57 protein-coding genes and 1 pseudogene (1 of these 58 only partly in view) are annotated in these 56,310 nt (G+C 57.9%); 39 read left to right on the top strand and 19 right to left on the bottom strand.

Annotated features, from left to right (window positions below; all coding sequences use genetic code 11):
- Nucleotides 1-575 carry the 5' end (the start) of a threonine/serine exporter family protein gene (locus QP891_RS04905; RefSeq protein WP_198010391.1) on the bottom strand. It extends 697 nt beyond the left edge of the window, so 575 of the gene's 1,272 nt are visible here — the first part of the coding sequence; the start codon lies at nt 573-575; the stop codon falls past the left edge of the window.
- Nucleotides 576-1,112: 537 nt separating this feature from the next.
- On the opposite strand from QP891_RS04905, the gene QP891_RS04900 reads away from it, so the two are divergent.
- From QP891_RS04900 to QP891_RS04875, 6 genes are all read left to right on the top strand, one after another.
- Complete coding sequence (locus tag QP891_RS04900; RefSeq protein WP_284770100.1) at nt 1,113-1,997, top strand: carbohydrate ABC transporter permease; 885 nt, start codon at nt 1,113-1,115, stop codon at nt 1,995-1,997.
- Nucleotides 1,998-2,026: 29 nt separating this feature from the next.
- Nucleotides 2,027-2,872: a carbohydrate ABC transporter permease gene (locus QP891_RS04895; RefSeq protein WP_284770045.1), complete on the top strand. Its 846-nt coding sequence runs from the start codon at nt 2,027-2,029 to the stop codon at nt 2,870-2,872.
- Between the two features lie 75 nt (nt 2,873-2,947).
- Nucleotides 2,948-4,261 carry an ABC transporter substrate-binding protein gene (locus QP891_RS04890; RefSeq protein WP_284770046.1) on the top strand — a complete coding sequence of 438 codons (1,314 nt, stop codon included), beginning with the start codon at nt 2,948-2,950 and terminating at the stop codon, nt 4,259-4,261.
- A gap of 37 nt (nt 4,262-4,298) precedes the next feature.
- Nucleotides 4,299-5,393: an ABC transporter ATP-binding protein gene (locus QP891_RS04885; RefSeq protein WP_284770047.1), complete on the top strand. Its 1,095-nt coding sequence runs from the start codon at nt 4,299-4,301 to the stop codon at nt 5,391-5,393.
- A 170-nt stretch (nt 5,394-5,563) separates the two neighbouring features.
- Entirely contained in the window at nt 5,564-6,181 is a 618-nt protein-coding gene (locus tag QP891_RS04880) for a zinc metalloprotease (protein ID WP_284770048.1), read from the top strand.
- Nucleotides 6,182-6,349: 168 nt separating this feature from the next.
- Nucleotides 6,350-7,744, top strand: coding sequence for a GntP family permease (locus QP891_RS04875; protein ID WP_284816975.1), 1,395 nt, complete (start codon nt 6,350-6,352; stop codon nt 7,742-7,744).
- Here QP891_RS04875 and QP891_RS04870 read toward each other — a convergent pair.
- Nucleotides 7,741-8,250 (bottom strand): gluconokinase, encoded by a 510-nt coding sequence (locus QP891_RS04870; RefSeq protein ID WP_284770050.1) that lies wholly within the window; start codon nt 8,248-8,250, stop codon nt 7,741-7,743. The two genes, QP891_RS04875 and QP891_RS04870, sit on opposite strands and share 4 nt — an antisense overlap.
- A gap of 151 nt (nt 8,251-8,401) precedes the next feature.
- On the opposite strand from QP891_RS04870, the gene QP891_RS04865 reads away from it, so the two are divergent.
- Nucleotides 8,402-9,307: a hypothetical protein gene (locus tag QP891_RS04865; RefSeq protein WP_284770051.1), complete on the top strand. Its 906-nt coding sequence runs from the start codon at nt 8,402-8,404 to the stop codon at nt 9,305-9,307.
- Here the strand turns inward: QP891_RS04865 and uriH are convergent.
- Nucleotides 9,304-10,260 (bottom strand): uridine-preferring nucleoside hydrolase UriH, encoded by a 957-nt coding sequence (gene uriH, locus QP891_RS04860; RefSeq protein ID WP_284770052.1) that lies wholly within the window; start codon nt 10,258-10,260, stop codon nt 9,304-9,306. The genes QP891_RS04865 and uriH overlap by 4 nt on opposite strands.
- A 150-nt stretch (nt 10,261-10,410) precedes the next feature.
- Here uriH and QP891_RS04855 point away from each other — a divergent pair, with 150 nt between their 5' ends.
- Genes QP891_RS04855 through hepT form a run of 3 tightly spaced genes read left to right on the top strand, consistent with a single transcriptional unit; the run spans nt 10,411 to nt 12,520 of the window.
- Nucleotides 10,411-11,613 carry an amidase gene (locus QP891_RS04855; protein WP_284770053.1) on the top strand — a complete coding sequence of 401 codons (1,203 nt, stop codon included), beginning with the start codon at nt 10,411-10,413 and terminating at the stop codon, nt 11,611-11,613.
- A gap of 56 nt (nt 11,614-11,669) precedes the next feature.
- Nucleotides 11,670-12,089 carry a hypothetical protein gene (locus QP891_RS04850; RefSeq protein ID WP_284770054.1) on the top strand — a complete coding sequence of 140 codons (420 nt, stop codon included), beginning with the start codon at nt 11,670-11,672 and terminating at the stop codon, nt 12,087-12,089.
- Nucleotides 12,086-12,520, top strand: a complete 435-nt coding sequence (gene hepT / locus QP891_RS04845; protein WP_284770055.1) for a type VII toxin-antitoxin system HepT family RNase toxin — start codon at nt 12,086-12,088, stop codon at nt 12,518-12,520. Before QP891_RS04850 ends, hepT begins: the two co-directional genes overlap by 4 nt.
- On the opposite strand, the gene QP891_RS04840 is transcribed toward hepT, so the two are convergent.
- Nucleotides 12,506-13,015: a 2'-5' RNA ligase family protein gene (locus QP891_RS04840; RefSeq protein ID WP_284770056.1), complete on the bottom strand. Its 510-nt coding sequence runs from the start codon at nt 13,013-13,015 to the stop codon at nt 12,506-12,508. The two genes, hepT and QP891_RS04840, sit on opposite strands and share 15 nt — an antisense overlap.
- Before the next feature lie 382 nt (nt 13,016-13,397).
- Between QP891_RS04840 and QP891_RS04835 the strand changes: the two genes are divergently transcribed.
- The 4 genes from QP891_RS04835 to QP891_RS04820 all read left to right on the top strand — a co-directional run bounded on the left by QP891_RS04835 (nt 13,398) and on the right by QP891_RS04820 (nt 19,653).
- Complete coding sequence (locus QP891_RS04835) at nt 13,398-15,344, top strand: fructose-specific PTS transporter subunit EIIC (RefSeq protein ID WP_284770057.1); 1,947 nt, start codon at nt 13,398-13,400, stop codon at nt 15,342-15,344.
- Nucleotides 15,345-15,489: 145 nt separating this feature from the next.
- Nucleotides 15,490-16,251 carry a LamB/YcsF family protein gene (locus tag QP891_RS04830; protein WP_284770058.1) on the top strand — a complete coding sequence of 254 codons (762 nt, stop codon included), beginning with the start codon at nt 15,490-15,492 and terminating at the stop codon, nt 16,249-16,251.
- A complete protein-coding gene (locus tag QP891_RS04825) occupies nt 16,251-17,870 on the top strand; it encodes a 5-oxoprolinase subunit B/C family protein (protein WP_284770059.1) in 1,620 nt (539 codons plus the stop codon). Before QP891_RS04830 ends, QP891_RS04825 begins: the two co-directional genes overlap by 1 nt.
- Nucleotides 17,860-19,653, top strand: a complete 1,794-nt coding sequence (locus tag QP891_RS04820) for an ATP-binding protein (protein WP_284770060.1) — start codon at nt 17,860-17,862, stop codon at nt 19,651-19,653. The genes QP891_RS04825 and QP891_RS04820 overlap by 11 nt, the downstream gene beginning before the upstream one ends.
- 10 nt (nt 19,654-19,663) lie before the next feature.
- Here QP891_RS04820 and QP891_RS04815 read toward each other — a convergent pair whose 3' ends face one another.
- Complete coding sequence (locus QP891_RS04815) at nt 19,664-19,906, bottom strand: DUF8462 domain-containing protein (protein WP_284770061.1); 243 nt, start codon at nt 19,904-19,906, stop codon at nt 19,664-19,666.
- Nucleotides 19,907-20,147: 241 nt separating this feature from the next.
- Entirely contained in the window at nt 20,148-20,759 is a 612-nt protein-coding gene (locus QP891_RS04810) for an ATP-binding protein (RefSeq protein ID WP_284770062.1), read from the bottom strand.
- 116 nt (nt 20,760-20,875) lie between these two features.
- Here QP891_RS04810 and QP891_RS04805 point away from each other — a divergent pair, with 116 nt between their 5' ends.
- Nucleotides 20,876-21,493: a GntR family transcriptional regulator gene (locus QP891_RS04805; RefSeq protein WP_284770063.1), complete on the top strand. Its 618-nt coding sequence runs from the start codon at nt 20,876-20,878 to the stop codon at nt 21,491-21,493.
- Between the two features lie 20 nt (nt 21,494-21,513).
- Here QP891_RS04805 and QP891_RS04800 read toward each other — a convergent pair whose 3' ends face one another.
- The 3 genes from QP891_RS04800 to QP891_RS04790 all read right to left on the bottom strand — a co-directional run bounded on the left by QP891_RS04800 (nt 21,514) and on the right by QP891_RS04790 (nt 24,042).
- Complete coding sequence (locus tag QP891_RS04800) at nt 21,514-22,293, bottom strand: putative hydro-lyase (protein WP_284770064.1); 780 nt, start codon at nt 22,291-22,293, stop codon at nt 21,514-21,516.
- The gene (locus QP891_RS04795) at nt 22,284-23,447 is read right to left on the bottom strand and encodes an NRAMP family divalent metal transporter (protein WP_284770101.1); all 1,164 of its coding nucleotides are present in this window, start codon (nt 23,445-23,447) and stop codon (nt 22,284-22,286) included. Before QP891_RS04795 ends, QP891_RS04800 begins: the two co-directional genes overlap by 10 nt.
- Before the next feature lie 196 nt (nt 23,448-23,643).
- Nucleotides 23,644-24,042 (bottom strand): endonuclease domain-containing protein, encoded by a 399-nt coding sequence (locus QP891_RS04790; protein ID WP_284770065.1) that lies wholly within the window; start codon nt 24,040-24,042, stop codon nt 23,644-23,646.
- A gap of 1,034 nt (nt 24,043-25,076) precedes the next feature.
- Between QP891_RS04790 and QP891_RS04785 the strand changes: the two genes are divergently transcribed.
- On the top strand, nt 25,077-26,120 hold the full coding sequence (locus QP891_RS04785) for an RNase H family protein (protein WP_284770066.1): 1,044 nt from the start codon (nt 25,077-25,079) through the stop codon (nt 26,118-26,120).
- Between the two features lie 6 nt (nt 26,121-26,126).
- Here QP891_RS04785 and QP891_RS04780 read toward each other — a convergent pair whose 3' ends face one another.
- A complete protein-coding gene (locus tag QP891_RS04780) occupies nt 26,127-26,582 on the bottom strand; it encodes a YdcF family protein (RefSeq protein WP_284770067.1) in 456 nt (151 codons plus the stop codon).
- Between the two features lie 120 nt (nt 26,583-26,702).
- Between QP891_RS04780 and QP891_RS04775 the strand changes: the two genes are divergently transcribed.
- From QP891_RS04775 to QP891_RS04765, 3 genes are read left to right on the top strand one after another with little or no spacing between them, the layout of a single operon-like run.
- Entirely contained in the window at nt 26,703-27,731 is a 1,029-nt protein-coding gene (locus QP891_RS04775; protein ID WP_284770068.1) for a LacI family DNA-binding transcriptional regulator, read from the top strand.
- Nucleotides 27,700-28,608 (top strand): ribokinase, encoded by a 909-nt coding sequence (locus QP891_RS04770; RefSeq protein WP_284770069.1) that lies wholly within the window; start codon nt 27,700-27,702, stop codon nt 28,606-28,608. The genes QP891_RS04775 and QP891_RS04770 overlap by 32 nt, the downstream gene beginning before the upstream one ends.
- Before the next feature lie 48 nt (nt 28,609-28,656).
- On the top strand, nt 28,657-28,941 hold the full coding sequence (locus QP891_RS04765; RefSeq protein ID WP_284770070.1) for a hypothetical protein: 285 nt from the start codon (nt 28,657-28,659) through the stop codon (nt 28,939-28,941).
- Between the two features lie 49 nt (nt 28,942-28,990).
- Here the strand turns inward: QP891_RS04765 and purE are convergent, their stop codons facing one another.
- Entirely contained in the window at nt 28,991-29,491 is a 501-nt protein-coding gene (purE, locus tag QP891_RS04760; protein ID WP_284770071.1) for a 5-(carboxyamino)imidazole ribonucleotide mutase, read from the bottom strand.
- A 24-nt stretch (nt 29,492-29,515) separates the two neighbouring features.
- Nucleotides 29,516-30,724, bottom strand: a complete 1,209-nt coding sequence (locus QP891_RS04755) for a 5-(carboxyamino)imidazole ribonucleotide synthase (protein WP_284770072.1) — start codon at nt 30,722-30,724, stop codon at nt 29,516-29,518.
- Between QP891_RS04755 and budA the strand changes: the two genes are divergently transcribed.
- Nucleotides 30,710-31,441 carry an acetolactate decarboxylase gene (budA, locus tag QP891_RS04750; protein WP_284770073.1) on the top strand — a complete coding sequence of 244 codons (732 nt, stop codon included), beginning with the start codon at nt 30,710-30,712 and terminating at the stop codon, nt 31,439-31,441. The two genes, QP891_RS04755 and budA, sit on opposite strands and share 15 nt — an antisense overlap.
- Here the strand turns inward: budA and QP891_RS04745 are convergent.
- Both QP891_RS04745 and QP891_RS04740 read right to left on the bottom strand, forming a co-directional pair.
- On the bottom strand, nt 31,419-31,859 hold the full coding sequence (locus tag QP891_RS04745; RefSeq protein ID WP_284770074.1) for a YdbT family protein: 441 nt from the start codon (nt 31,857-31,859) through the stop codon (nt 31,419-31,421). The two genes, budA and QP891_RS04745, sit on opposite strands and share 23 nt — an antisense overlap.
- Before the next feature lie 146 nt (nt 31,860-32,005).
- A complete protein-coding gene (locus QP891_RS04740) occupies nt 32,006-32,875 on the bottom strand; it encodes a biotin--[acetyl-CoA-carboxylase] ligase (protein WP_284770075.1) in 870 nt (289 codons plus the stop codon).
- Nucleotides 32,876-32,918: 43 nt separating this feature from the next.
- Here QP891_RS04740 and QP891_RS04735 point away from each other — a divergent pair, with 43 nt between their 5' ends.
- The 6 genes from QP891_RS04735 (at nt 32,919) to QP891_RS04710 (ending at nt 38,980) form a co-directional block, all read left to right on the top strand.
- Nucleotides 32,919-33,911, top strand: coding sequence for an ABC transporter ATP-binding protein (locus QP891_RS04735; RefSeq protein ID WP_284770076.1), 993 nt, complete (start codon nt 32,919-32,921; stop codon nt 33,909-33,911).
- Between the two features lie 101 nt (nt 33,912-34,012).
- The gene (locus QP891_RS04730; RefSeq protein ID WP_284770077.1) at nt 34,013-35,269 is read left to right on the top strand and encodes an ABC transporter substrate-binding protein; all 1,257 of its coding nucleotides are present in this window, start codon (nt 34,013-34,015) and stop codon (nt 35,267-35,269) included.
- Between the two features lie 195 nt (nt 35,270-35,464).
- Entirely contained in the window at nt 35,465-36,472 is a 1,008-nt protein-coding gene (locus QP891_RS04725) for a carbohydrate ABC transporter permease (protein WP_284770078.1), read from the top strand.
- The gene (locus tag QP891_RS04720) at nt 36,472-37,293 is read left to right on the top strand and encodes a carbohydrate ABC transporter permease (RefSeq protein ID WP_284770079.1); all 822 of its coding nucleotides are present in this window, start codon (nt 36,472-36,474) and stop codon (nt 37,291-37,293) included. Before QP891_RS04725 ends, QP891_RS04720 begins: the two co-directional genes overlap by 1 nt.
- A complete protein-coding gene (locus QP891_RS04715) occupies nt 37,293-37,478 on the top strand; it encodes a hypothetical protein (protein WP_023028381.1) in 186 nt (61 codons plus the stop codon). Before QP891_RS04720 ends, QP891_RS04715 begins: the two co-directional genes overlap by 1 nt.
- Nucleotides 37,475-38,980 carry an alpha-amylase family protein gene (locus tag QP891_RS04710; RefSeq protein ID WP_284770080.1) on the top strand — a complete coding sequence of 502 codons (1,506 nt, stop codon included), beginning with the start codon at nt 37,475-37,477 and terminating at the stop codon, nt 38,978-38,980. Before QP891_RS04715 ends, QP891_RS04710 begins: the two co-directional genes overlap by 4 nt.
- A gap of 295 nt (nt 38,981-39,275) precedes the next feature.
- Here QP891_RS04710 and QP891_RS04705 read toward each other — a convergent pair whose 3' ends face one another.
- Genes QP891_RS04705 through QP891_RS04695 form a run of 3 tightly spaced genes read right to left on the bottom strand, consistent with a single transcriptional unit; the run spans nt 39,276 to nt 41,721 of the window.
- Entirely contained in the window at nt 39,276-39,854 is a 579-nt protein-coding gene (locus tag QP891_RS04705; protein WP_284770081.1) for a hypothetical protein, read from the bottom strand.
- Nucleotides 39,855-39,857: 3 nt separating this feature from the next.
- On the bottom strand, nt 39,858-40,430 hold the full coding sequence (locus tag QP891_RS04700) for a hypothetical protein (RefSeq protein ID WP_284770082.1): 573 nt from the start codon (nt 40,428-40,430) through the stop codon (nt 39,858-39,860).
- Nucleotides 40,431-40,452: 22 nt separating this feature from the next.
- Complete coding sequence (locus QP891_RS04695; protein ID WP_284770083.1) at nt 40,453-41,721, bottom strand: hypothetical protein; 1,269 nt, start codon at nt 41,719-41,721, stop codon at nt 40,453-40,455.
- A 337-nt stretch (nt 41,722-42,058) separates the two neighbouring features.
- Here QP891_RS04695 and QP891_RS04690 point away from each other — a divergent pair, with 337 nt between their 5' ends.
- From QP891_RS04690 to QP891_RS04675, 4 genes are read left to right on the top strand one after another with little or no spacing between them, the layout of a single operon-like run.
- On the top strand, nt 42,059-43,519 hold the full coding sequence (locus QP891_RS04690; protein ID WP_284770084.1) for an acyl-CoA carboxylase subunit beta: 1,461 nt from the start codon (nt 42,059-42,061) through the stop codon (nt 43,517-43,519).
- Nucleotides 43,520-43,525: 6 nt separating this feature from the next.
- On the top strand, nt 43,526-43,735 hold the full coding sequence (locus QP891_RS04685) for an acyl-CoA carboxylase subunit epsilon (RefSeq protein ID WP_284628984.1): 210 nt from the start codon (nt 43,526-43,528) through the stop codon (nt 43,733-43,735).
- Nucleotides 43,735-44,322 carry a Maf family protein gene (locus tag QP891_RS04680; RefSeq protein WP_284770085.1) on the top strand — a complete coding sequence of 196 codons (588 nt, stop codon included), beginning with the start codon at nt 43,735-43,737 and terminating at the stop codon, nt 44,320-44,322. The genes QP891_RS04685 and QP891_RS04680 overlap by 1 nt, the downstream gene beginning before the upstream one ends.
- Nucleotides 44,323-44,352: 30 nt before the next feature.
- The gene (locus QP891_RS04675) at nt 44,353-44,769 is read left to right on the top strand and encodes a DUF3151 domain-containing protein (RefSeq protein ID WP_284770086.1); all 417 of its coding nucleotides are present in this window, start codon (nt 44,353-44,355) and stop codon (nt 44,767-44,769) included.
- Between the two features lie 89 nt (nt 44,770-44,858).
- Here QP891_RS04675 and QP891_RS04670 read toward each other — a convergent pair whose 3' ends face one another.
- Entirely contained in the window at nt 44,859-45,578 is a 720-nt protein-coding gene (locus QP891_RS04670; RefSeq protein WP_284770087.1) for a DUF4282 domain-containing protein, read from the bottom strand.
- Nucleotides 45,579-45,912: 334 nt separating this feature from the next.
- Between QP891_RS04670 and QP891_RS04665 the strand changes: the two genes are divergently transcribed.
- From QP891_RS04665 to QP891_RS04640, 6 genes are all read left to right on the top strand, one after another.
- Nucleotides 45,913-46,776 (top strand): sulfurtransferase, encoded by an 864-nt coding sequence (locus QP891_RS04665; RefSeq protein WP_284770088.1) that lies wholly within the window; start codon nt 45,913-45,915, stop codon nt 46,774-46,776.
- A 150-nt stretch (nt 46,777-46,926) separates the two neighbouring features.
- On the top strand, nt 46,927-48,687 hold the full coding sequence (locus tag QP891_RS04660) for an acetyl-CoA carboxylase biotin carboxylase subunit (protein WP_284770089.1): 1,761 nt from the start codon (nt 46,927-46,929) through the stop codon (nt 48,685-48,687).
- 22 nt (nt 48,688-48,709) lie between these two features.
- Entirely contained in the window at nt 48,710-49,168 is a 459-nt protein-coding gene (locus tag QP891_RS04655) for a hypothetical protein (RefSeq protein ID WP_284770090.1), read from the top strand.
- Nucleotides 49,169-49,326: 158 nt separating this feature from the next.
- Nucleotides 49,327-50,832: an ATP-binding cassette domain-containing protein gene (locus QP891_RS04650; protein WP_284770091.1), complete on the top strand. Its 1,506-nt coding sequence runs from the start codon at nt 49,327-49,329 to the stop codon at nt 50,830-50,832.
- A gap of 87 nt (nt 50,833-50,919) precedes the next feature.
- Nucleotides 50,920-51,288, top strand: a complete 369-nt coding sequence (locus QP891_RS04645; protein WP_284770092.1) for a GntR family transcriptional regulator — start codon at nt 50,920-50,922, stop codon at nt 51,286-51,288.
- Nucleotides 51,285-52,409, top strand: coding sequence for a DUF1648 domain-containing protein (locus tag QP891_RS04640; RefSeq protein WP_284770093.1), 1,125 nt, complete (start codon nt 51,285-51,287; stop codon nt 52,407-52,409). The genes QP891_RS04645 and QP891_RS04640 overlap by 4 nt, the downstream gene beginning before the upstream one ends.
- Here QP891_RS04640 and QP891_RS04635 read toward each other — a convergent pair.
- Nucleotides 52,406-53,692, bottom strand: a complete 1,287-nt coding sequence (locus QP891_RS04635; protein WP_284770094.1) for a thymidine phosphorylase — start codon at nt 53,690-53,692, stop codon at nt 52,406-52,408. The genes QP891_RS04640 and QP891_RS04635 overlap by 4 nt on opposite strands.
- 242 nt (nt 53,693-53,934) lie before the next feature.
- Between QP891_RS04635 and QP891_RS04630 the strand changes: the two genes are divergently transcribed.
- The 3 genes and pseudogenes from QP891_RS04630 to QP891_RS04620 all read left to right on the top strand — a co-directional run.
- A complete protein-coding gene (locus QP891_RS04630; protein ID WP_284770095.1) occupies nt 53,935-54,336 on the top strand; it encodes a cytidine deaminase in 402 nt (133 codons plus the stop codon).
- A gap of 33 nt (nt 54,337-54,369) precedes the next feature.
- Complete coding sequence (locus QP891_RS04625; RefSeq protein WP_284770096.1) at nt 54,370-55,590, top strand: NupC/NupG family nucleoside CNT transporter; 1,221 nt, start codon at nt 54,370-54,372, stop codon at nt 55,588-55,590.
- A 112-nt stretch (nt 55,591-55,702) separates the two neighbouring features.
- Nucleotides 55,703-56,310: pseudogene (locus QP891_RS04620) on the top strand (transposase); the annotation flags it as partial.

Below are 56,310 nucleotides of genomic sequence, written 5' to 3'. Positions count from 1 at the left end.
TCTACCACCCCGGCAAATCCTAGGAGCTCGATGAGGATAAAGAACGTGATGCTAGCTGCCGCGCCACCGGCGATGATCCCGCCAATTTGGTGCACGTGCTGGTGGAGCACCTCATATCGCACGAACTGCCCCACGAATGCGGCCAGCGCCACGAGCCCTACCGCCTGTACCGGAAAGAAGTTCAGGAATGCAAACGCTGCGCACGCGACCGCGGCCGCTGTGGATAGGACCCACACGCTCCAGCGCTTTTTCACGTCACTTTCAATGGAATCGAGCATCCCTGAAAGCTCTTCCGCGGTAATTCCGGAATACAGGTGGTTATGGGTGAGATCCTCCAATGCCTCAATGCGGGAGGCATCGACGGCCGGCGAATGCGTGCGCGCAATCACGGTGCGAAAGGAATCGCCCCGGTGAAAGGTACAGGTAATCTGGGTCAGCCCCACGTTGGCATCCAAGTGATCAAACCCCAGCGCTCGGGCGCTGCGCTTCATGCCGCGCAGCACGCGGTACCCCGATGTGCCAGCCCCCATCAGCATCATTCCGACGCGCAAGACGACGTCAGCTTCCACGCCCATCTGCCGGTGAAAATTCGGATCATACTGCGACGACAAATCTTCCACCTCTACCTCGCGGGAAAGCTGCGATCCAGGCCATTTCTCGGCGGCCATTGCCCCAGCTTCCACCCACATTTTGGCTAATTCTTCTACCCTCCAGACTAGCGCACCGCGTACCTACCCCGTGGCCTTCTTAGCCTCCACTAACTTTCAGGAAAATTTCAGCTTTTTTCAATGCCTATAACAGGGTCTAGCGCCATACTTTCCTTAGCGTTTGAGAGAACGCAAGAGAGATAGAGAGAACCAGCTCCAGCGCCCTGCGGCCCTTTACTGAGGCCCGGGCGCTGGAGTTGTTTTTCCATCGAGTACGCAACAGTCCCCTAGTCTTTACGGGCTCGACGTTTGCAATTCATCAAGAGTTTCCACTATGTGAAACACCCCGTAATCTACGCGGTTTACGTTGACTGGGTGACTCTCAGGGATGACCACGCCGACACTAAGAACGGCATCGCGACTGCCACGGCCACCGGCCCGAGCAACGATAATTCATCGGAGCTCGTGCGAAAGGCTACAAAGAGCCGGCATAAGGAATGGTTGCTGGCTGCCGTACTTTTGGCGCCCAATCTCATCTTGCTGGCCATTTTTACCTACCGGCCGCTGCTGGATAATATTCGGCTTTCCTTTTTTAACTGGAATATTTCTAGTACAAGCTCCACTTTTGTTGGTTTTGATAATTACGTGGAGTGGTTCACGCGTGACGATACAAAGACGATCGTCTTAAATACCGTCATTTTCACCTTTTTCGCGGTCATCGGCTCCATGGTGATTGGGCTCGCGCTTGCGCTTCTTCTCAATCAAAAAATCAGAGGCCGCAACTTTGCACGCTCGGTGGTCTTTGCGCCTTATGCCATCTCCGGTGCGGCGATTGGTATCGCCTTCCAATTCGTATTCGACCCCAACTTCGGATTGATTCAAGAAATCCTTGGGTGGTTTGGCATTAGTTCTCCAAACTTTTACGCCGTGCCTAGCTGGGCGTTGTTCATGGTGACATTCACATTCGTGTGGAAGAACTTGGGATACACGTTTGTCATCTACTTGGCTGCTCTACAAGGCTTAGATAAAGAATTAGACGAAGCTGCCGCCATTGATGGAACTGGGCGTTGGCGCAAATTCTGGTGCGTGACAATGCCACAACTGCGCAATACCGCCTTCTTCCTTTCCATTACGGTACTGCTCAACTCTGTGCAGGTCTTCGACATCATCAACGTCATGACCCGAGGCGGCCCTCAAGGAAACGGCACCCAGACGCTGGTTTTTCAGATTTATAACGAAACCTTTGTCAACTTCCGTGCTGGTTACGGCGCCACTGCTGCGACAATCCTATTCCTCATCCTGCTCGTCGTTACGTTGATTCAGGTCCGCATCATGGATAAGCGCGGTTAACCCACCCTATGGCTGATTCAAATCTTCACATGATCACAGACTCTTCCCTTGTATCAAGGCGTGCCAAGCTCATCGGTGGCTACGTAGGAATTATCCTCGTCCTCCTGCTCGTGGGACTGCCGTTGTTCTGGATCTTAATGACCTCTTTCAAGGCCAGAGGTGATATTTACACCGACCCAGTTAACTGGCTACCGCCGACGTGGGAAACCAAAAACTACGCAGACGCCACAACGCGCGTTCCCTTCTGGACTTACCTGCGCAACTCCGTCTTCATTACCGCGGTCCTATCCGCTATAAAGATTGTGCTTGGTGTCATCTCCGCCTACGCCTTATCTATCCTTCGCTTTCCAGGACGCAATCTAGTCTTCATCGTGGTGATTTCTTCCCTGATGGTCCCTGCAGAAATCACGGTGATTTCCAACTACGCCTTGGTCAATTCCTTGGGATGGCGTAATACCTTTGTCGGCATCATCGTCCCACTGGCTGGTGTTGCATTCGGCACCTTCCTCATGCGCAATCACTTCCTTTCCTTGCCTTATGAGCTTGTGGAAGCTGCTCGCATGGACGGTGCCGGCCCCATTCGCTTGCTCACCAAGGTGCTGCTTCCCGTCTCTTGGCCAACACTGACAGCATTTTCCGTGATCACACTAGTAAACGAATGGAATACCTACTTGTGGCCATTCCTGATGGCGGATACGGAACGGGTTGCTCCCTTGCAGGTGGGTCTAACCATGCTGCAAAACAATGATGGCGTTACTAACTGGGGACCAGTAATGGCAGCAACCGTTCTCACCATTCTTCCAATGGTCGTCATCTTCCTTGGCCTGCAGAAATACATGATTCAAGGTCTCACCACTGGCGCCGTCAAAGGTTAGAAGGCTTCTATCCCTATCACGCTCGCCGTTATCACCCTATCCTTCTCAATCTGACTTCTATATAAGGAGATACCCATGCTTCGCCGTAAGTTTCTCGCGCTAGCTTCCACTGCTTCTACCGCTACATTTCTTGCCGCTTGTGCTGGCACCTCATCTACTAGTTCCCAAGGCAGTAGCGATGGTGGCGAGGTCACGGAATTGACGTGGTGGTCCAACCACCCAGCTTCCTCAAAGGACATCGAAAAAGAAATCATCTCTCGCTTCGAGAAGGAAAACCCTGGTATCAAGGTCAACCTTGTTGACGCAGGAAAGAACTACGAGGAAGCAGCACAAAAGTTTAATGCTGCACTCACAGGATCTGATCTTCCAGACATCGTGGTTCTGTCTGATGTGTGGTGGTATAACTTCGCCATCAATGGGCAGATTGCCAATGTTGATGATCTAGCCAAAGAAGCCGATATTGACCTTTCAAGCTATGTCCAACCGCTCTATGAGGACTACAACTACGACGGCGGCCACTTCGCGCTTCCCTTTGCCCGGTCGACTCCCCTGTTCTACTACAACAAGGACGCGTGGAAGAAGGCTGGCTTGCCGGACCGCGGACCAGAGTCTTGGGACGAAATGGATGCGTGGTCTAAAAAGCTCGCCAGCGCTGATTCTAAAATGAAGCCCTTTGGCTGGGGCGATGCCGTCGGCTACTTGGGATGGATTTTCCAAGGCCCCTTGTGGTCTAAGGGCGGCGCCTACTCCGATGAATGGGATTTGAAGTTCACTGATGACAAAACCATCGAGGCTGTGGAATGGCTCAAGGATGTTACCGATAGCAAGAATGGCTATTCCTACATGGGCAATGACATGGCCATGGAATTCGGTACCGGACGCGCTGCAGCCACTGTCCTATCCACAGGCGATCTTGCAGGTATCACTGATACCGCTGACTTCGAGTTAGGAACCGCATTCCTTCCCAATCCAAAGGGAGACGGCGCTTGCCCCACCGGAGGTGCCGGCCTCGCCATTCCTTCCGGTATTAGCAAAAACCGCCAGTTGGCAGCCATTAAGCTGATTGATTTCATCACGAACGAGGAAAACACCTCATACTGGTCCCAAAATGTGGGTTATATGCCAGTCCGCTCTTCTGCTGCCGACAACGAAGATCAGAAGAAATTCATGGAAGAGAACCCTAATTTCGAGACTGCTATCAAGCAGCTTCCAGAAACACGCCCACAGGACAACGCTCGTGTATTCCTCCCTGGTGCAGATCAGGAGATTGGTGGTGCCTTCGAGAAGATCGTCACCAACCGCGACGATGTCACCAAGGTGCTCACGGATCTGGAAAAGACTCTGCAGTCCATTTATGACAACCAGGTAAAGCCCGTCATTAACGGCTAATCTTGCCAATTTTCCTTAGTATCTGAAAGGTAACACCATGGCTACTGTCACATTTGATGGAGCAAGCCGCATCTACTCCAAAGACGCGGAGCGCCCCGCAGTTGACCGTCTTAATCTAGATATTTCCGATGGCGAGTTTTTGGTCCTCGTCGGGCCTTCTGGCTGCGGAAAATCCACCAGCCTACGAATGCTCGCGGGCCTTGAGCCGACCGACCGAGGTTCCATTCGGATCGGAGGAAAAGACGTCACTGGAGTCAGCCCATCAGATCGAGACGTAGCCATGGTCTTTCAGAACTACGCCCTGTACCCGAATATGTCGGTCGCGCAGAATATGTCCTTCGCTTTGGAGAACCGGAAAGTACCCAAGGACCAGATTAAGACGCGGGTGCAAGAAGCCGCGAAAATCTTGCAGATGGAGGATCTGCTTGACCGAAAGCCCGCAAATCTTTCAGGTGGCCAGCGCCAGCGCGTAGCGATGGGCCGCGCCATCGTGCGCGAACCAGCTGTATTCTGCATGGACGAGCCATTATCCAACCTAGATGCAAAACTGCGCGTATCCACCCGCGCGCAGATTTCAACTTTGCAACGTCGTCTTGGCACGACCACGGTATACGTAACCCACGACCAGACCGAAGCAATGACCATGGGTGACCGCGTCGCGGTGCTTAATGCAGGTGTCCTACAACAAGTAGATACCACTCGTGAAATCTACGACCGCCCCCAGAACGTCTTCGTTGCCGGCTTCATCGGCTCCCCTGCCATGAATATCTACAACCTCGCGCACACCTCTAGTCAGCTTTCACTTGGATCTACTCGCATCAACTTGGCCAATTACGACTTCGATGGTGCGCAATCCGTTACCGTTGGCGTTCGCCCTGAAGATTGGGTGCACACAGAGGAAGGCGCGGAATTTACCGTTAAGCACGTTGAAGAGCTAGGCAATCAAACCTACCTCTATGGCGACTTGGCAGACTCGGGCGAAAATCTCCAGTCGACGACCCGCATGGGCGGACAAACTGGGATGTTGGTAAGTGCTCGCCGTGATTACACGATTGGTGACACTTTCCGCATTTCCCCAGATCCTGACCGTATCCACCTATTTAGCTCTACTACTGGTGAGCGTCTAAATTAGAGTCGACAAAGCGAAGCTAACAATGTAAATTTTTATTTTGCCCGGTGTAGCAAAAATTGATTGTTACTCGCTTGCCTGAGGCATCCACGCAATTCTGTTTCCCGCGGATATTGCTAAGGCCAACTGCACTCCACGAACGATAAAGCCAATCGAAAGGTAACTAACTGCCGATGCGCTCTCTGAAGAAGATATCTGTCACCGCCCTTGCCACCACCGCCATTCTCGGCACTATCGCCGCGCCGGCCGCGAACGCAAAGAGCGACCCAGTACGTTCCATCATCGATCCTGGAACCTGCAAGGCCATCACCAAGCTGGCTAACGAGGGCAAGCCGGTTCCAGATCCTTCTATCCTCCACGATGAGGACTCTGTGAAACCTTATTTCAGCGATGGCGTACTAAAGTACAAAGTGGCGGATAACTTCCCATACCGCAAGCAGCTGGACGCCGCCGTTGCCGAGTGGAACGAGGCTCTCGAGGGAAAAGCCTCCCTTAAGGAAGTAAAGCCTTCCGAAGCTGATGATGACACCATTTCCATCATCTACAATCCGGATCCCCGCGGCTACGTCCAAGGCTCGGCTTACCCAGATCACAAGTTGGTGTCCATCAAGATGCCCAACGCCACCTACCCTGAGGCGCTCCAAGGCACCATTGCTCACGAGCTAGGCCACATGATGGGCGCGGGACATTCCTGCGCCGGCGCACTTATGGCAGGTTCCAACCAGAACCCGATCTCCTATCACGTAACCCCGCTCGATGCGGCCGCCATCATCCAAGGTCAGTTCGACTAAGCACGCCTCGGCTTCTCCCCTGGTCCTTCACTGGAACCAGGGGATTTTTATATGCCCAGTTTCGGGGCGGTGGATAAGCCACGTTGGGGAAATGTGGGCATCGGCTAGCAGAGCTACTGCTAACGTTGCCCGTATTCAAAGGTTTGCACAAGAAAAGGAGCCTTCTCTATGGAGACGTGGGAACCCACATTGTCCACTGGTCCGCCGCTAGGGATTGCGGTCGCTGCAATCGCTGTGATTTTGGTGCTGGTTATATATTTCAAGCTCCACGCTTTTCTCACTCTGCTGGTGGTCTCCGCGCTGACAGCACTTACGGCTGGCATACCGCTCGAAGGCATTGTCCCTACGATGACGGAGAGTTTCAGCTCCACCCTGGGCTCGGTGGCGCTTCTGGTGGGACTCGGCGCCATGATCGGCCGGCTCGTGGAAGCTTCCGGCGGTGCTCAGTCGCTTGCCGATGCCATGGTTCGCCGCTTTGGCGAAAATAAAGCACCCCTTGCACTCGGCATTGCCTCGCTGATTATGGGCTTTCCTATCTTCTTCGACGCTGGTCTTATCGTGATGCTGCCAGTTATCTTTGCCGTCGCCCGCCGCTTGAATGGCCCAGTCCTTGCTTTTGGCCTGCCAGCCGCCGGCGCATTTTCTGTCATGCACGTCTACCTGCCACCGCACCCCGGTCCTGTCGCCGCCAGTGAATTCTACGGCGCCGATCTCGGCCTGGTGCTGCTCGTCGGCCTGCTGTTGGCCCTGCCTACCTGGTATATCTCCGGCTACCGCTTTGGACTTTTTGCCGGAAAGAAGTTCCCATTCAAGGTCACTGACGCCATCGCCGGGCCTGTCCTTGAAAAGGAAGAACAACCCTTAAAACCTGCCTCCGCCACCACAGTGATTTCCATCCTGCTCATCCCGATGGTGCTTATCTTCTTCAATACCGGGCTCAATGCCCTAGCTTCCTATGGCACTATTGATGCCGATGCAACGTGGGTCAGGTCCTTCATCATGCTCGGCCAAACCCCAATCGCACTGCTGATTACGGTGCTTATCGCATTGGTAGTGCTGGGCCTGCGCCGCAGCGTGGAAAAGTCGGCGCTGGAAAAACTCGTTGACTCCTCGCTTGGCCCTATCTGTTCTGTCGTGCTCATCACCGGCGCGGGCGGCATGTTCGGTGGCGTGCTTCGTACCTCCGGCATCGGCGATGCGCTTGCCGATTCCCTCTCCGGCCTCGGCATCCCCGTCATCCTGGCCTGCTATCTCATCGCCGTAGCCCTCCGCCTGGCACAAGGTTCAGCCACCGTCGCGCTCACCACTGCTGCTGCCCTGATGGTCCCCGCCGTGGAAGCTGGCGGTTTCACCGAGCTCCAACTCGCACTCATCGTTGTGGCCACCGCAGCCGGTTCTGTCTTTGGCTCTCACGTCAACGATTCCGGATTCTGGCTCGTCGGCCGCCTGATGGGCATGGACACGATGACAACGCTGAAGACATGGACCGTTAATCAGATGCTCATCTCCGTCATCGGCTTCGCACTCGTCCTAGTCCTCTACGGCGCGGCTGCAGTCTTTTAAGCGCCGGTCTTTATCCAAGCAGCAGCCTCTTCTGCAATATCTTCCGCTGGCCGCGTCACATCGAAGACGCGGCCAGTTTCGTCCTCTTCCAGCGGCTCCAAGGTGTCGAACTGCGACTGCAACAACGACGCTGGCATGAAGTGTCCCGGCCGGTGTTGCATCCGCTCATACAACACATCAAAGTCACCATGTACGTGCACAAACGCCACGCCTGGGCAGTACTTTCTAATCAGATCTCGATACTTTCGCTTCAACGCGCTGCACCCCACCATCGCACCTTCTGGCCTATCCGCCAGCCACTGACCAATCTGTTTTAGCCACGGCTCCCGGTCCTCATCATTCAGCGGCGTTCCCGCAGCCATCTTGTCGATATTTGTCTGCGGGTGCATATCATCGCCGTCGCGGTACTCTAGCCCCACCAACGGCGACAGGGCCTGCCCCACCGTTGTCTTGCCGGAGCCAGATACTCCCATGACGACGACATGACGGAATTTGTTCTGGTCCATGGTGACTCCTCGGGTTGGATTCTTCCTCTCGAGTTTATCCACTCCTCTACTACCGCTCAGAATAGCGAGAAGGCAAGCTAAGAACAGAACATTCCGACGGTATTAGCTAAAATTTCCTAGAACACTTATTCCTATATGATATCTTAATCATATGGGTCGGCACACAATTAATGAACACTGGTTTGAATTCTCAAAACAAAGACTCGACAGTTTCGGGGCAAAGGTTGAGGATCCGACCAAGGAGCATCGTTATCCAAGTCAGCCTGATTGGTATGAAATAGCAAATAATCTAAGGCCATTCCTCTTTCACGACCTCAACATTTCCAATGTATCCCCTACAACAGCCAGGATTTTAAAAAGCTGGCTCACAGATCCTCCCAAAGCAAGTACTTGCTTTGGGGGAGATCCTGAAAATAATTCTCCATGGCAAGTCACCAACGGGCGACACCGCTTAACTGGGGTGATGTCGGCACGGCCCGATCTAAATATTCCCGTTTACTGGGATATTTTTGGGTACGAAAATGGACCATACTCCGAAAAGGTTCTTGCCTCAAAGATAGCGCAAGCCGAATTAATCGAGCAAGAAAGACACTCTTACCTCCCAAGGACAGTCCAAAACGACAGATTTTTGATCGCTCTTGAAAATCTAGCCACTAAAAAGTTCAAAAAGCCTGAACCAAAGTGGCCTATTTCGACAGTAAAAGTTCAGGGAAGAGAACCCGACCACTCCTTCCTCAGCGATGACGAATGCAATTCAGCATTTGTATGGAAACACAATGAAAACGCCTTAATCGTGGTCGATTCAGTAAAAACTCTTTACGACGATCGTTTTTCGAGTGACTGGGCCGAATTAAGGGGAAAAATTCCTGAACTTGAGCACATTATAGCAGACAGCAGAAACCTCACTGTGGTTTCAGAAGTCATGACCGGATTTAAATCCGATGTCCATTACACATACTTCCCAGAATCCAAAGACTTTTTTTCAATTCACTGTTGGGGACCTCCAATTCAGGTGTGTATCTGTCGAGCTGGCGTCCGGTTGACACGATTTCCCTAATATCTATCTTTAAAGGCGAGATTTTTGAGGGCGTCAGTGACCAAATGCCAGAATCCCGGATGATCCAGCTTGGTAGCGACCTGGGTATGGCAGCTGTCATCAGCGGGTTCCCGCAGGTCAGTCACGGTCATGCCAGTGGTAAGCGCGCCGGCGAGCTCGACGTGCACGGGCGCCTTGCGGGTTTGCACGATGCTCGGATCGATGAGGTAAGCGATGGTGCACGGATCGTGAACCGGAGGATCCGTAAAGCCCTGGTTTTGCTGATACGCCTCGCGGAAGAAACCGAAGAGACCGACAACAAAGTCTGAGACGGGCGTATTCAACGCCTTAATTTCGGCTTCGACCTCGGCGGTGGCCAGTGCCTGGTGGGTCAGATCTAGCCCCACCATCGTGACTGGCCACGGCTCTTCGAAGACGATATGTGCTGCCTCAGGATCGATCTTGATATTGAATTCGGCGACTGGGGACCAATTGCCTTCGTGGTAGCCGCCGCCCATAAGCACAACCTCTTTGACACGCTCGACGATGCGCGGTTCTTTGCGCGCGGCCATAGCGATATTGGTCAACGGACCCGTTGGAACCAAGGTAATGGTGCCGGGTTCATGGGCCATGATGGTGTCGATGATGAAGTCGATGGCGTGGGCATCGGCAAGCGCGGTGCTTGGGTCCGGAAGCTCGACGCCATTAACATCCATGCCGGTGGAGCCGTGGATGGCCTCGGCGACTTCCACGGGGCGCACGAGCGGGCGAACGCAGCCGGCGTAGACCGGAATCTCTGGGTGGCCGGCGATCTCCTTGACCACCAGCGCATTGCGGGCGACTTTGTCCAAGGTCTGATTGCCGCCGACGGTGGTAATGCCCAGCAAATCAATGTCCGGGTTCCCCATGGCCAGGAGCAAAGCCACCGCATCATCGTGGCCGGGATCGCAGTCCAGAATAATTTTTTGCGTCATGTCTCGAGCCTACTTTTGGTCGGTGAAGACTGCCACGGTCTCATCGTGCGGCGCAGCTTCAATTCCTCTGTGCTCACCAGCTGTACCCTGGAAAGCAGCAACTCACCCCGTAAACGGTATAAACCGTCGTGGAAAGGAATTCGCCCCGCCATGCCTTCAATTTCTGACCGCCTGACCCAGGCACAGCAAGATTTTAACGCGGTGATTTCCACCATTCCTTTTGATGAGGATGCCGTAGATACTGCGCTTACGCTGCGCGGATTGCCTGTTGCTTTTAAAGACATCGTGGATATCGCCGGGGTGCCAACGACCTGTGGCACCAACGTGGATATGGGACCGGCTCCGACCAAGAATGCCACGGTGGCACAGCGGCTAATGGATGCCGGCGCGATTCCCGTGGCCAAGGCCAACCTCCAGGAATTTTCCTATGGCATCTTGGGCGATGCCTCCGCGTATGGCCGCGTCATCAATCCGCGCGATCCGCAGGTCTGCGGCGGCGGTTCTAGTTCTGGGTCGGCGGCGCTGGTTGCGTCTGGGGCGCTCGATCTCACGGTGGGTTCCGATAGCGCCGGTTCCGTGCGCGTCCCGGCCGCCAGCCAGGGCGTGCTGGGATTTAAGCCCACCACCGGTACGATCCCGCTCGATGGCGTCTTCCCCTTCGCGCCGAGCTTCGATTGCATCGGTTTCTTCGCCAGCTCCGTCGAGCTCATCGAGCAGGCCCTGCTAGCCACGGTGGATGAGGCACCGACTCCGGCCGAGAATGTATCCACCATCGATGTCTCTGCGTTGCAAACCAAAGGTGAGCGCTTCGCTGGTCTGCTGTCTGCGCTGCAGGATTCCACGTTCGCAGCCGTGGAGCGCCTCGATTACTCCCAGCTCGAATCCACCCTCGCTACCACCGCGAAGCTCTACGCTCCGATGCGCCTCAAGGAGGCTTATGACGTCCACCAGCCCTACCTTGACCAGCGGGATAAGTACCAGGATGTCATCTTGGAGCGCGTCCTCGGCGGGCAGGATATTTCTCGGGCAAACTACGACGCTGCAGCACAGCAGGTAGAAGAACTGCGTACGAAAGCACTGGCGCTTTTCGATGCCTCCCCCATCATCCTCACCCCCACCCTCGACGCCGGCCCCATCAAATGGGACGACATCACTGCAGAAAATACCGCCGACTCCGCCGCCAGCCTGCGCCGCTGGACCGAGCCTTTCAATGTGTTGGGTTGGCCGGCGATCACTATCCCACTGCGCACGAGGGACACCACGGGAGTGGGTGATGCGGTGCAGGTCATCAGCAAGCCGCGCCAGGATCTCACCGTCTTGCGCGTCGCCCGCGAAATTCAGGCACTGCTTTAAGCACACCGCAATTCTGCGCGTCTCTGCCTGCTGACGTCGTTGGTAAGGTGATCGTTATGAGCACTACAGCACAGCTTGCCGCGCGGTTGCGCGCTGAGGCCGATGACGGCTCCTTGGAGCCATTCTGCTTGGATACCGGCATTGACCTGCTGGTTCTTTTTGGCAGCGCGCACGTAGATGCCACCAATGCTAATGATGTTGACCTTGCCTATTCGGTCGATTTCTCGCGCGCAAAAGCTGAGCGTCCCAACGTGCTCGACGTTGCCACGGCGTTTTACGCCCGCTATGGCGACGGCATCGATCTCATGTGCCTGGATACCGCAGACACGGTGGCGCAACATGAAGCTCTGCAAAAGTGCGAGCTCTTGGTCGATCCGTCCAATTCCAAGTATGGAACGCTGCAAATGATGGCGGCACGGGAGTACATCAATACGGCGTACCGTCGCGAGTTCGAGCTCAGGAGCTTAATGTCATGAGTCCACGGGATTTCCAATCAGACACTATCCGCAAAAGGCTTGTCTCCCTCCGGCGCATACTTGGCGAGCTTGAAAAATACCGGGATTCAGATGCGAAAGAACTGCGCTCTGACCTTTCACAAATGTATGCCGTGTTTTTCATGCTGCAGCAAGTAATCGATCTTGCCACGGATATTAACCAACACATTGCGGCAACGACCTTAAACGTTGCGGACTCTAGTAGCCGTCGCGGTTTCGAAGATCTCATCCGCGCGGGCGTTTTACCCGCTGACTTGGAGCAGGATTTCTATAAGAGTGCGGCTTTGCGCAATGTCATTACTCACCAATACGTTGAAGTTGATTTGGGAATCGTCTCCAATTCAATTCCGCGGGTATTAGATGTATATACGCAATACGTTAAATCGATTTCGCGCTGGCTAGCCTCCCGCTAGCACGGTCTTTTCTTGCGTGCGCGGGCGCCAATACGCAGCTTCTACTGCGTTAAGTTCCTTGAAGTGCGAGGACGTCAGTTCATCCATCGCGGTTAAATAGCCACCCACATCCTCGCGCGGTAAGCGCAGGCCCATCGTCAAGTGCGGGGTCCAGCGCGGACCGCGGCCCTCGGGATTGGCGGCGCTAATCTTCCGCGCTGCCATTTCGAGTTCATCGCTAGTTTCTAATAACCACGCCACGGTTCGTTTCCGCTTGGTGCCGAAGATGACATTTCCCACGCGCCGAAACGTCGCCGGAATAACCGCCGGTAAAAGCTCCGCGGCAAGCTCTACAACGTCGGGGTCCATCTCCGGCGCGAAGGTCACCGTAATATGCGGGCGCTGGTTCTGCACGGGGAATCCGCGCTCGGCCAGACCGGCAAAGATCTCCTGGATCTGCTCTTCCTGCTTTTCTGGCAAGTAGAGCAGGATATTATCCGGCGATGCTGTACTCACGATGCGGCTTTCTTCGTTTCAAGTGGGCACGATTCATTCGTGCTCCCCAAGTGCGGGCGGTTTCGGTTCTGTTTCTAGTTCTAGTTCTGTTTCTAGGGTACCGCCGGTCAGCGCTTGTGCGATCTCCGCGATGCTATAGGTCCTTTGCACAGTTTGAGCAAACTCGCCCTTCAAAAATCGCATCGCGCCTTCAATTGACGCAGAGGAGGTTGCACATCGGACACTGCACACAGGAGGTTGTGCATAGGCCCCTGCACATTAGCCCCCATACATCGGACCCTCCATAGAGGAGGTTGCGCATAGGGCCCTTGCACGCCGGCCCCTGCGCAAAGAACCTTCCAATTTCCTTGTGCTCATTTAACCGGGTGCCTTTAATAAGAATATGAGCACATCAGATTCTTCGCCTTTCATTCTCGCCATCACGGCGTGCCCAACGGGTATCGCCCATACCTATATGGCCGCCGAGAACTTAGAGGCTGCCGCCGAAAAGCTGGGCTACCGCATCAAGATTGAAACGCACGGTTCGATCGGCGTGGAGGGCAGCTTCAGCAGGCAAGACATTGAGCAAGCCGATGCCATTGTTATCGGTGCCGATACCGTCATCGCAAAGGACCGATTCCACGGCAAGCGCTTGGTGGCCACCGGCGTGGACGAGGCCATCAAACACCCCGAGCAGCTGTTGACCAAGTCCTTGGAGGCGGCACCATGGAAGGGGGAGGATAAGGGGGCATCGGCAAGCGAGGCGGAGGACGCCGCGGAAGATGCGGGGCTGCGCGGTATTGGGCAGACCATGTACAAGGCGCTGATGAACGGCGTTTCCCACATGATTCCTTTCGTGGTCACCGGCGGATTGCTCATCGCCGTGGCGCTGTCCTTGGGTGGCACGCCCACGCCGGAAGGGCTGTCCATTCCTGAAGATAGCTTCTGGAATACCCTCAATGAGCTCGGTGGCCTGGCATTTTCGCTGATGGTGCCGGTCTTGTCTGGCTACATTGCCGTTGGCATCGCGGATAGGCCGGGCTTAGCGCCAGGCCTTATCACCGGGCTCATCGCCACGACCGGTTCGCTGTATGGGTCCGAGGCCGGTGCCGGATTCTTGGGCGGTATCGTCACCGGTATTCTCTCCGGCTACGTGGCACTCGCGATCAAGAAGATTCCGGTGCACAAATTCATCGCGCCGATTTGGCCGATTATCGTCATCCCGATTTTCACCACGCTGATAGTGGGCTTGGCCTTCATCTATTTCATCGGCGCCCCGATTGCCACCGCCTTTGAGGCCATGACCGAATACCTCGGCGGGCTGCAGGGCTCGTCTGCGATTGTGCTGGGGCTTATCATCGGCGCGATGATCGCTTTCGATATGGGTGGGCCGTTCAATAAGACTGCCTTCCTGTTTGGCGGCGGCATGATCGCTGCGGGAAATGCCGCCCCGATGGGTATGGCCGCCGCCGCGATTGCGGTCCCGCCGCTCGCCGTGGGCGTGGCCACCCTCTTGCGCCGGGGTTGGTTCAATAAGGCGGAAAAGGACTCCGGTATCGCCGCGCTATTTATGGGATTTTTCGGCATCACCGAAGGCGCCATTCCCCTGGCCGCGGCGCGCCCCCTGCAGGTCATCCCAGCCAACGTGGTGGGCGGTGCCGTCGCCGGTGCCATGGCCGGCGCGTTTGGCGTCCAAGATCATGTCATGCACGGCGGCCCCATCGTCGCCGTTCTCGGCGCGGTGGATCAGGTGGCCTGGTTCTTCCTGTCCATGCTCTGCGGCGTTGCCGTGTGTGCCGCGCTCATGCTCCTGCTCATTCGCCTGACCCAACGCTCCCCGGAAACAGAGGAGAACACGGAGGAGCCCACAGTGCTCCCGCTTCTCGGTACCTCTACCATCAGCCTCGATGAACCACTCGGTAATGACTCCGAGGCCGTCATCAAGTCGCTCGTTTCCCTCGCCGCCGCCGATGGCCGCATTAGCGACGCCGCTGCGGTTGCCGATGCCGCCCTTGCCCGCGAGTCCCAACACTCCACCGGCGTGGGCCACGGCGTGGCCATCCCGCACGCTCGTTCCGCTGGGGTTACCACACCGACGCTGGCCTTCGCCCGGCTTCCCGAAGGTGGCATCACCTGGGGCACCGGAGAAGGACCCACGACCTTAGCGTTCCTCATCGCCGTTCCCGATGACGCTGGGAAACAGCACTTGAAGCTGCTGTCCACCCTCGCCCGCGCCATCATGAAGGAAGATTTCCGCGCCCAACTGCACGCGGCCAGCTCTCGTGAAGAAGCAGAAGAGGTTATCGCCTCTGTTCTCCAAGTCGAGCCACAAGCCGCCGTGGAGTCTTAGTCTTCTACCTTGGCCTCAGCCTGCCCAGCAAGGAGCTGTTCCACCGATACCACGCCCCCGAAAACGTAACCGCCTTCACAAATGGCAGTGGCACGGGTTACACTAAGATTCACACTTATTGTTCAACAATTAAGGACGGTGTTGAATGGCTTCGCTCCACATTGATCTCAACGCGGACTTGGGTGAAACCACCGCTGGCAACCCGGTAGCTGATGATGCTGCGATGCTGGAGATGGTCTCCTCCGCCAATGTCGCCACCGGCTTCCACGCCGGTGACCCGCACTCCATTGCCCAGACCCTTGAGGCCGCGGCGCGTGCGGGAGTGACGGTCGGTGCACACGTGGGCTATAACGATCCAGCCGGCTTCGGCCGCCGTTTCATCGACTACAACGCAGCAGAGCTCGCGGACGAGGTCACCTACCAAATTGGTGCGCTTGACGTGCTGGCGCGCGCCAATGGCACACGGGTGTCCTACGTGAAGCCGCATGGGGCGATGTACAACACCATCGTCAAGGACGAGGCACAGGCCAAGGGCGTCATTGCGGGCATTAAGGCCTTCGGGGATCTACCCGTGATGCTGCTGCCGGGCGGCCGCGCGGTCGATATTGCGGAATCGCAAGGCCTCACCGTCATCCGCGAGGCGTTTGCGGATCGCAACTACAACCCCGATGGCACGCTGGTCTCACGCAAGCAGGACAATGCGGTATTGGGGGATGAAGGGGATGTCGTCAAGCGCGTGCTAGAAGTCGCCCAAACCGGATCCATTACCGCCATCGACGGCACCACGCTCGATGTTGATGCCCAATCCGTGTGCACCCACGGTGATTCACCGGGATCCGTGAAATTGCTGCGCGGTGTGGTCGAGCGCCTCAGCGCGGAAGGAATCGACATTCGGAGCTTTATCTAATGCCGCATATTCACTTCGTTGGCACCCGCGCCCTGCTCATTGATTTGGACGGGCTCGAGCAGGTCATGGCGTGGCATGCGGCGCTATCTGCTAAACCACTCAAGAACCAGGTGGATTGCATTGCCGCTGCCACCACATTGCTCATTACCTTTGAGGCGCCGAATTCCGCGCGCGCGGCCGCAGAATTCCTGACGGACTTCTCCCCTGCCGCCGCTACCGCAAAAGAGGCGCGCACGGTAGACATCGATGTGCTTTACGATGGCGAGGATGTCGACGCCGCCGCCGAGCTCCTCGGCATGTCGCGCGAGGCCTTGATTGACTGGCATACCTCTACCGAGTGGACTGCCGCCTTTGGCGGCTTTGCTCCCGGCTTTACCTACTGCGCGCCCTCCGATCCTGCCCAGGCCAAGGCCGTGTCCCGCCGCTCCGATCCGCGCACGGCCGTTCCGGCTGGCGCCGTAGGCATCGCGGGCGAGTTCTCCGCGGTCTACCCGCGCGTTTCACCAGGTGGCTGGCAGTTGCTCGGCACCACCAATACCCCGATGTGGGATTCGCACGCTAACCCACCCGCATTGGTGCAGCCCGGTGACCGCGTGCGCTACCGCGCCGTGGACGAGCTGCCGGACTTGGTGGATCGCAGCGCTGAATCCAAGCGCTCGCCGGCCCGCCTGCCCCGCATGGAGGTCCTCGATGCCGGCCTGCTCACGCTTTTTCAAGACCTTGGCCGCCCCGGCGTAGGCGACCTTGGCGTAACGCCCTCCGGTGCCGCCGATCACGCCGCCGCGGCAACCGCGAATGTCGCCGTGGGCAATCCGCGGGGTGCGACGGTGCTAGAAAATATCGGCGGCATTAAGCTGCGCGCGCTGACCGATACCGTCATCTGCGTTACCGGCGCCACCGCCCGCGTCCGCCTGGGTGAGATGCCCGTGCACCTCGCCCGCCCGGTGCTCGTTACCGCTGGCCAGACCGTGACGGTCGGTGCCGCAACGGTAGGCATGCGCAACTACGTTGCCATTCGCGGCGGCATCATTGCCGAATCCGAACTGGGGTCCTCTGCCACCGACGTGCTTTCTGGCCTCGGCCCCGATCCCGTCACCACGGGCGATGTCATCGGCGTGCTGCCGCGCTCGACCGGCATGACGGATGCGCAATTGGTCAATCCTCTGCGCGTATCCGCTGATTCCGCTGGCAAAACGCGCGCGACGCTGCGCTGCGTGCTGGGTCCGCGCGATGACTGGTTTGGCGATAATATCTCTACCTTCCTGGATACCGAATGGGTCGTTTCCTCTGATTCCAACCGCGTTGGCCTCAGGCTTTCCGGGGCGAAAGACGGCGCGGAGGCTTCTGAAGCCTCCGCAGACGGAGACATCACCGTGCAACGCGTGAAAGACGGCGAGTTGCCCTCCGAGGGAATGGTGGCCGGTTCCATTCAGATCCCGCCGAATGGCAAGCCGGTGGTCTTCCTGCGCGACCATGCCGTCACCGGCGGCTATCCCGTCATCGCCACCGTCTTGGAAGAAGATATCGACATCGCCGCGCAGCTCCCGCCCGGCGCGCGCGTGACCTTCCGCCTCGTGACACCTCAAGCTTTAAATACTGGAGAAGAAAATGCAGATTAAGACCGTCCTCATTGCTAACCGCGGCGAAATCGCCGTGCGCATCGCCCGCGTGGCCCGCGACTTAGGCATTAAGTCCGTCGCCATTTATTCCGAGGCCGATGCCGGTGCCCTGCACACCCAGGTTGCCGATGAAGCCTATGCGCTGCCCGGCAATACCGCCGCCGATACTTACATGAATATCCCGGCGCTGCTGGATATCGCCGTGCGCGCTGGCGCCGATGCCATCCACCCGGGCTACGGTTTCCTCTCCGAAAACGCCGACTTCGCCCGCACCGTCACCGATGCCGGCATGGTGTGGATCGGCCCATCGCCGGAATCCATCGAGCTGTTGGGCGATAAGATTGCCGCCCGCCGCGTGGCCGAGGAGGTCGGCGCGCCCCTGGCTCCGGGCACCTCAGATCCCATCGATGATTGGCAGGAGGCCCGCGCCTTTGCCGAGGAACATGGCCTACCCATTGCCATCAAGGCCGCTTATGGCGGCGGCGGGCGCGGCCTTAAGGTCGTGGACTCCATGGATGAGATCGAGGGCGCGTTTAACTCCGCCGGGCGCGAGGCCATGGAGGCCTTCGGCCGCGCCGAGTGCTACGTGGAGAAGTTCCTGACCCACCCGCGCCACGTGGAGGCGCAGGTCTTGGCGGATACCCATGGCAACGTCCGCGTGCTGGGCACCCGCGATTGCTCCACCCAGCGCCGCTTCCAAAAGCTCATCGAGGAGGCCCCGGCGCCCGCGCTTTCCGATGCCCAGCGCACCGGCATCATCGAAGGCGCGCGCTCCATCTGTTCCCACGTGGGCTATACCGGCGCCGGCACCGTGGAATACATCGTTTCCGAGGACGGCACCATCTCCTTTTTGGAGGTCAATACCCGCGTCCAAGTCGAACACCCCGTAACCGAGGTCGTGACCGGCACCGATATCATCGCCGAGCAATTCCGCATCGCCGCAGGCGAGCCCCTGTCTATCTCTGAGGATCCGGATTCCACCGGCCACGCCTTTGAGTTCCGCATCAATGCCGAAGACATCCTCAACGGTTTTGCCCCCTGCCCCGGCACCATCGTCTCCTTCGAGCCGCCCACTGGCCCCGGCATCCGCGTCGATTCGGCTGTCCGCTCGGGATCCATTATCCCGCCGTACTATGACTCGCTCATTGCCAAGCTCATCGTGTGGGGCCCCACGCGCGAGGTAGCCCTCGCCCGCTCGCGCCAGGCGCTGCGCGAGTTTGACGTCTCCGGCGTGCGCACCGTGCTGCCCTTCCACCGCGACATGATGGACGAGCCAGCACTTATTGGCACTGCGTCTTCCGCTGAGGCCGATGCCGGCGCCAGCGAAATCGGCGTCTTTACTGACTGGCTCGACCACAACTACCGGCCTTCTGCCGCCAACCAGGTAGACAAGGTCGAGGCTATCTATACCAAGCGCCGGACGGTCGCGGTGGAAATCGATGGCAAGCTCGTCAATATCGGCGTGCCCATGGACTTCCTCGCAGGCGCCGGTGCCGGTGCCGGCGCTGGTGCGGGCGGCGCGGACGGTTCTGGTGCCACCGCTCCCTCGACGGCCGGGGCGCAGTCCACCGACGATAACGCGGTCACCTCCCCCTTCGAGGCCAACCTCGTGGCCTGGAATGTATCCGATGGCGATAGCGTCTCCGAGGGCGATTCCATCGCCACGGTCGAGGCCATGAAGATGGAATCTGCCATCAAGGCCCCGCGCGGCGGCACCATCAAGATCCTCGCTAAGGAGGGCGACCGCCTGGATTCCGCGACGGTGATTGCGACCATCGACTAGCGCGTGCTGCCTACCTGGGTGCTTGGCCGCGCAGATACTCACCCAGGTAGGGCAAGAGAAAGCGCACGGTTCCATAGCGGTGACTGGCGATGAGATCGCGTTCTAAAAGCAGCTTGCGGGCCATGGAAATGGCATTGGGAGTCTTGCCCAGGTGCGCCGCGATGGCACCGGTGGGAATATCAGGTCCGTGTTCGGCTTCCAGCTCCGCCATGGCGTTGAGAAAAGCGCGCTGGGCGTCAGGAACATTCTTCAACGCAATCTTGTGCACCTAGTTGCCCATATGCGCTGGAATCTCGCGCGCCATCGAGTACCGCATGGGTCCACGCCAAAGCGCCGACCAACTGCATTAGGTACGGATACCCCTGCACCAATGCGGTCGCCTCTTCCAAAGCGCGCTCGCTGAAACCGCGCCCAGCCGCGGTGGCGGTGCTATGCAGGGTCTCAGCTACGGTGGCATCATCAAGCAGCCCCAAATCCAGCCTTTGAGCGCGGCGCTAAGAGGTGGTGCCCTCGTGGTCCAATAGTTCTGCTACCCCGAAGGTCAATCCCGCGGCGGCGAAGGCGATATCGTACTCGCCCCGAATGAGATCCTGGATGGCGGTGGCAAGCTGCGCAAGCTCATCCACGGAAGCCGCTTGCACCTCATCGACAGTCAACAAGACGCCAGCATCATGCGCACGCGCGGCCTTCAAGAGGCTACGCAGCCGCGAGACCAAGCTGGGCTGGGCCTGGTTGTGGGGCAATTGTGTCGTCACAGATCCCACGCCCGCCACAGAGAATCCCGTGATCTTGCGGCCCGTCTTCTCCGTATAGTCCAGCTCCTCGATGGCTTCCGGAATCGTGGAATCGCGCAGCTGCGCTACCATCTGGGCATCCGCATAGGCGCGGATAACAACACACCCTAGGCGGCGCGCGGATTCTTCGAACTCATTGAGCAGCACGGTTTTGCCCACCCCGCGAGTACCGCTGACCAGCAAGGCGCGCTGCATGCTGCCCACACCACCCACGAGCCCATAGTTAAACGAGCTGATTTCAAATTCGCGCCCAGCCAGCTGCACCGGCGACGCGCCAAAACTGGGGCGAAAAGGATTCTTATCCGGAATCACTATGCCAGACCTTCCATTTAGATCTTTTAGAACTTCGCCGCCTCTTTAGAACTTTTAGATCTTTAAGTCATACGGAATGGCCGTTGACGCCTCACCCATTCAGTAAGGTGAGGGGCATGCTTTCCCAGTCCGTCGCCACCGCCTTGCGCCAAGAGATATCGGCCGGCAATTTTCAGCCCGGCGAGCAACTCAGCGAGGTAAAGGTAGCCGAGCAATTCGGTTGCTCCCGCAATACCCTCCGCGAGGCCTTCACCACGCTTACCGCCGAACGCCTGGTTGAACGCATCCCCCACCGCGGCGTTTTCATCGCCACCCCGGACGCCGCCTATATCCGCGATTTATTCGCCGCCCGCGCCGCCATCGAGCCGGCTGCCGCGCGGTGGGGCGCGTTTGCCGATGCCCCCTCGCTCATCTCCCTCGCATCCTCCGCCTTCGAATGCGCAAGGCGCGATAAACACCAGGAAGTCTCCTCCATTAACCAGCGCTTCCACCAAGCACTGGTAGCAGGACTTGATTCTCCCACCTTGGATGAGCAGATGAGCAACCTGCTCGCGCGCATGCGGCTTACCTTCTTATTGGTCATTCCCCGCTACCCGCAGCTGCACGCCGAGCACATTCAAGGCAACGTTGATGTGGCCACGCTCATCGCGGAGGGAAAACGCGAAGAGGCCACCACGCGCTTGCGCGATAGCCTCTTAGAAACCTGCGATACCATCTTGTCCTTCACAGACTAAGAAAGTAGCGGGGACAATGCCTAAGGGATGAGGTACTCCGCATCGCGGGCATTGGTCACCAGCATCTTGCCCGGCGCATGGGAAATGGCCAGCTCCGGCTTTGATTCCATCACGATGGCTTGCGGGGTGACCCCACACGCCCAAAAGACGGGCAAGCAGCCTTCTGGAATATCCACCGCATCACCAAAGTCTGGGTGCGCTAAATCCGCAATGCCGATAGCCGCTGGATCCCCCACGTGCACCGGCGCGCCATGCACGGATGGATAGCGGGAGGTAATGCGCACCGCATCGGAGACCTGCGATGCCGGAATCGGGCGCATCGATACCACCATCGGTCCGGAAAATACGCCCGCAGGAGTAGTAGGAATATTCGTCCGGTACATCGGCACATTGCGCTGCTGTTTGATATGCGCGATCTCTATGCCCGCATCTACCAGCGCTGTTTCAAAGGTAAACGAGCAGCCGATAAGGAAGCTGACCATGTCAGGGGTGTAATGGGAGGTGGCATCGGCAAGCGTGGCCGTGTGCTCACCATGCTCAAAGATGCGATAGGCCGGGATATCGGTGCGGATATCGCCGCCAGGCAGCAAATCCGAGGTGTACTGACCTGCCTCAAGCACGCCGACGATGGGGCACGGCTTGGGGTTGCGCTGGGCAAAAAGGAGGAAGTCGAAGGCGTATGCGCTGGGCAGCGAGAGCAGGTTGGCCTGCATGTAGCCTCGCGCGTGCCCGGCGGTGGTGGTCATCTCGTGGGTTCGCGCAAACTCGCGTACCTCTTCTGGCGTATGCATTATGCCCATATTGCTGTGATTCCTGAAACTGCTCGAAGCCCGATGAAGATGGTGAGCAACCAGACCAGGCTGCCAAGGATAAGCAGCCACTTTGGGTACTTATAACCTTGCAGCAGGTCCTTGCGGCGCCAGGCCACCCACATCACCAGCGCGAAGCCGATGGGAAGGATGAGCCCGTTAATCGCACCGGCGAAGATCAAGAGCTTTTGCGGCGCGGAGTTGATTATTACAAAAATGATCGTGCAGACCGTAATGAAGATGACGGTGAAGATATTGCGGGTCCGGGACGAAGTTTCCTGGGTGGTCACGAAGGATACCGAGGTATAAGCGGCACCGATGACGGAAGAGAGGCCTGCGGCAAAGAGCACCATGCCGAATGCGCGGAGGCCGAATTCACCGGCCGCGTGGTAGAAGGCATCGGCGGCAGTATTATTTTCTTTTAGCGTGACGCCGGTAGCTACCACGCCCAATACCGCCAAGAAGAGCAGCATGCGCATAATACCGGTGACGATGATGCCGCTGACGGAAGTCCGCGTAATGTTCTTGACGTTTTCAACGCCAGATAAGCCCGCATCGATCAACCGGTGCGCGCCGGCAAAAGTGATATAGCCGCCGACGGTGCCGCCGATGATGGTGGTGATGACAAAGAAATCGATTTCACCCGGCGCGACGGTATTCTTAAGCGCCTCCCCTACCGGCGGCTGGCTGACGATGGCCACATACAACATAAGCAGGATCATTACCGCGCCCAAGGCGGCCACAAGGCGGTCCAGCGCCATTCCAGCGCGGCGGGAGAGGAAGATGAACACCGCAATCGCCGCCGCAATGACGCCACCGATACGGGCATCGATGCCCAGCATCGCGTTCAGGCCCAAGCCTGCGCCGGCGATATTCCCGATATTAAAAATCGCCCCGCCGAAAAAGACGAAGCCTGCGAGCACCCAGCCCAATCCGGGCAGGACGGTATTGCCCAAGGTATTGGCGCGCATTCCCGTCACGCAGAGCACGCGCCACACATTAAGCTGGATGGCAATGTCCACCAAGATGGACAGCGCGATAGCGAAGGCAAAAGAAGCGCCCATCTGGACGGTAAAGACCGAAGTCTGGGTCAAAAAGCCCGGGCCAATGGCCGAGGTAGCCATGAGGAACATGGCGCCCGCCATGGCGCCAATGCCCTTGGGCGGGGTTTTCGCATCCGCCTGCGCATCCGCCTGTGCCGAGGCGGAAACTTGTTTTTCAGCACTCACTAGTTTCACCTTTCGTGACGCCGGTCTCTCTTAAATGTGATTCGCATCATCATAATTGTTATTGCGGAGGTTGTTCAACAACATCTATAGCTAGGGGTGCTTCGGGGGTGATCTACGCTACTTTTCCCGCCTTTCGCCCCAGGTATTCAACTATTGTCTCCACTACCCTATTCGGCTCATTGACCAGCTCTTTTGGCCCGAATCTCAATACGCTAAATTGCTGATTTTCGATTTCTCGTTGCCTGCGCATCTGTTCCTTGACCACTGTTTCCGGTGCTTTCCCATAAGTACCGTCGTACTTGGTATCCCCGTCGACCTCGATAATGAGCCACCCATCGATACATAAGTCAGCCCGGTACTTTCCCAATACACGAAATTGTGGGTACACAGTGGCCGTGGGAATCCTTTCAATAATCAACGCCCGCAACAGCGACTCGTACGGTGATTCAGAACCGGCATACGCATGCTCCACCACCATTCTCATGGGGATAGGCCCCTTCATCCGAGCCATTGCTGCCCGAGTTTCCTTCAGATCTTCTATCGAAACTAGGCCCGCACGCAATGCGGAATCGACCGCTACAAGCCCCTCCGGAAACCCATGTAACCTAGCGATATCCAAGCACGTTCGTGCCGGATTAGTCACCCGAACCCCGGACCTTTCTACCGATGTCTCCCCTATACGTGACATTCGGTAATACTTTCGCGGCCACTGCGTGTGCGGTGGAATGCTTCCTGAAGGTGAAGCGAGCTCAACGAGCTCTTTTCTCCTGGGAATCACCCAAATTCCCCAAATACGCGCAGCTGACTTAGCCACCAATGACGCGCGGTGCGCACTTAAGCCGGCCGCTAAAGTAAGGGCAAGCTGTTGCTTATGCCATGGCCAGCTTTCCCACGTCGTTGTTTTCACTGCAATCCATGGAGCGACTCGCTTTAATTCGCCCGTGTACAGCGCGGGATAGTAAGGACTAGTTGAACCTGCATAGCGAAGATTAATTAACTCATGATTTAACATGCTCTTTATCTTCGCTGCTTCCTAGAGAAACTGCTGAGCGTGATGCTCCAAATGGTCATATTCTGAGCTCCCCGCTGGGCATCCGCATTGAACGGGTCTAATCCCACGGAACGGGCGACTAGGACCTTTTGCGAAGGATAGGTAGTCGGTCGTTTTGGTCAGGGTTGGAAGGTCAGCCTCCTATGGTCAACCTCCACTGCAATAACTGAGCAAACTCGCTCCTCAAATATCGCAAATTCTCTTCAAATATTGCATAAGACCCTGCACTTTCGGAGCATCCTGAAACGGCTTTCCCACAGCCCGTTGCCACGCTTCCGGAAGAGCCCTTTGAGCAGCCGGTTGCAGAGCTTCTTGAAGCAGCTTATGCAAGGCATCCTGAAGAGCCCTTTGAGCAGCCCAGTGCACAGCTCTTTGTTGCACTGTTACGGGAGGGGCCGCAACGAGTCCTAAAACTATCGCGAACAGTCACGAATCGAGTCCACATCAGGCGCGTGCAGCTCACCGCTGGAATGGGGCGTGATTTACTAGAACCAATGGAACCCCTCGAGCTCTCAGCACTCACCGGCACGCAATCGCGTACCTACGGCACCCGCAAAATCACCAAGGACATGGTGTCTGCGCCGGTCCATGTGGCGATCGCGCTGTGGGATGAACGCTGGGATTCAGCGGAAGACGGAACCATCGAGGGGTGGGTCATCGCGGTCAACACTCCGCAGGCACGCTTCGTACGCAAAGGCCAGATCAAAAAGGGCGATATCGTCAAAGTTGCAGTAAGCGAGCTACAGCGCGCCCTGCGCGGAATCGATGGGCGTACCTGGATTGTCACTGGACGCAGGCAAAATGCGCTGCGATCGGCGCTCGAGAAGCGCGGCTATACGGTGACGGGGAGCTTTGCGGGGGAGAATCGGGCATCGGCAAGCGCGAGCTCCGCACGCCGCAAACAAGCTGGCTTGACCGCGCGGAAGGCCCGCAAGCTGGGCGAGGCCCCGAAGAAGAAGGAAGCAAACAAGGTCGAAACGCCAGAGGCGAAATGGTGGCCGAATTTCTCGCATACGACATCTTGGCCGGCGGGCGCGGTGGTGCGCATCGCTACCGATGCTTCCTCCGATACCGTATTTAAGGGTTCGATGTGTTTCGTGGCGGGAAACGGTGACTACCGCCTGCGCACCCGCGAGACGAAAGCTAGCACGGATGAACTGGAGTTAGAAGCGCTCACACTCGCCTTAAAGTACCTGCTCAAGGTAGGTGCGACGAAGGCCGTGATCGAATCCGATTCTGTTGCGGCATTGGATGCTGTCAACCACATTGTGCACAAGAAAGGCTCGAAGGCGGCTCGTCCGGGACGCAGGTGGCGCGGTGTCTCTTCTGGTGCGCGCTCCCGATTCCAACAGGCCTGGGGCGACCTAGAAGGCGCCTGCGAAGTGGATATTCGCCGTGTGCTCGGTCATGCCGGGGATCCGCTCAATCGCGCCGCCGATCAGATTGCGTATATGGGGCTGCGCGCCATTGCGCACCCCATGAAGCAATCGCGGGCTACCTTGCAAAGCGGGATCAGCAAGGCGCTCAAGGCGGTATAGCCCCAGTTACCTCCGCAGTCGCCGCCACAGGATTCGCGCTGCGGAATGCGGGGTCGCCGCAACCTCGCGTAGGTAATTGCGCGGCATCGACAGCCACGGCGTGCGCGCGGGGTGAACATTAATTGCAATGCCTAAATGCCAGGCCCACAATGTGGTGCGCAGGGCATGGAAATCGTTGGTGACCACCTGCAATACGGCATCTGGTGCAAGACTATGTGCGTTTTCTAAATTTTCATTTGTACTGGTAGCGGCCGGTTCCACAAGCACATTCCCAGGATCAACGCCTCGCTTGATGAGGTATTCGGCCATCGCGCCCGCTTCCCCGCGGCCAGAGACGATGACCGTCTGCCCAGAATAGAGTTCAAGCGTCTTATCCAAACGAGACCGCAGCATGGCGCCCGGATGACCGTGGGTGACACGGGAGCCCAAAACAAGGAGCGGATCGCGCGGGGAATTTTCCATGCTCATTAGCTTAGACCGGCGCGAACCCTTGACAGACACAGGTACTGAACCGTAACTTGAGACACAAGTGTGCAATCGATTGCACTACCCGTCGAAGCTGCTCTACCCCTGGGAGCCGAATTGGCCGCAACCACCCTCAAGCACGTAGCCGCCGCAGCTGGGGTGTCCATTTCCACCGCCTCGCGCGCGCTGGCAGGAAATCCAGCTATTTCCGCAGCCACCCGCAGGCGCGTAAAACAAGCAGCCGAACAGCTCAATTACCGCCCAAATGCCCAGGCACGCGCGCTGCGCAACGCACGGTCCAATGCCATCGGCCTCGTCATACCAAGCCTGGATAACTCGTATTTCGCCGCCATGGCCGCCGCAATTGAACAAGAAGCTAATGCTCACGGTGTCGCCACCATGATTACCAGCTGCGGCGAGGATCCTGCGCGTTTGGAACGCGCCCTCGATGCCCTCACGCAGCGGCAGGTCGATGGAATAATTACTGTTCCCCTCGATGACGCAGAAGACGCCATCCGCCAGGCCCACTCCCATCGGCCGTTGCTATTGATTGACCGAACACTGGGGGAATTTCCCGCCGTGATTTCTGATCCCACTCCAGGAATGCATAAGGCAATTGCGCAGCTCAAGGACAAAGGCCATACCTCGATTGGCTATCTTTCCGGCCCCCAAGAAACCTCTACCGGCAGGCAGCGCCTCGCTGTATTCACAGAAGCGGCTCGCGACCTTGATATCCACATTCACCACGGCAGCTTCCGGCACCGAGAGGGATACAAGGGTGCGATCGAACTACTCAATGCAGGGGTCACGGCCATCGTTGCCGCTGATTCAATGATGACTGCGGGCGCCTTAGAAGCCTGTCATAATTCCGGCAAGGCCATTGGAGAGGAAGTCGCACTCGTCGGTTTCGATGACTTCATTTACCTGCGCTTCCAACCGGCGCCCATTTCCGTGGTGGACCAAAACGTCGACCACATGGGCAAGATAGCCACCGCAGAACTCATCGCGGCCATCAAAAATAAGCGCCCGCCTCAAGGATCGATAATCGATACGCGATATATTCCCCGCATGTCCACTGCATTCACCGTAGAATCCGATTCAGAGGAGGAATTCCATGAGCAAACTCACCGTCGTCGGATCGATTAATGCTGACCTTATTGTCCACGCCGAACGCCACCCGCACCCCGGCGAAACCTTGCTGGGCTCTGGCGGCGAGATCCTCGCTGGCGGCAAGGGCGCGAACCAAGCGGTCGCCGCCGCGCAATTGGGCGCCAACGTAGCTTTCGTCGGCGCGGTCGGCTCCGACCCCTACGCCGAGCCCGCCATGCACTACATGCACAGCTCCGGCATCGATCTCAGCGCGGTGGAACAGTCCGATACCACTACCGGTTTGGCGGTCATCACGGTCTCCGCCGATGGCGAAAACACCATCGTCATCTCCCCCGGCGCGAACGCTCTTGTCGATGCCCCCTTCGTCACCGCCCGCCAATCCACCATCGCCGATGCGGACGTGGTCCTGCTCCAGGGCGAAATTCCCGCCTCCGGTTTCAAAGCCGCAGTCGATGCCGCCCAAGGACGCGTGGTTGTCAACCTCGCCCCGGTCATCGAGGTAGACCGCGACGCCCTCCTGCAAGCCGATCCCCTCATGGCCAACGAGCACGAGGCCGGCCTCATCCTCGAGCAACTAGGTCTTTCTTCCACCGGCACCCCGCGCGAGCTCGCCCACCGCCTGGTTTCCGCAGGCTTTAAATCGGTGGTGCTGACCCTCGGGGCCGAAGGCGCCTACGTAGCAACGCCCGATTCCAACACGGACATCCCCACCCCACAGATCACCGCGGTCGATACCACCGGCGCCGGCGATGCCTTTGCCGGAGCCTTTTGCACCAAGCTCCTTGAAGGCGCCACGCTTGTCGATGCCGCCACCTTCGCCGCCCGCGTCGGTGCCTTCGCCGCCACCAGCGCCGGCGCCCAGCCGTCCTATCCCACGACCTCTTCACAATTGTCAGAGGTCACGCAGAAATAAAAGCGTCCAGTTTTAAAGTCACTGCAATGGAAGGTCACATCAGCCATCATGCATAAGAGCCTTGGAAAGGATAGTAAGAATAAAGAGAGAAGCGGTAAGAGCGAGCCTAAAAAATGGAAAGCCTTTTTAATCTCGCTATTGATATTTCTGCTTGTCCCCTTACCTTTTGCTCTTTACCTTGGCGGCACTGAGTGGCTTTTCAATGGCGAAGAATCGGTACCGAAAGAATTCTGGGTTTCTTATGTACTAGGTTTCGTCGTTTTTATTGGTGGATTGCTCTGGATGCAGATCAAAGAGTGGTTCCACAATGACTCCAAGAATTCTAAACGGTAGCTGGCTGGAGTCTCCCCCTCTTTTAGCCGAAAAAGAAAGGAGCTCCTCCCTACTCCCCTAGCAGCTTCGAGCGCAGGTTCTTATCCTTCTGCTCGACTTCCTCTGCCATCTTTTCTTGGTAGGCAACCATCTTGTCTTGCAGCGCTGGGTCTCCGGCGCCCAGGATGCGGGCGGCCAGCAGGCCGGCGTTCTTTGCGCCGCCGATGGAGACGGTGGCCACTGGAACGCCGCTAGGCATCTGCACGATAGAAAGCAGGGAGTCTAGGCCATCGAGGTCCTTGAGTGCGCGCGGGATGCCGATAACGGGCAGCGGCGTGGCCGCGGCAACCATGCCCGGCAGGTGGGCGGCGCCACCGGCACAGGCGATGATGGCCTTAAGGCCCCGGGTGTGCGCTCCCTTGGCATAGGCCAGCATCTTTTCCGGGGTGCGGTGGGCGCTGACCACGCCAACCTCAAAGGGGATGCCGAAGTCCGCGAGGACTTCCGCTGCGGGTTCGACGGTGGGCCAATCCGAATCCGAGCCCATGATGATTCCTACCTGCGGTTCCATAATGTCCTTTCTAGGTTTTAAGAGTTATGCCCACGTTGCGTGCATGAGAAAGTGCGCGGCCTGGCGGGCGGCATCGCGGGTCTCATCGAGTGATGTACCAGCGACATTGACGTGGCCGATCTTGCGTCCAGCGCGGTGGTCCTTGCCGTACAGGTGAATCTTGGCGTGCGGGTAGCGTTCCATGACCTCGCGCACACGCTGCGGCATAGGCATCTTGGGATCTTCGTCCGCGCCGAGCACATTTGCCATAACGGTCACCGGGGCTAGGGCGTCCACCGCACCCAAGGGCAGGTCGAGTACGGCGCGCAGGTGCTGCTCGAACTGCGAGGTCACGCAACCATCCTGGGTCCAGTGGCCGGTATTGTGCGGGCGCATGGCCAATTCATTAACGGAGATATCCTCGCCACCTTCACCGTTGAAGGCGAAAAGCTCCACGGCTAGCACGCCGGTCACGCCGAGGGATTCGGCAATGCTTAGCCCCAGCGCAGAGGCGCGTTCTGCCAGCTCAGGCGAGAGATCGGGCGCGGGCGCGATGGCCTCGGCACAGATGCCGTTGGCCTGGCGGGACTGGGTAATGGGCCAGACCTTGGCTTCACCGGATGGGCGGCGCGCTACCAAGATGGACAGCTCGCGGGTCAGATCCACCTTCTCTTCGGCCATGAGCGGCGTGCCGGCATCTAATGGCTCGGCGACGAGCTCATCAAGATCGGCATCCGAGGGAAACCACACGCCCTTGCCGTCATAGCCACCGCGGCGGGCCTTGAGACAAACGCGCCCGTCTACGGCATCGAAAAAAGCGCGGGCATCAGCAACGGATTCGATTGCGCTAAACCGCGGAACGGGCGCCCCCAGTGCGGAGAGCTTTTCCCGCATGTCCAGCTTGTCCTGGGCATAGCGCAGGGCGCTGGGCTGGGGCTGGACGTTAAAGGAGGCATCGATAAGCGCGGCGGAATGCTCATTGGGCACATGCTCATGCTCGAAGGTAACCGCATCCGCGCCGCGGGCTGCCGCGAGCAGATCCTCGTACTTGTGATAATCGCCCACCACGATGTCCGGGGTGACCTGCGCGGTCGAAGAATCCGGGCTACCAGCAAGAATCCGCAGATGAATATCGAGTTCAGCGGCGGCAGGCTGCATCATGCGCGCCAGCTGACCATCGCCACAGACAGTTACAATAGGTTTTGAGACACTCACGCCCACAATATTAGCTTGGATACCATGTTTACCCGTCATTCGATCTTCCAGAACTCCCTCATGAGCGCCCTCCTTGATGGCATTTATGACGGCGAGATGACCATCTCTGAGCTGCTAGGAAAGGGCAATTTCGGCATCGGTACCTTTAATGGCCTCGATGGTGAAATGATTATCCTGGACGGGACCTGCTACCAACTGCGCGGCGATGGCTCCGCACGGGTTGCGGACTTGGACCAGCAAACCCCTTATGCCGTGGCCACCAACTTTGTGCCGCGCATTCTTGTCGATGCCCCACGGGGCCTGCGCCGCGACGAGCTTTCCGCCTTCATCGATGAGGTGGAACCTTCCGCCAACTACATGTACGCGGTCCGTATCACGGGCAGGTTCTCTGAGGTCACCACGCGCACCGTGGTCAAACAAACCAAGCCCTATCCCCCAATGACCAAGGCGGTCGGTGGCGATAAAGAGCTGCACTTTAGCGATGTCGAAGGCGTCATCGGCGGCTTCCGCACTCCCGTGTACGAGCGCGGGATTTCGGTGCCAGGATGCCACGTGCACTTTATCGACGCCGCGCGTAAGTCCGGCGGACATGTGCTGGATTACACCGTGGATGAGGCGAAAATCGAGCTCTGCCCCGGTTCCGATCTAGAACTGCGCCTGCCGCTGACCCAAGAATTCAGCAGCGCTAACCTCGCACCGGAGGATCTTGATAAGCAATTACACTCGACCGAGGTTAAAACCAAGGGCGATCATTAATAATCTCTGCTACCTGCTTTGACTTGGCTACGGTGGGAAAATACATGGCCCTGTCCCAGCCATTGAGCGCAATGGAGATACCGCCGCGGCGCTTGCGGGCGCCGCGAATATCTTCCAGCGGAATTGAATCGATGTGGCGGCCTTCCCGCACAATGACGCGGCGATTGGTCACGATGAACCGCTTGCGGCGAGCCTTATAAAACGGAATGAGAAAGCGCCACGTGCTCAGCCCGGCCCACAAGACGACGAGCCCGTTGCGCAGCATGGGTTCTACTCCCTGGGCATCGCACCAGCCGATGGCAATCCACAGCACGCCCGTAATGAGGATGAGCTCCAGAAATGGGAAAACGAGCGCGCGAAATGGCGCGGATACATCCGCGCGCTTGACCTCGCCTTGGCCCATCTTCATCAATCCCATAGCCATGGATAGTACCAGTGCGAGGCAGCGCTACTCGGACTGCGCGAACTACCACCCGACGCCTGCTGCGCGTCGCCTGCCGCGCGATACCTATCGCGCGGCGACTATCGCGCGGCGCCGATCGTGCGACATCTAACGTGCGGCGCCTATCGCGCCGGACGCAGATGCGTCACGTCACCGGCGGAGTAGTACTCGCCTGCGACGTTAATGCGGCCGTCCTCACCAATGCCCTCAACACGGCCGATGACATCGCCAGTCGGGGTCTCCAGCCGCACCTCCTGGTCAATGGATGAGCACACCGCGCGGTAATCCTGCATAAGCTGCGGATCCTGGTTCTCCCACTGCGTAATGCGGCGGCGCAGGTTTTTCAGCACGGTAATGGCCAGCTCGGTGCGGTCGGTATCGCGGCCTTCCAGAGCCAACGAGGTGGCCTTTTCAATGGGCAATTCTTCGCGGCTGAGCGTGACATTAATACCCATGCCTACGACCACGCGCGCAGAGGGCGCCTGCCCGCCGACGGCCTTATTTACTTCGGCTTTATTGACTTCAGCTTTGTTGACCTCAGCCTTGTTCAACTCAGTTTTATTCAGTTCTGCCTTATTGACCTCAGTCTTCGGTGCGGACTTGAAGGCTTGGCCCACGGGACCGGCCTCGGCAAGGATGCCGCAGAGTTTATTGCCATCGATATGCACGTCATTCGGCCATTTCAGCACGGAGCCCTCGATGGAATCGGTCACGGCCAGGCCCGCAGCCAGCGGAAGCGTGCCCAAGTGGTCGAGAGAATCGGGCAAAAGCAGCACGGAAAAGATCACCTGGGATTCGGCTGGCGCCGTCCACGCCCGGCCGAGGCGGCCTTTGCCGGACAACTGCTCATCGGCAAGCAGCACGGTGCCATCGGTGACATTGATGGCCTGCATCAGATCGGTATTGGTGGAACCGGTCTGATCCACAAAATCGATGGTGGTGAAGTCCTCTGCCAGGGCGGTGCGGATGCGGTGCTTATCAAGTGCAGTCATAGATTCCAAGATACCGTCCGCTGGTGGTGCTAGTGTGTTGCGCATGGCAAAGGTCACTTTTGAAAAGGTAAATATCACTTACCCCGGCGCGGCGGCGCCCACCGTGAAGGAATTGGACCTAGAAATCGCGGACGGCGAGTTCCTCGTTTTGGTGGGCCCTTCTGGCTGCGGCAAGTCCACGACGCTGCGCGCGCTGGCCGGCCTTGAACCAACGTCTAGTGGCCGGATTCTCATCGATGATACGGATGTCACGGGCCTTGAACCGGGTGATCGCGATATTGCGATGGTTTTTCAAAATTATGCGCTCTACCCGCACCTTTCGGTGGAAGAAAACATGGGCTTTTCGCTCAAGCTGGCGAAGCTCCCCAAGGCTGAAATCAAGCAAAAGGTCCAGGAAGCCGCAGAGATGCTGGGGTTGAGCGAGTTCCTTAAGCGCAAGCCCAAGGACCTCTCGGGCGGTCAGCGCCAGCGCGTTGCCATGGGCCGTGCCATTGTGCGCAACCCTAAGGCCTTCCTCATGGATGAGCCGCTCTCTAACCTGGATGCGAAGCTGCGCGTGCAAACCCGTACGGAGCTTGCGAGCCTGCAGCAGCGCCTTGGTACCACCACGGTCTATGTCACCCACGACCAGGTCGAGGCCATGACGCTGGGGCACCGAGTCGCGGTGCTGAAAGATGGCGAATTGCAACAGGTTGCCCCGCCGCGCGAACTTTATGCGGAACCGGCCAACGAGTTCGTCGCCGGCTTTATTGGTTCGCCTGCAATGAATATCTTTGACCACGACGGCGAGCGCCTGGGGGTGCGCCCGGAAAATATGCACCTCAATGAGGGGGCTGAGGGACTGCGCGGCGTGGTCGACCTGGTTGAAGAGTTGGGTTCCGAATCCTTTATCTACGCCACGGTGGGTAGCGCACGGTTCGTGGCCCGGTGTGAAGGCACCCCGCCGCAGCGCGGTGAGGAGGTTGTATTGACCTTTGATGCAAGCGCTGCACACCGCTTTGACCCAGAAACCGGGCGACGTATCTCCACCTCCTAAATTACCCCCCATTTAGAGGTGAATAATCAAAATCTATTCTGCGCGCGGTGTTTGTAAATTATTTTTAAGGAACACCCAAGCTTTCTGAAAGGTGAATTCCCATGAAGAAGTACTTCATTCGCACCACAGTCGCCACCACGGCAGTATTGGCGCTGGCAGGCTGCTCCACGTCTGACGACGGTGCAGATAACGCGGATGGCTCCGCATCCGGTTCCGGCGCTGACTCCCACGGCCCCATCACCTTTGCCATGGGCAAGAACGACACGGATAAGATCACTCCCATCATCGATAAGTGGAATGAAGAAAATCCGGATGAAAAGGTCACCCTCAAGGAGCTCGCGGGCGAGGCCGATGCCCAGCGCGAAACCCTGGTGCAGTCCCTCCAGGCTGGCAATGATGACTACGATGTCATGGCCCTCGACGTGGTCTGGACCGCGGAATTCGCCGCCAACCAGTGGCTCCAGCCGCTTAACGGTGACTTCGAGACCGATACCTCGGAACTCTTGCCCGCCACCGTGGAATCGGCCATCTACAACGACGTGCTGTATGCGCTCCCGCAAAACACCAACGGCCAGCTCCTCTTCCGCAATACTGAGCTCGCGGACGCTACCCCGGAGAAATTCGCTGACCTCGAATCCGCCTGCAAGGCCCTGGAAGATGACAAGAAGTGCCTGACCACCCAGCTCAAGCAGTACGAGGGCTTGGCTTTGAACACCGCCGGCTTCATGGAGGGCTGGGGCGGCTCGGTGCTTGACGATGACGGCAATGCCACCGTCGACTCCAAGGAAGCCCAGGAAGGCCTGCAGGCCATGGTGGATGCTTATGAAGACGAAATCATCTCCAAGGACTCCACCGCCGCCACCGAGGAAGAGACCAACATGGCCTTCACCGAAGGCAAGACCGCCTTCGCAGTGAACTGGCCCTACATGTACACCAATGCCGTAGATGCCGGCATTGACGTTGAGGTCCAAGCACCGCTGGGCAAGGATGGCGTTGGCGTGTCCACCTTGGGCGGCTACAACAACGGCATCAACATCAATTCCAAGAACAAGGGCACCGCCCTGGACTTCATGAACTTCATCATCAATGAGGAGAACCAGAAGTCCTTTGCTGAGCAGTCCTTCCCGCCGGTTCTTTCCTCCATCTACGATGATCCACAGTTGCAGGAGGAATTCCCCTACTTGCCAGCGCTGAAGGAATCCCTAGAAAACGCCGCACCGCGTCCGGTATCGCCGTTCTATTCCGCCATCTCTAAGGCCATTCAGGACAACGCTTATGCCGCGCTTACCGATGGCAAGTCCGTCGAGGATGCCACCTCCGATATGAAGGCGGCCATCGATTCTGCTTCGCAGGGTTAAAGAAGCCCTCCCTGGACCTCGTATCCTACGGGCAGGGAGCATGCTGAAAAGCGAGAAATATATAGCGAACCGCTAGTACACAAATGGGTGAGGAAGGCGCATATGCCACTGCCTCACCCTTTGTGGTTTTCCCGTCCCAGTTGGGGATAGAATCTAGCGCACTAGAAATCATCTGAATCAGAAAGGCGAACTCCCGTGGTCACCACTTCGCCGACGCAACAGAAGCACCCTCGATCGAAAAAGCCCAAGCGCGCCTCTAGCACCTCCAGGTTTGCCAATTTCGGGCGCCCGGCCGCGCTGATCGCCCCGGCGCTCATCGTACTGGGCATTATCATCGGCTATCCCATCGTGCGCGCGGTCATCCTGTCTTTCCAGGGAAACCGGCAGCTCAACCCCAAAACGGGTCTCTTTGAAGAAGGCAGTTTTGCCGGGCTAGACAATTACCTGTACTGGATCAATAACCGCTGTGTGTCCGGTGCGGGTGAAATCACGACGTGTCCGCCCGGAGTTATCGCCACCGACTTTTGGCCCGCCGTAAAAATCACGCTGTTTTTCACCGTGGTCACGGTCGCCCTGGAGACCATTCTCGGCATGTTCATGGCCATCATCATGAACGGCGAGTACCGCGGCCGCGGCTTAGTGCGCGCTGCCGTGCTTATCCCCTGGGCCATTCCTACCGCCGTGACGGCCAAGCTGTGGCAGTTCATGTTCGCCCCGGACGGCATAGTCAATTCCTTGCTGGGCGCGAATATCGCCTGGACCACGGACCCGTTTTATGCGCGCTTTGCCGTCATCATCGCAGACGTGTGGAAGACCGCACCGTTTATGGCCCTGCTCATCCTGGCTGGCCTGCAGATAATCCCCAAGGATGTCTACGATGCCGCCCGCGTCGATGGCGCTAACCGCATCCAAACCTTCTTCCGCATCACCCTGCCGCTAGTGCGCCCAGCCCTGATGGTGGCCGTGCTCTTCCGCACCCTGGATGCGCTGCGCATGTATGACCTTCCCGTCATCATGATTTCGAGCTCCTCTAATTCCCCTACCGCCACCATTTCCCAGCTGGTGGTGGAAGATATGCGCCAAGGTAACTTCAATTCCGCCTCGGCGCTATCCACCCTTATCTTCTTGCTCATCTTCTTCGTCGCCTTCATCCTCATCCGCTTCCTAGGCGCGGATGTCTCCGGCAGAAAGGGTGCAAAATAATGCGTAAATTCGGACACTACGCGGGCATTATCTTCATCATGTTCTGGGGCCTTGCCCCTTTTTATTGGATGGTGGTCACCGCCCTGCGCAGCCAGGAATTCACCTTCGATACCACGCCCTGGCCAACGCATATCACGCTCGATAATTTCCGCGATGCCCTCGCAACGGATAAGGGCAATGACTTCCTCGGCGCGCTGGGCAATTCGCTGTTCATCTCGCTCGCAACCACCACGGTAGCCGTCTTAGTCGGCGTATTTACCGCGTATGCGCTCTCCCGCTATGACTTTCCCGGCAAGGGTATTGTCACCGGCATCATCCTGGCGGCCTCCATGTTCCCTGCCATCGCGCTGGTTACCCCGCTCTTCCAGCTCTTTGGCCGCCTAGAGTGGATCGGCACCTACCGGGCGATGATCATCCCAAATATCTCCTTCGCCCTGCCACTAACGGTCTATACCCTGCTCAGCTTTTTCCGGCAGCTGCCGTGGGAGCTTGAGGAGGCTGCCCGTGTGGATGGCGCTTCACGTGCCCAGGCCTTCCGCCTCATCCTCCTGCCTCTGGCCGCACCGGCACTGTTTACCACCGCGATCATCGCCTTTATCACCACGTGGAATGAATTCATGTTGGCCAAGCAGCTGTCCACGACTGCGACCGAGCCGGTCACGGTGGCCATCGCCCGTTTCTCTGGCCCCTCGGCCTTCGAGTACCCTTATGCCGCAACCATGGCGGCTGGTGCATTGGTGACCATTCCGCTTATCATCATGGTGCTCATTTTCCAGCACCGCATCGTCGCCGGGCTTACCGCAGGAGGTGTCAAGGCCTAATGCGCCGGTCCCTGCTGTGGGATTCGCTTCTCGGATTCCTCGGCTTCTTCGCGTGTCTTGCGGTTATCCAAGCCGTGGTGAACCTATTTGAAGACTCTCCCGCCGTATGGCCCGGCCTAGTGGCCGGCGCGCTGTGCGCACTGACCTATCTTGCGTGGCGGGCAAAAAGAAAGGATCTGCAATGAGCTGGTACCACAACGCCGTCTTCTATCAAGCCCTCGTGGGCTCCTTTAAGGACTCTGGCAATAACGAGGCCGAAAATAAGGGCATCGGTACGCTGCGCGGGGTCATCGACAAGCTGGATTACCTCCAGTGGTTGGGCGTGGACTGCCTCTGGCTCTCGCCGTTTTATGCCTCGCCGCTGCGCGATGACGGCTACGATATCGCCGATTATTACTCCATCCACCCCGATTACGGCACGATGGCGGATTTCGAGGAACTGGTTGAGGAATTGCACCGCCGCGATATGCGCATCATGACGGACCTGGCGCTCAACCACACCAGCTCCGACCACCCGTGGTTCCAGGCCTCGCGCTCCGATCCGGATGGCCCGTTTGGGGATTTCTACGTCTGGGGCGATGACCCCGAGCGCTACCCCGAAATCCGCGTCATTTTCACCGACGTCGAGACCTCCAACTGGACCTGGGACGAGGAGCGCCAGCAGTACTATTTCCACCGCTTTTACTCCCACCAGCCGGATCTCAATTACGATAACCCGGACGTGCAGGATGAGGTCTTTAATATCTTGTCCTTCTGGATGGACAAAGGCCTTGATGGCCTGCGCCTCGATGCCATTGCGTACCTCTTCGAGCGCGATGAGCTCGGCGGCGAATCCCTGCCGGAGACGGTGGAGTTCGTGGAAAAGATTCGCTCCTTTATGGATACCCACTATCCCGAGGCCGTCCTCATTGCGGAGGCCAACCAGCCGCCCAAGGAGACCATGGATTTCTACGGCTCCGGCAACCGCTTCCACATGGTCTTCAACTTCCCGGTCATGCCGCGGCTGTACCAAGCGCTCGCGCTTGGCGATGCCACCCCCGTCTACGACATCCTCGACCAACTACCGCCGCTGCCCGAGGGCTGCCAGTGGGGTACCTTCCTGCGCAACCACGACGAATTGACCTTGGAAATGGTTGACGATGATGTCCGTGAGCTGATGTATCAGACCTACCTGCCAGAGGAAGGCATGCGGGCGCACGTGGGCATCGCCAGGCGGCTCATGCCGTTGATGGGTGGGGACCGCCGCAAGGTGGAGCTGATGTTTTCGCTGCTGATGACCCTGCCGGGAGCGCCATTTATTTATTATGGCGATGAAATCGGCATGCTCGATGACACCTCTTTGCCGGATCGTTATGCCGTTCGCACCCCCATGCAGTGGGACGATAGCGAAACCGCGGGCTTTAGCGCGCGCACCCCGGCGCGGCTGCCTATCGTCGGCGGCACGTCCGTGGAATCTCAGCTCAACGATGCCACTTCCCTGCTCCACAGCGTGCGCACCATGATTGCAGAGCGCCACGCGCACCCCGACCTGGGAACGGCACCCTGCGAGCCAGTGGAAACCGGTAAGGAAAGTGTGCTCGGTTACCAGCGCGGCGACCTGTTGTGCCTGCACAATTTCAGCGACCGCTCCGTTGACCTAGGCCCCGTCGAGCTCGGACCTTACGGATACGCCTGGTTGCCGGCCTAGAGCGGCTGTCTTTGGCCCGGCATGACCGCTGCACGGCCAGCCATGCCGGTGGATGGGCCTGCTTTTGCAATTTGTGCATCCTCCACTGCGATAACTGAGCAAACCCGGCCCTCAGATATCGCAAATCTTCCTCAAATGTTGCAGAGGACCCTGCACTTTGGAGGATGCACTTCAGAGGATGCACTTTGGAGGATGCACTTCTACAAACCAAGCAGTGCGCGCCGTAGCTGCTACAAAAAAGAGCCCAGCTCCACACCCCATTCACAGGGTGCGGCTGGGCTCATTTTCTGATGAACTAACTCCAGTCCGGAGCGTCTTCTAAGCGCAGCTCGGAATAGCGAGCTTCAGGGACAGTGGCCGAATATGGTTTTCCTACCGTTTCCCATACTTGATCTCGGTTGCAGCGCACATCCTGGCCATCGGTATCCAGCATGGTAAAGCCCCACACCAACTTGCCTTGGGAATTTGCAGGCAAGGTGTATGGCCCAACTACCTGGTTAATCTTCCAGTGTTGTTCGCTTACATAGTTGAATCCGTAGGTCTTAGTCAGGATCTTGGCCAAATCTCCCTCTCCCTGCACGGAGCCGGAAACCTCAACGGTTTCCGTCCGCGCTTTGGATACGGTGTGTTTGACCGGCACCGGCTCAGCATTGTGGTTTGCCACGCTTGCGGCATCGGTTTGCTTGAACCAGCGGCGCTTCGCGGTGACATAGGTTGAGTTCTCCCCCGGCGTTGCGCAATGCGTGCCGGGCTTAAAGTCATCGTTCCAGCGCTGGGGCAGTTCAAAGTCTCCGCCGAAGTCAGAGGCATGGGCTACGGGAACGGCCACCAAGCTCAGCGCTGCGATTGCACTAGCGATGGACTTCACCTTCACGGTTTAACCCCAATCGTTGTTATCACGGGTGGAGACTGCGACGTGGCGTTCCTTGGGCAGAGTTGCGGTAAATTTACCGCCATTGGCTTGCCAGGTGTGGTCGGAACCGCACACGGTCTTTTGACCCTCGAAGTCAGAGACTACCCAACCAGCCTTCAGCACGGCAGTCTTACCCGGGGCGATATCGTATGGGCCCACCTGCTCGCCTACCTCGTAGGTCTGGCTAGAGGTGTAGCTGGAGGAGAAGGTGAAGTGAATCAGATCCAACAGCTTGAAGTCCACACCAGCAGAAACGTTCCAGGTCTTGGACTTGGTTTCTTTGATGGAGCGGGTTACGGGAAGCGGCTCGTCGTTGTAGTTGGAAACGGTCCAGGTGCCGGCGGAACCGTCGAAATAGGTGCGCTTAATATCAATGGTCTGGCCGGTATCGCCAGGATTGGCGCAACGTTCACCAATCGTAGTGGGGTTTGCAGGGCCCAGGTCGCGCTGCGGCAATGCATTGGCGGCTGGGGCAGCGAATACGCCGGCGGCAACGGCTAAAGCCGCGGTGGTGGACGCAATCTTGGAAATGCGCATGAGATGTACTCCTAGCAGGTAGTTAGTAGATGGTTTGGGTGGGTACGGGCAGATCGCGGTATTCGTCAGGGGTGACGTCTACGGTGCGGGTACTGCCGTCTTTGGAAGTGATTGTGGCTTCGGCCCAGAAACCGCTCGGGGCGGTGGTCTGTTTATAGTTCGAGGTGAGGTCGTACTTGCCGGATTTTCCGCAGTGCACTTCGCGATAGTTGATACGGGTCATGGTGGTGCCGTACTCCACGCGAACGCGCTCTCCGGGTGCAAGGTTTACATGTTTGAGTTCAGTACCGACCGGCATGTAGGCACGCTTGATGGCGCCCACGGACTCGAGCCACCCCTGAGGGATATCGCCCCTATTGCCTCGCCAATTGGTATATGGATCGTGCTGGGCACCAACCACGAAGTCCGTTACCGGAGCAAATTCATAGTCGCCCTGAGACCAGTTGAGGAAGTCGGTGGAATAACCGGGCTTGCGGAAGGTTGGCTTCACCGCGGTGATATCCAGCGGATACCAGGAGTTATCGTTGGCTTCGCACTTTTCGCCTTCCTTGGGCCAAGCAGGATCGCGTTGGGGTTCAGCGGCTGGTTGCATGATCTCGTCTTTGTTCGGATCAGCAATCTTTTCCAAGCTGGGGCCGGAAACCGCAGTGTAGCTACCTTCGATGGGCTTAGAATTAGTGCTGCCGGATCGAGACGGAATTTCCATTGCCAGGTCCGATACGGATCCATCGGCCTTGATGATATAGGCAAAGGCATAGCGCTCTGCTGGGCCTTTACCGCGGATGACGTTGGCGCCGGGAATGTTTTCGAGGCGGTCATCATTGCAGCCGACGAACATGGAAATAAAGTCCTTTTCCACCACGCCGTATTCCACGCGGAAGGATTCACCCGGCTTGAGTTTGACGGGCCCGAAGGTTTCTTTATCTCGCCAGCCATTGGCCATTTTTAGGCCAATATCGGATTTGGCGGTGGTGTCCCAACCAGAGGGCAACTTGGCCTTGGAGTTGGCATCAATTTCGTGATTGGTGCCGGTTTCTACCTCTGCGGTGTACGGCACCTCCTGGTCGGTGGTGTTTTTGAATTGCAAGGTTCCGTCGCTCATGTAGCGACGTCCTGTTTCAGCAAACCGCCATTCGCGTTCGGTGTTATCTCCGGCGGCGCTGCAGCTTTTATAGAGGTTGGTAATGGGATATGCCTGTGGCATCGGGGGAATATCGCGCGCATGTGCCGCGGGCGCGAGAAGTATCGCGATGGCAAGCGGCGCGACAAGTCGCAGTCCCTTTGAAATCACCAGAAGACCGTCCTTGTGGTTGTTTAAGGATACGAGAAAAATTCATGAAGACACAGCTGATATTAAGCTCTTCGTTATAGCTCCTCAACAGTTACAGCTATCTCTCTTTATGGCATTTATCGTCGTTAAGGTGGGAAAACGCCCCTTACCGGTAACGAACGCTGCACAACACATTTCACCCTTACCCCCATAAAGGGGAGCTAATATTTCCTAACGCCTGGCAGATACTCCGGTCGCGCTAATGCCGCACCGATAGCGCGCCGCCACCGACACTGTGACGATGCCCAAACCGCACGATTTCCGCATCTTTGGCCTTCCACTAGTAAACTCAGCGCCTATGACTGACCTGAAGACCACCGCTGGCAAGATTGAGGACCTGGACAACAAGCTCGCCGAGTCCCGCGCGCCGTTGGGGGAAGGCGAGCCAGCCGCCCGCACTCGCGTGAATCAGCTGCTCGATGAGGGTTCCTTTGTAGAAACCGATGCACTAGCCCGCCACCGCTCCACCGACTTTGGCCGCGAGCACGATCGCCCGTACACCGATGGCATCGTGACCGGTTACGGCACGATTGATGGGCGTCGCGTGTGCATCTTCAGCCAGGATGCCACCGTCTTTGACGGCACGATGGGTGAGGTTTATGCGGAAAAGCTCACCAAGGTCTATGACCTTGCGCTGAAAACCGGCGTGCCCATCGTCGGCATCTATGATTCCACCGGCCCGCGCGTACAAGAGGGCATCGTCACGCTGGCTGGCTACGCCCGCATCCTCGCCCGCGCGACCGAGGCCTCCGGTCTTATCCCGCAGATCTCCGTGGTGGCCGGGGATACCAGCGGCATTGCGGCATTTGCGCCCACGCTTGCCGATGTCCTCATTGTCACCCACGGCACCAGCCTGCACCAGGCAGCCAGCGACGTGGCCCAAGCGGAACCGGACACCTTTGGCGGTGCCGCAGTCCACGCGCAATCGGGCACCGCGCAGCTCAGCGCCCCAAGCGAGCAAGCAGCCCTCGCCTTGGTCCGCGACGTACTGGCTTACCTGCCGGCTAATAACCGCGCCGAGGCAACGCGCATCGATACGCGCGAGGTCGCCGAGTTTAATCTGGATTCCGTCATCCCGGATTCAGCAGCGGATGCCTATGACATGCGCGAGGTGGTCAACGCGGTCGTCGATAAGGGCTCCTTCTTTGAGCTTTCGGCAGAGGCCGCGCCCAATATCATCACGGGCTTTGCCTTCGTGGATGGCCGCGCTGTGGGCATCGTTGCCAACCAACCGCTGTCCCTCAATGGCGCGCTGGATTCAGCCGCGGTGGAAAAAGCGGCGCGTTTTGTGCGCCTGTGCGATGCCTTCAATACGCCGATCATCGAGTTCGTGGACTCGCCCGGTTTCGTTTCCACGCCGGAGGAAGAAAGGGCCGGTCTTCTGCGTCGGGCGGCGGGGTTTGCGTATGCGCAGGCGGAAGCGAGCGTCGGCAAGCTTACGGTGGTAACCCGCAAGGCCATTGGCCCGGCTTACGCGTTTATGGGCTCTAAGGATCTGGGCGCGGATTTGGTCTATGCCTGGCCGACCGCAGAAATCGCCGTCGCCGAAGCAGCCCAAACCGCGCTGGCCATCTACGGCGATGCGGACAAGCAGGAAGAAATGGACGAGCTCTTCTTGCACCCCTACGCCGCCGCCGAGCGCGGCCTGGCCGATAATGTCATCGAGCCTTCCGCCACCCGCCACTACCTGGTTGAAGGCCTGCGCCTGCTAGAGCGCAAGGTCGTGGCACAAGTACCAAAGAAGCACGGAACTGTTTAGGAAAAGATGTCTGAACCCGAAATCAAAGTCCTGAAGGGAAACCCCACGGAAGAAGAGCGCGCCGCGCTATCGACGGTGCTCAAGCAGATGCAAAAGGACCATTCCGGCGCCTTTGGGGATCGCAACCACTGGGGCAGGCCCGGTGAGCGTTTCGACCACTACGGCGCGCAGCGCGTCTTTAATCCTTCCGCCTTCCACACCGTGCGGTATTACTAATGCGCCTCATTTTGGCCTCACAGTCCCCCTCGCGAGCCTCCATCCTGCGCGGGGCCGGCGTGGAACCGGTGCTCAAGCCCGCCGATATTGACGAGCGCGCCTTGGAAGCCCAATTGGCGGGACGCTCACCTGCCGATACCGTGGCAAAGCTTGCCACCGCCAAGGCCGAGAAGGTAGCCACCCAGTACCCCGACGAGCCAGTTATCGGCGGCGATTCCATGCTGCTATTGGATGACCACTTGCAGGGCAAACCGCACACCATCGACGCCACCATCGAGCGCTGGCACCAACAGGCAGGCCGCACCGCGCAACTGCTTACCGGCCATTGCCTGATTTTTGGCACGCAGCGCCACGTGGAAACCTCCACCACGACCATCCGGTTCGCGGAGGCTTCTGCCACCGATATCGAAGCCTATGCCCGCAGCGGCGAGCCCTTGGAGTGCGCAGGCGCGTTTACCTTGGAGGCCATGGGCGGCTGGTTTATCGATAGCATCGACGGCGATCCTTCTTCTGTCATCGGGCTGTCCCTGCCGGTGGTGCGCCGCGCGCTCTACTCTTTTGGGCTTAACGTTTCTGATTTCTGGTAGGCCCGCACGAGCATCGCTAGAGTGTGTCTTATGGAAATGAAAGACATGCTTGCCCCAGAACCTATAAAGTTGCCCGCCGATCCCGGCACCAAGGACGCGGCCGCACCTGCCACCGGCATCGTAGACCACCCGGATTCCCCGTTGCTGTGGGCCATGCTCGCGGAGCAGGAGCTCGACAAGCTAGAGGGTGCGGATCCCAACGAGTACATCACCGCTTATGCCTACGCCCGCACCGGCTACCACCGCAGTTTGGACCGCCTGCGCGGCAACGGCTGGAAGGGATGGGGCCCAGTCCCCTTCTCCCACGAGCCCAACCAGGGTGTCCTGCGCGCCATTGCCGCCCTCGGACGCGCCGCCAAGGCCATCGGCGAGGACGATGAGTACGACCGCATCCGCCAGATGCTTTCCGATGCCGACCCCGATAGCGTTGCCCAGCTGCTCGACTAAGCCCACACTGCGGCTTATTAGGCCAATATAAAAAGCACATTCTCCCTGTTCAATCCCAGAGGAGAATGTGCTTTTCTTGTAGCTTATGCCTAGTTCAGCCGGTGCAGGATTTCGCGGGTATATTGCGTCGTCCGGATATTTGCGACTGCGAACTCTAAAAAGAGCCTCAAGCCAATGAGCTCGCCAAAGCAGATAAGCGTAACCAAGATGGCGGTGATAATCCCGAACGGACCAAAGAAAACGAATCCTAAAAGTAGGCCCAACAACCACGTGCAGCCAAGGATGATCATGCCGATGACATAAATCGCCGAAGCATAGCCTACGGTGATGAATTTATCGAAGCTGAAGTCCAAGAGGCCGGAGAAGAAGCCATCGGTTGGCGTCTTCGTGCGCGGAGCCTGTGGCGGGAACTGCCCGCTGTTATTCGGATACGCAGTAAATCCTGGCTGCTGCCCATTCGGCGCGTTCCACGCCTGCTGTCCCTGCCAAGAATTGCCCTGTTCTGGATAGGAATGCGGCGGCTGCGCGGGCCCCGGTTGCGCTGGACCCGGTTGCTGCGAGTACTCGGGGTGCTGATAAGCCGCCTGTTCCTGGCCCGATTGCGGGTGCTGCTCTTGGCTGCTTTGCGAGCCTTGTTCCTGGCCAGCCTGCGGGGTGCCATGGGAACCGAAAGCTCGCGCGTCATTGTCCGCAAAAGCACCGAAATCCTCGGTAGTGTCATTGCGCGGACCCTCAGAGAAATCACGGGCAACGAAGCCCCTCGAGAATTCCTCGTTGTCGTTAGTGGTGTTGTCGCTATGATCAGCCATAATCGCAGCCCATATTCCTAGGTCTAGGGAGAAACAGAACGATCTGACTATAGACCTTTTCAGCGCGTGGCGCGGTGTAAACATGATTAAAATTCGCTGCCCCGATTAATCTTCGAGAGCTGCTGGGTGCGCTCCTTAAGTAATGCAGCGGGAAAACTTGTAGAATCGCGGCTCCAAGTAAAAGCACTATTATGTTTAATGCTTTCCCGCCCCCACTTGGCTGTTTTATTGTATGGAATACCACACTACGGCCTCCCAAGTGATCAATTTGGCATTCATCGGGTTAGAGTGGTGGGAGCGAATCATCCCGTTTTATTAGAAAGGCAGGCGGGCAGTGGCAGAAGTAGACCCCTATCCCCCATTCCAGCAATATGCGCACCCAGAGCGGCTTGTCTCCGCTCCGTGGCTGTCTGCGCGCCTGGGCGTTAAAGGGCTGCGCGTCATCGAGGTCGATGAAGACTCCCTTTTGTACGATATCGGGCACATTCCCACGGCCACGCGGATTAATTTCCGCACCGAGCTGTTGAGCTCGCTGACGCGCGACTTTATCAGCGGCGAGGAATTTACCCGCTTGATGCGGGAAAAGGGCATCCACGAAGACGATACCGTTGTTTTGTATGGCGATAAGTCCAATTGGTGGGCGGCCTATGCGCTGTGGGTATTTACCCTCTTTGGACACAAGGATGTTCGCCTTCTCGATGGCGGGCGCGATGCGTGGATGTCAGAAGAACGCGATACCTCCTTCATGGTCCCGGAATTCCCGGAGTCGGATTATCCCGAGGTAACCCGGGACGATTCCGTCCTGCGCGCCTTTGTTTCCGATGTCCGCGAGGCAACTGGTTCCCTGGTTGATACCCGCCCGCCGGAGGAATTCGCGGGTGAGGCGACGGAGTTCGACCCGAATGGAAACTCGCCGTATGGCACGACCATGTGCCACGGCCACATTCCGGGTGCGATCAACTTGGAGTGGGACCGCGCAACCTACCCCAATTCTTGCTTCCGCAACATTGATGACCTCAAGGTCAACTACGGCATGCTGGAGCCGGATACCCCCACCATTTTGTATTCCCACGTGGGCGCGCAGGCCGCGTTTACGTGGTTCGTGCTGACCTACCTTTTGGGCTTTAAAAAGGCGCAGGTCTACGATGGATCATGGTCTGAGTGGGGCAACATGGTCAATATGCCGATTGAAAAGTAGATTTTCGTCCGGTCATTAATTACCCACATCGTGACGATGTGGGTTTATTTTTGTTTAAACGTAACAATTATTGCCAAACGGACGAATTAATATTTTGGTGTGCAACAATAGATCCCGTAGTAAACGAAGTGTATTCAGGAGGTTACTGCCGTGGCAGTAGAAACCAAGAAGATCTCCAAGGTTCTCGTAGCGAACCGAGGTGAGATCGCCGTACGCGTTATTCGTGCTGCTCGCGATGCCGGGATCTCCTCAGTCGCCGTTTATGCCGAGCCGGACGCGCAGGCACCATTCGTCACGCTGGCAGATGAAGCTTTTGCCCTCGGCGGTTCTACCTCTGCGGATTCTTATCTTGTCTTTGACAAGATTCTGGATGCCGCCCACAAATCCGGCGCGGATGCCATCCACCCCGGCTATGGTTTCTTGTCCGAGAATGCCGATTTTGCCCAGGCGGTTATCGATGCCGGACTGACCTGGATTGGACCGCCTCCCCAATCCATCCGCGCGTTGGGCGATAAGGTCACCGCCCGCCACATCGCCGAGCGGGCCGAAGCCCCCATGGCCCCCGGCACCAAGGACCCGGTAGCCAACGCAGACGAGGTCAAAGCCTTCGCGGATGAGCACGGCTTGCCCGTAGCCATCAAGGCGGCATTTGGTGGCGGCGGCCGCGGCATGAAGGTGGCACACACCACTGAAGAGATTCCGGAGCTTTTTGAATCCGCTACCCGCGAGGCCACCACTGCCTTTGGCCGCGGCGAGTGCTTTGTCGAACGCTACCTCGATAAGGCCCGCCACGTTGAGGCCCAGGTCTTGGCGGATAAGCACGGCAATGTTGTGGTCGTCGGCACGCGTGATTGCTCCCTGCAGCGCCGCTTCCAAAAGCTCGTAGAGGAGGCACCGGCGCCTTTCCTAAGCGACGAGCAGCGCGCCTCCATCCACGAATCCGCCAAGCGCATTTGCCGTGAGGCTGACTACTGTGGCGCCGGCACCGTGGAGTATTTGGTCGGTGCCGATGGCCTGATTTCCTTCCTCGAGGTCAATACCCGCCTGCAGGTAGAGCACCCCGTTTCTGAGGAAACTACCGGGCTGGACCTCGTGCGCGAGCAATTCCGGATTGCACAGGGCGAAGAGCTTTCGCTAAGCGAGGACCCAACGCCGCGCGGGCACGCCTTTGAGTTCCGCATCAACGGCGAAGACGCCGCGGCCGGTTTTATGCCTGCCCCTGGCACCATCGTCAAGTACTCCGAGCCGGCCGGCCCAGGAGTGCGCGTGGATTCGGGCGTCATCGAGGGCTCCGTCATCGGCGGGCAATTCGATTCCATGCTGGCCAAGCTCATTGTCTGGGGTCCGGACCGCGAAACCGCCCTGCGGCGCTCTGCCCGCGCCCTGTCTGAATACCAGGTTGAGGGCCTGCCCACCGTGCTGCCCTTTGACAGGGCCATCGTCGCCGATCCCGCCTTTACCGCGGAAAATGGTTCCTTCGATGTCTACACCAAGTGGATTGAGGAGGCCTGGGATAACCAGCTGCCGCCGCACGATGATTCCACCGATGCGGAAGCCGGCGCGCCCGAGGCCTCCCAGGTTCACACCGTGGAAATCGATGGCCGCCGCATCGAGGTGGCCTTGCCCGCCACCTTTGGCATTACTGGCGCGCGCAAGCGGAAAAAGCGCAAGGGTGCCGGCGCCAAGGCCGCAGTGTCCGGCGATGCCGTGACCGCACCGATGCAGGGAACAGTCATCAAGGTCAACGTAGAAGAGGGCCAAGAGGTAGAAGAGGGCGATATCGTCCTGGTCCTTGAGGCAATGAAGATGGAAAACCCCGTCAAGGCCCACAAGTCCGGCACCGTGACCGGCTTGGCGGTCGAGGCCGGCTCGTCCACCACCAAGGGCGCGCAGCTGCTGGAAATTAAGTAGCCGCGCCAGCTAGCCTGGTAGAATGACTGATTCTTCTCTTGGTGTTCGCTTGGCCAAGGAAAAGGACCGCGACTACCTTGCGGGCCTCTTCCCCTCCCATATCGCAGACTGGTCCCCCATCGTTGATGGCGGCGTCATCGCCTTGCCCCTTGCCGCCAATGAGGATCCAACTGTAGAGCCCGTGGGGGCCGCGCTCCTGCGCTACTACCCCGCCGCCACCAAGGGCCCAGCCTTCCTTGGGGACTCGGGCGCTGACCCGCTTGACGATGCCACCTGGCTCACCCCCTTCGATCCCGAGGACATCCCCGAGCTCATCGTCGCCACGAATGGCACCGACGACGAGGCTTCCCGCGCCCACGACCTGCTCGTTGCCAACGCTACAGACCTCGCGGCCGAGCAAACCGCCCCCGGCATCGCGTCCGCCACGCCACTACCGGGGTTCGAGGAGCTCACCCAGGGTAAGTTCTTCCGCCGCTTCTAATCTGGCGTCTGTCTCTTGCAGGCCTCCGGTTCCTGCAAGAGATGAATTTTAGCTAGGGCTCTTGTGTTCTGCACCACAGCTGCTATTGTTGAAAGCTATGAAGATTTCCGCCTAATACGACGTCCCTTGCACACTCGTTCTTTAAAGGTGGATTCTTCATGCCGATTTCTCTTTCTCAACTCAGCCTGTCCTGGCCAGACAGCACGCCCTGCTTTTCTCAACTTTCCGCAACAATCCCTGACTCGGTTACTGGGATGATTGGCGATAATGGATCCGGAAAATCAACCCTTGCTAAGGTCCTGTCCCACCAGATCGCACCATCCTCGGGCACATTCTCGGCACCAGAAGTCACGTACCTAGACCAAGATCTTGGTCTACATGACTCTTTAACCATCGCCGACGTTTTTGGCGCAGCGGAAACGATTGCCGCGCTCCACGCACTAGAAGCGGGAAATTACTCCGAGGAGCTGCTGAAGATTATTGGCACCGACTGGGATATCGAAGACAGGATTCATGCGTGCCTTCATAATGCTGGCATCCCCTACCCACTAGATCGCACCATCGGCACGATTTCCGGGGGCGAAGCGGTGACCATCGCGTTAAACGCCGCGTTTTTTGATCACCCGGACTTTGTCATCCTCGATGAGCCAACCAATAACCTTGACGCGGAAGGAAAGTCCAAGGTCACCGAGCTTATTTCCAGTTCTTCTACGCCCATGCTCGTCATCTCCCATGACCTAGACCTGCTCTCCCATGTCGAGTACATTGCAGAGCTCTACGCGGGAGATTTGAGATTATTTTCCGGAAATTATCACGCTTACCGGGAGGCGATAGACAACGAACAGCGCGTTGCTGAAGCAGAAACTCGCGAGGCCAAAGCCGAACACCGCAAGCAAGTGCGCGAGCGCGAGGCAATGCAGGTGCGCATTTCCAGGGATAAGCGCCGCGGCAAAGCCTTTTCCCACAACAACCGGAAACCCGGGCTAGCAATGGGAAACGACAAGAATCGCTCCCAAAATACCGCGGCTAAGCGCTCAGCTCAGGCATCAGGGTCAGTGAAGGAAGCATTTGACGCCTATCAAGCTGCACAAAATAAGATCCGCCCAGACGAACACGTCCACCTCGACCTCCCGGGCACTCAGTTGCCCAATGGCACACGTGTGCTCACCAGCAGCATCGTGGACTTAACCGGCCCTGAACATGTACGCCTTATGGGACCAAATGGCAGCGGGAAAACCACATTTCTTAATAAGGTTGTGCGCGGTGACGTTGAGTACAGCTTGGACTGTGGATATTTGCGGCAGAAAATCACCTTGCCAGAAGATCGCACTCTTTTAGAGATGGTCACGGAGGCCAATCCCACTGCTCACCCACAATTTCTCCGCGATCAACTGGCACAGCTACTATTTCGCGATGACCAAGTGCACCGCCGCACCGGCCAGCTATCCGGCGGCGAACGCTTCCGCGCGGAATTTGCCCGGGTGCTTTTGGCCGAGCCCAGCCCTCAATTCCTCTTGCTTGATGAGCCCACCAATAATTTGGATATCACCACCATAAAGTGGCTCGTGCAGATTCTTGAGTCCTACGAGGGCGCATACTTGTTGGTCAGCCACGATGAGGGTTTCTGCAAGGAACTCAACTTAACCTCGCAGGTTCATATCTAGGTATCTTAGCCTCCATTCTGTATTACTTTTACTGACACAGATTGTGCTACTATTAGTAGTACAAAAAATAGTGGAAGGAGGTAGCTCATGCTCATCACTCTCAACCCTGACACGGATGTGCCGGTCTTCCAGCAAATTCACGATGAACTCGTGTTGGCCATCGCCCGCGGGCAACTGCTTGCTGGCGAAAAGCTCGATCCCGTGCGCCATGTCGCCGCGGATATTGGCATCAACCCAGCCACCGTGAAACACGCCTATGACCTGCTCGTGGCTGATGGCCTCGTCGAAACTGCGGGCCGGTCGGGGTCAATCGTTCGACTCGGCGCGCACACCGCGGCGCAAGAACAGCAGGTACGGCAACGCCTTCACCGCGTGGCGGCGCTTGCCCGCGCCCAGGGCTTTTCCACCGATGAGCTCCACGGCTATCTCGACTCCACACTGAAGGAGCTATCATGATTCTCACCATCCTCATGGCCGCCACTACGCTGGCCATAACGTGGATAATGACCACAATCCCGGCGCTGGCGGCACAAGGTGCCCCGCTCGGCGTTCGCGTTCCCCAAAGCCACCTTTCTGATCCGGTTGTGGTCGACGCAATTTCCGGTTTCAAAACCCGGACGTGGATTGTGGGCATCGCCGCGACGGTTATCTCGCTTTTCTACGTTAACCATTCATGGGTGGCGGCCTTGTCTTCCCTGTTGGTCATTATCGGCAGCACGTGGGCCTATCTCTCGCAGCGCCGCCACATCATCGCGGCTAAGAAGGACGGTGGCTGGTTCGACGGGGTAGAAACCGCGGTCAGTGCCCGAGTAGCGGGGCGAGACGCCGACGCTGTGCAGGATATTGATGTACCAACCCCATCTTTTCCCTGGCTCACCATGCTAGGTTCCTTGTTGGTCATCATCGCCGGCGCGCTCATCGTCGCTGCCCACTGGTCCGATATCCCCGATCCCGTCCCAGTACACTGGGATGACTCTATGGAGCCCGATAGCTGGAGCGATAAATCCATCGGCAGCGTCTTTTTCATCACGTTCATCACGCTGGGAGTATGGCTGCTTTTCGCCGGCATCTGCTGGCTTATCCAACGCACCGCGGTTCAGCCACGCTCGGAGCGCTCCATCAAGGCGCGGCTACGGAATCAAGCAAACCTTGCAGCCTCCAACGAAGCGATGGGCACCCTGCTGCTTCTCATGTCTCTCGGGCTGTCGTTTATACAGATCACCAGCCCAGTACCCGGCTACCAGGACCTGGCTGGGCTCTCCTTTATCACCATGGTGGTGATGACCATTAGCGGCACCATAGCCATCGTGGCGATGATCCTGCGCGCCCAATCGCAGCTCGAGGAACAGCTGCGCGGGGTGAAATTTCCGGATAGCGACAAAGAATCCCCCGATAATGACGAGCATTATAAGTGGGGGATCCTGTACTACAATCCCGATGACCCAGCGGTGCTGGTGGACAAGCGCCTAGGCGTCGGAGTGTCCTTCAACTACGCCACGTGGCAGGCGAAGGTCTTCCTCGCCGTCATGGCGATCATCATCATCGGGTCGATTGCGCTTCCGTTAATTCTGATTTAACCAATGCGGTCCAGGATGATCTGGCGCTCCTTATCCAGCGGGGCGTCCGTAATCTTAAAGCTCTGCTGCAAAGTCTCGAGGGAACGCTCGAAGCGCTCCGGAGTCTCCGTGTGCAGGGTGAAAAGCTTTTGACCCTTAGATACCTTCTCACCCTTGACTGCGTGCAATTCGATGCCCGCGGTCGCCTGTACTGGGTCTTCCTTCCGCGCGCGGCCCGCGCCCAAGCGCCAGGAGCTTACACCGACGGACAGGGCATCGAGTTCGGTCAGGTAGCCATCGGATTCAACAATGACATCGTGGGTATGCGTCGCCACAGGAAGCTTGGCGTCTGGGTCGCCGCCCTGTGCCTTAATCATTTGCTTCCACTTGTCCATAGCGCGGCCATCCTTGAGCGCCTTTTCCACGTCGGCATCGTGCACGCCAGCTGCTTCCAGCATCTCGCGCGCAAGTGCCAGGGTCAGCTCGACGACATCGCTTGGCCCGCCGCCGGCTAGGACCTCGACGGATTCTTCAACTTCGAGCGCGTTGCCCACCTTGCGGCCCAAAGGGGTGGACATATCCGTTAACAGTGCAGTGGTGGCGGTGCCGGCATCATTGCCCAAGTCCACCATGGTCTGCGCCAGCTCGCGGGCCAAGGTCTCATCCTTCATAAAGGCGCCGGAGCCCACTTTGACATCGAGGACCAGCGACGAGGTACCTTCCGCGATCTTCTTCGACATGATGGAGGAAGCAATAAGCGGAATGGCCTCAACGGTGGAGGTGATATCGCGCAGGGCATAGATCTTCTTGTCCGCGGGCGCTAGTCCAGAGCCTGCCGCGCAGATGATGCAGCCCGGATCCTCCAGGATTTCCATCAATCGCTCATTGGAAATATCCGCCTGCCAGCCCGGGATGGCTTCCAGCTTGTCCAGGGTGCCACCGGTGTGGCCCAAGCCGCGGCCAGAAAGCTGCGGGACCGCCACGCCAAAGGCGGCAACGAGAGGCGCGAGCGGCAGCGTGATCTTATCGCCAACGCCACCGGTGGAGTGCTTGTCCGCGGTCTTCTTGGACAAGGACTCAAAGCTCATCGTCTCACCGGAGGCAATCATCGCCTTAGTCCACTGCGAGATTTCCTCGCGGTTCATGCCGTTGAGGAAAATCGCCATGTTGAGTGCGGTCATCTGCTCATCGCCCACGACCCCGCGCGTATAGGCATCGATGACCCAATCGATTTCCTCCGGGCTAAATACCCCCTTGTCGCGCTTGGTACGAATAACATCTACCGCATCGAATTTCTCAGCCATGACGACTCCTCCTGTAATGATTTGGACACCGAAACATACAAGCACATGATGTGATTTACCACACTATATATAGTGGTTGTACACTCCACCACGTCCAATTATCATTCCCTATAGAACAGATGTCAATGAGTGTTTTTCTTTTTGTTCTAATAGAGGATTAACCCAATCTCTCTTCCCCCGTAGAAAGAAAGTCCATACCGCAATGAACGCCACCCCGGATTCGCCCCCCTACCGATGCCGAATTGCTCAGCCTCGCAGAAGAAGCAGCCCACCACGCCTGGGCGCCTTATTCCTCTTTCCCAGTCGGTGCGGCTTTGCTGCTTGCCGATGGCCGCATTGTCACCGGCTCCAATGTCGAAAACGCCTCCAGCCCGCTAGGCATTTGCGCCGAGCGCAATGCCGCCGCCCACGTGGTCACCACCGCCGACGTGACGGCTACCGATGGCCACTTGCCCAGCATTCCGCAGATTAAAGCCGTCGCTATTATCGGCTTAAAGTCTGCACCTTGCTACCCTTGTGGCGCCTGCCGCCAGGTCCTGCGGGAGTTTAACTGCGAGCGCGTCATCGTTTCCGTAGATGGAAAGCCCCGTAGCCATGACTTTGCCGAGATCCTCCCCCATTCCTTTGGCCCAGAGTCACTCTAACTAAAAAGTCCCTTCAAAGAACGGTCAGAAAATATGGAACGCTTACAAGGATTGCTCGGCATCATTGCCATTCTTGCAGTGATCTACGTCCTGTCGAGCTCGCGTAAAAATATCAAGTGGCGCACCATTGGTGTGGGCCTTGTCCTGCAGGTGGTCTTCTGTTTCTTAGTCCTCGCGTGGGATCCTGGATTCAAAGCCCTCAAGGGCATCGCCAATGGGCTGACAAAGCTCACGGAATTTACCAACGAGGGCACCCAATTCGTCTTCGGTGGACTCTTCGGTGACGACTTCGTCTTTGCCCTCAATGTACTGCCCGTGATCATCTTCTTGGGTGCCATCATCGCCGCCCTGTACTACCTCCGGGTTATCCAGTACTTCGTGGAATACGTCGGCTCCGCCATCAAGTGGCTCATGGGCACCTCCAAGGTGGAATCCGTCTGGGCCACCACCGTGATCTTCCTCGGGCAATCCGAGGCCCCACTGGTGATTAAACCCTACCTTCCCAAGCTCACCCGATCCGAGCTTTATACCTGTATGGTCGGCGGCTTTGCCTCCGTGGCCGGATCCACGTTGATCGGCTACTCCCTCTTGGGCGCGCCCCTGGAGTACTTGCTCGCCGCATCGCTCATGAATGCGCCGGGCTCCCTGCTCGTCGCCAAGGGCCTCATGCCAGAGACGGAAGAGACGAACCTCGACGCCACCGTGAAAGACGTCCGCGATACCGAATCTAAAAACATCATCGACGCCATCAGTAGCGGTGCCTTGGCCGGCGGAAAAATCGCTATCTCGGTTGCCTGCTTGCTCATCGCCTTCATCGCGACGGTTGTGATGCTCTCTGCCATCCTCGGTGGCATCGGTTCTCTCTTCGGCCAAGATAACTGGTCGCTCGAAGGCCTCTTCGGCATCATCTTCGCCCCCGTGGCTTGGCTTATCGGTACGCCGTGGAACGAGGCCCTCGAGGTGGGTAACTTCATCGGCCAAAAGACCATCCTCAACGAGTTCGTTGGCTACACCGCTTTTGGTGAAAGCGTCGATGAGCTCAGCGATAAGGCCATCTTGATCTCCTCCTTCGCCCTCGCTGGCTTTGCCAACCTGTCCTCCATTGGTATTCAGATTGGCTCTATCGGCGGCCTCATTCCGGAGCGCCGCGGTGAAGTGGCCAAGCTTGGCCCACGCGCGCTCTTCGGTGGCTTCCTCACCAACATGCTCAACGCCGCCATCGTCGGCGTCATCGTGGCACCAATGGTTCTCTAGCCTGGCGCGCTACCCTTCAAACATTGAAATCCCCTCCTAGCTGGAAATTCTGAACTGCTCCCCATTAGTTGGACTGAGAAATCAGTTACCGACTAGTGGGGAGTAGTTTTCTTTGAGAGCACGAAGTTCGTTGAGCGAATATCAGCGCGAGCAGTTGGTGGAGTGTTTCGAGCAGGGCATGGGGTGTAAAGCAGCTGCCAATGCTCTCGGGGTCTCCAGACACGCCGTGCGGAGTCTCTACCGTCGGTTTGTGCTGCGTGGCAGGCTATGTCTTGTGGAGAAACCGACTAAGCAGCATTACCCCTTCGAGGTGAAGAAGGAAGTTGTCGAGCGCTACCTTGCCGGCGAGACAAGAATGGATCTTGCCCGCGAGTTTGGACTGTCGTCAGACCAGCTCGTCAAAGACTGGGCGTGGAAATGGCGCAAAGACGGCGTTGAGGCGTTGAAACCGAAATCGAAGGGCAGGCCTAAAGGCTCGGCCGCACCGAAGCGGCTTACAGAAGAAGACAAGCTGCGCCGCCAGATCGCGCGGTTGGAAGCTGAAAACGCTTATCTAAAAAAATTGCGGGACTTGAGGAATCAGGGACACGCCTGAAAGTTCAGGCGATCGTCATCCTCAAGTCTCACCACCGCTTAGAGTACCTCCTAGAGGCAGCAGGTATCCCACGGTCGACATTTTTCTATCACCAGAAACGACTCAGCGAGCCAGATAAGCACGCT

It is taken from the genome of Corynebacterium sp. MSK310 (genome assembly GCF_030227355.1).
GTDB lineage: Bacteria > Actinomycetota > Actinomycetes > Mycobacteriales > Mycobacteriaceae > Corynebacterium > Corynebacterium rhinophilum.
Note: the sequence above shows the minus strand (reverse complement) of the source record. Positions and strands in the feature narration are given on the sequence as shown.

What these genes read in the sequence shown, in the direction of transcription:
- QP891_RS04895 (WP_284770045.1), top strand. Translation starts at nt 2,027, where the DNA reads ATGATCACAGACTCTTCCCTTGTATCAAGGCGTGCCAAGCTCATCGGT.
- QP891_RS04890 (WP_284770046.1), top strand. Translation starts at nt 2,948, where the DNA reads ATGCTTCGCCGTAAGTTTCTCGCGCTAGCTTCCACTGCTTCTACCGCT.
- QP891_RS04885 (WP_284770047.1), top strand. Translation starts at nt 4,299, where the DNA reads ATGGCTACTGTCACATTTGATGGAGCAAGCCGCATCTACTCCAAAGAC.
- QP891_RS04880 (WP_284770048.1), top strand. Translation starts at nt 5,564, where the DNA reads ATGCGCTCTCTGAAGAAGATATCTGTCACCGCCCTTGCCACCACCGCC.
- QP891_RS04875 (WP_284816975.1), top strand. Translation starts at nt 6,350, where the DNA reads ATGGAGACGTGGGAACCCACATTGTCCACTGGTCCGCCGCTAGGGATT.
- QP891_RS04870 (WP_284770050.1), bottom strand. Translation starts at nt 8,250, where the DNA reads ATGGACCAGAACAAATTCCGTCATGTCGTCGTCATGGGAGTATCTGGC.
- QP891_RS04865 (WP_284770051.1), top strand. Translation starts at nt 8,402, where the DNA reads ATGGGTCGGCACACAATTAATGAACACTGGTTTGAATTCTCAAAACAA.
- uriH (WP_284770052.1), bottom strand. Translation starts at nt 10,260, where the DNA reads ATGACGCAAAAAATTATTCTGGACTGCGATCCCGGCCACGATGATGCG.
- QP891_RS04855 (WP_284770053.1), top strand. Translation starts at nt 10,411, where the DNA reads ATGCCTTCAATTTCTGACCGCCTGACCCAGGCACAGCAAGATTTTAAC.
- QP891_RS04850 (WP_284770054.1), top strand. Translation starts at nt 11,670, where the DNA reads ATGAGCACTACAGCACAGCTTGCCGCGCGGTTGCGCGCTGAGGCCGAT.
- hepT (WP_284770055.1), top strand. Translation starts at nt 12,086, where the DNA reads ATGAGTCCACGGGATTTCCAATCAGACACTATCCGCAAAAGGCTTGTC.
- QP891_RS04835 (WP_284770057.1), top strand. Translation starts at nt 13,398, where the DNA reads ATGAGCACATCAGATTCTTCGCCTTTCATTCTCGCCATCACGGCGTGC.
- QP891_RS04830 (WP_284770058.1), top strand. Translation starts at nt 15,490, where the DNA reads ATGGCTTCGCTCCACATTGATCTCAACGCGGACTTGGGTGAAACCACC.
- QP891_RS04825 (WP_284770059.1), top strand. Translation starts at nt 16,251, where the DNA reads ATGCCGCATATTCACTTCGTTGGCACCCGCGCCCTGCTCATTGATTTG.
- QP891_RS04820 (WP_284770060.1), top strand. Translation starts at nt 17,860, where the DNA reads ATGCAGATTAAGACCGTCCTCATTGCTAACCGCGGCGAAATCGCCGTG.
- QP891_RS04805 (WP_284770063.1), top strand. Translation starts at nt 20,876, where the DNA reads ATGCTTTCCCAGTCCGTCGCCACCGCCTTGCGCCAAGAGATATCGGCC.
- QP891_RS04800 (WP_284770064.1), bottom strand. Translation starts at nt 22,293, where the DNA reads ATGGGCATAATGCATACGCCAGAAGAGGTACGCGAGTTTGCGCGAACC.
- QP891_RS04795 (WP_284770101.1), bottom strand. Translation starts at nt 23,447, where the DNA reads ATGGCGGGCGCCATGTTCCTCATGGCTACCTCGGCCATTGGCCCGGGC.
- QP891_RS04790 (WP_284770065.1), bottom strand. Translation starts at nt 24,042, where the DNA reads ATGGCTCGGATGAAGGGGCCTATCCCCATGAGAATGGTGGTGGAGCAT.
- QP891_RS04785 (WP_284770066.1), top strand. Translation starts at nt 25,077, where the DNA reads ATGGAACCCCTCGAGCTCTCAGCACTCACCGGCACGCAATCGCGTACC.
- QP891_RS04780 (WP_284770067.1), bottom strand. Translation starts at nt 26,582, where the DNA reads ATGGAAAATTCCCCGCGCGATCCGCTCCTTGTTTTGGGCTCCCGTGTC.
- QP891_RS04770 (WP_284770069.1), top strand. Translation starts at nt 27,700, where the DNA reads ATGAGCAAACTCACCGTCGTCGGATCGATTAATGCTGACCTTATTGTC.
- QP891_RS04765 (WP_284770070.1), top strand. Translation starts at nt 28,657, where the DNA reads ATGCATAAGAGCCTTGGAAAGGATAGTAAGAATAAAGAGAGAAGCGGT.
- purE (WP_284770071.1), bottom strand. Translation starts at nt 29,491, where the DNA reads ATGGAACCGCAGGTAGGAATCATCATGGGCTCGGATTCGGATTGGCCC.
- budA (WP_284770073.1), top strand. Translation starts at nt 30,710, where the DNA reads ATGTTTACCCGTCATTCGATCTTCCAGAACTCCCTCATGAGCGCCCTC.
- QP891_RS04755 (WP_284770072.1), bottom strand. Translation starts at nt 30,724, where the DNA reads ATGACGGGTAAACATGGTATCCAAGCTAATATTGTGGGCGTGAGTGTC.
- QP891_RS04745 (WP_284770074.1), bottom strand. Translation starts at nt 31,859, where the DNA reads ATGGGATTGATGAAGATGGGCCAAGGCGAGGTCAAGCGCGCGGATGTA.
- QP891_RS04740 (WP_284770075.1), bottom strand. Translation starts at nt 32,875, where the DNA reads ATGACTGCACTTGATAAGCACCGCATCCGCACCGCCCTGGCAGAGGAC.
- QP891_RS04735 (WP_284770076.1), top strand. Translation starts at nt 32,919, where the DNA reads ATGGCAAAGGTCACTTTTGAAAAGGTAAATATCACTTACCCCGGCGCG.
- QP891_RS04730 (WP_284770077.1), top strand. Translation starts at nt 34,013, where the DNA reads ATGAAGAAGTACTTCATTCGCACCACAGTCGCCACCACGGCAGTATTG.
- QP891_RS04720 (WP_284770079.1), top strand. Translation starts at nt 36,472, where the DNA reads ATGCGTAAATTCGGACACTACGCGGGCATTATCTTCATCATGTTCTGG.
- QP891_RS04715 (WP_023028381.1), top strand. Translation starts at nt 37,293, where the DNA reads ATGCGCCGGTCCCTGCTGTGGGATTCGCTTCTCGGATTCCTCGGCTTC.
- QP891_RS04710 (WP_284770080.1), top strand. Translation starts at nt 37,475, where the DNA reads ATGAGCTGGTACCACAACGCCGTCTTCTATCAAGCCCTCGTGGGCTCC.
- QP891_RS04700 (WP_284770082.1), bottom strand. Translation starts at nt 40,430, where the DNA reads ATGCGCATTTCCAAGATTGCGTCCACCACCGCGGCTTTAGCCGTTGCC.
- QP891_RS04690 (WP_284770084.1), top strand. Translation starts at nt 42,059, where the DNA reads ATGACTGACCTGAAGACCACCGCTGGCAAGATTGAGGACCTGGACAAC.
- QP891_RS04685 (WP_284628984.1), top strand. Translation starts at nt 43,526, where the DNA reads ATGTCTGAACCCGAAATCAAAGTCCTGAAGGGAAACCCCACGGAAGAA.
- QP891_RS04680 (WP_284770085.1), top strand. Translation starts at nt 43,735, where the DNA reads ATGCGCCTCATTTTGGCCTCACAGTCCCCCTCGCGAGCCTCCATCCTG.
- QP891_RS04675 (WP_284770086.1), top strand. Translation starts at nt 44,353, where the DNA reads ATGGAAATGAAAGACATGCTTGCCCCAGAACCTATAAAGTTGCCCGCC.
- QP891_RS04670 (WP_284770087.1), bottom strand. Translation starts at nt 45,578, where the DNA reads ATGGCTGATCATAGCGACAACACCACTAACGACAACGAGGAATTCTCG.
- QP891_RS04655 (WP_284770090.1), top strand. Translation starts at nt 48,710, where the DNA reads ATGACTGATTCTTCTCTTGGTGTTCGCTTGGCCAAGGAAAAGGACCGC.
- QP891_RS04650 (WP_284770091.1), top strand. Translation starts at nt 49,327, where the DNA reads ATGCCGATTTCTCTTTCTCAACTCAGCCTGTCCTGGCCAGACAGCACG.
- QP891_RS04645 (WP_284770092.1), top strand. Translation starts at nt 50,920, where the DNA reads ATGCTCATCACTCTCAACCCTGACACGGATGTGCCGGTCTTCCAGCAA.
- QP891_RS04640 (WP_284770093.1), top strand. Translation starts at nt 51,285, where the DNA reads ATGATTCTCACCATCCTCATGGCCGCCACTACGCTGGCCATAACGTGG.
- QP891_RS04635 (WP_284770094.1), bottom strand. Translation starts at nt 53,692, where the DNA reads ATGGCTGAGAAATTCGATGCGGTAGATGTTATTCGTACCAAGCGCGAC.
- QP891_RS04625 (WP_284770096.1), top strand. Translation starts at nt 54,370, where the DNA reads ATGGAACGCTTACAAGGATTGCTCGGCATCATTGCCATTCTTGCAGTG.